The sequence below is a fragment of the Carbonatibacter coralli genome (genome assembly GCF_039592655.1).
GTDB lineage: Bacteria > Pseudomonadota > Alphaproteobacteria > Kiloniellales > Kiloniellaceae > Carbonatibacter > Carbonatibacter coralli.
The window spans coordinates 1-44531 of record NZ_JBBUTJ010000012.1; the positions used below are offsets into that span (position 1 = coordinate 1).

A 44531-nucleotide genomic window follows, 5' to 3' on the forward strand; every position below is an offset into this window, starting at 1 on the left:
TGGTGTGGATCTGTCCGGCGGCATGCCAGCTGGAGCCGGATGTCAGTTCGCTGCGTTCCAGCAGGACAACATCCTTCCAGCCGAACTTGGCGAGGTGGAACAGGATGGAGCAACCGACAACACCGCCGCCGACGATGACAACTTTTGCATGGGACGGGAGCTGTTTGCCGCCAGAACTCTGGCTGTCGTCTGTTTGGATTTCAGGCATGATAGGCAATCCTCAATTCGGGGCCCTGTTCTGACAGGGCAGGGCTTTTCTCGTCGCGGGAACAGGAGGAACCGATATCGGCCAGACAGTCCCGACGGGACACAGGGCGCAGATTCTCTCCTGACAGCGTTTGGGACCATCAAACAGGAAGAGGCCGAAGAGGGGTAATTCCAAAAAATCATGAAGCCTATGCCCTGACAGGGTTCTCCGGTTTTCTCGGTAGCGCTCCCTGAAAAAGTGCGCGAACAGTGAACAGGATTCTGTTGCAGGAAAGCCGGTGCAACGGCATGATTTTTATCACAAATGCAATTTTACCCTTTACAAGGCGCTGGCAAGATTTTACTAATCCGCCTGTCCCCGAAAGGACAATACAATCTGGAGAGTTGGCCGAGTGGCTGAAGGCGCTCCCCTGCTAAGGGAGTAAGTGCAGAAATGTGCTTCGAGGGTTCGAATCCCTCACTCTCCGCCATTTTGAAAACCCCGAGGCAACCGTCTCGGGGTTTTGCTTTTTGGGCAAGCTCCTGTTTCCTGACGGGTTTTATCGTTAGCAGGTCAGGTTCAAGGCACAGGGGAAGGTAGAGATCGCAACAGAATGATCTCTACCCGGTCAGCTTACCTGTTGAAGAATTCAGCGACAGCATCTGTTGATGCTTTTACGGCGTCTGGCTTGTAATAGAAATCAACGTGGCCAAACTCTTCAAAAGCCAGGGTTTCATGTTCATTTGTGAGCTTTTCCACAAATTTGGTTGAGCAAACAGCCGTCCAGGCTGACTTGCTGTAAATAACCAGGGAAGGCTGCACAATCTTGTCTGCATATGCCTCTGCGATAGAGATCAGGGACTGCATGGCCTGATCACCGATATGCATGTTGCTATAGGTTTTCACCGCCTTGGGGCCTCTGAAACCATCCCTTCCGTAATAGCCATAGGTCTCTTCAGCCATTGGATTGACGTTCAACCCGACATACTCTTCTTTTGAATGGTCGTCGGTCAGTCCAAAAGGAGCAACAAAATCGGGTTCCCCTGTTTCATACATTTTCTGCATTGAAGCATTTGAGGCCGCAATTTGCTGATTGACCATTTCCCTGTTGGCCCATTGGAAATCATCAGCTGCCATCATGCCTGAAACCATGGCAATTTTCTTGATTCTGTGATCTGTAACTGCTGCTGATGCGATAATCGAACCCCCCTGGCACACGCCCAAACCGTGGATTTCTTCGACGAATGGGAGGGTTCCCAGATATGAAACAGCATCCCAGGTGTTCTCAATCAGTCTGAACATGTAGCGTGATTGTTTGAACTCCCCGGGAAGAGCCGGGGACTCTCCCATGCCCAGATAATCGAAGCCCAGGTAGATGAAGCCTCTTTTGGCCATTTCCGGCCCATAGGTTGCCGGGATCTGGTCCTTGACCTGAGAGAACGGGCTGGCGCCCACGATTGCCCTGTACGTTTTGTTCGCATCAAAGTCTTCCGGAAGGTAAAGATCACCAACCAGATCCACGCCAAAGGATTTGAAGGTTACTTTGTTTTTGCCAGCGGTGAAGGTTTGGTTTGTCATTTGCTCGGTCCTCTCGGGGTGTTTGGCATTTTGTCTTGCTAAAGTAAATTCTATTGTTTACTTATGGTGTTGAAGGCTATTTGTAAACAGATAATTTTACTTTTTTGGGAAAAATCGTGAAACGTACTGAAATAAAAAGAAAAAATATTATTGATGCCGCGATTGAAGAATTCCGTGAGCAGGGCTTTCTGGGCGCGAAGACGACCAGTATTGCCAAAAGGGCGAACGTTTCGAGCCGTACGCTCTACAATCACTTTGAAAGCAAGGAGGCGCTGTTCGAGGCCATTTCCGAGATCATGATTGAGCAAAACTGGAGCATGGAACCTGTGTCCTATGATCCAAGCCGCGACTTCGTCGAGCAACTGAAGGACGCTCTGTGGCGTTACGTTGAGGTGATCACAGAAGAGAAAGCGATCGGATTGAACCGGATGGTGATATCGGAACTGATCCGTGATCTTGACCGGTCCCGGCAATTCTTCGCCGAAGCCGAAGCACATGATTACCCAATAACGCGGCTGATCGGTGAAGCCATGGAGGCTGGTGTGATCCGTAAGGTCGATCCGGCCTTTGCGACCACCCAGCTTCTGGCGCTTGTTAAAAACTTCTTCTTTTGGCCGAAGTTTTTCCTTGGCGAGAACCTGGCCCCAAAAGAGGTCCTGGACGATTGTGTTGCAATGTTTCTGGCGCACTACAAACGGGACGAGAGCAGCCTGTAGCCGGCCAGGTCTTTATGAGGTTCTGGTTTGTCCCGGAACTGTCAGCAGCATCAGCTGGGTGCCTTTGGGGAGTTGCGCCGGATGGCAACAGCGCCCTCTTTTTCGGGAAAGCTTTCCGAACAATTGAACAGCCTGACAGTCCGGGCTTTTACCACTCCCGGGCCGATACGTCCCAGGGCTGGATCTCATTGCGAGCTCCGGCCTTTTGTTGTTTGCGCTTCATGAGAACTTTGAGTTTAATAAAATTATGAGCGCAAAACTTGTTATTTTCCCGTTTGTTTTCTTCTTTCAGTTTGCTGCTTTTCTTGTCGTCCCGGCTCAGAGTGCGTCTTTCAAGCGATTGACCATCAGCGGGGACTTTCTGGCAGAGCAGGCCTGTTTTGCCTTGCGGCGGACGGATGTTGAGCCGGACGGGGTGGTGCTGGAGGTCGGTGAGCGTTACGGGCTGATCGGGCGGGATGTGACCGGTCGCTTTTTTCTGCTTCGTGTTCCGAAGGCTGGCAAACAGAGGCGACGCTGGGTTGAAGCGGACTGTGGTCAGGCTGAAATCATTTATGACCCGGCGGCCGGGATCTCAATTGCAGCGGGGTCCATTGAGCACACTCTGGCGGTGAGCTGGCAGCCTGCCTTTTGTGCAACCCGTCGTGGTCAGGGCAGGGACGGCTGTCATGATCTGGTACCCGGTGAGCCTGCGACAGAACAGTTTTCCCTGCACGGGCTCTGGCCGGATGATCTGGACCGTGTCGGCGCCTTTCCCTGTTACTGTCACCTTGAAAGCGGGCCCCAGTCCTGCTTCGGCAAGCCCCGGGATGCTGCGGGCAGGCTGCTTGATCCGCAGCTGCCAGCCAGTCTTGTGGCGGAGCTTTCTGGCAAGATGCCTGGTTCGCGCGGCACACTGGATGATCATGAATGGACCAAGCACGGCACCTGTCACCAGCGTTTTGCTCAGCCTGATCAGGGAGAGGGAGCAACAGCGCAGGAGTATTTCGAAGACAGTCTGCTGTTGCTGGATCAGCTCAATGGCTCTGCTGTTGTGGCCCTGTTCCGGGACCATATTGGCAGGGAGCTGACGGCGCAACAGCTTCGCAGTGCTTTTGACCGGGCCTTTGGCAAGGGAGCCGGGCAGCGTGTGGAGATCATCTGTGACAGAACGGCAGATGACAACCGAACTGTAATCCGTGAACTTTTCATCAGCCTCAAAGGCGCAGTGGAACAGGGCAGCATGCTTTCAGAGCTGATCCTTGCCGCCCCGGAGCGGGAAGCGGATGAGCAGTGTGATCGGGGGATCGTCTGGAACTGGTCATGATCTGATCGCTGTGAGTGTGTCTCGAGAGATCTGGCGCTCAATACGTGCCGTTCAGGAGGAAATCTGACGCAACGGTGTGTGTGGACAAATATCACCGGGTCTCGGTCTGCCGGATCAAATGGCGCAACTGTGCGAAAAAGCGGGAACAGTCAATCTGACACGAACCCGGCCATTTCGTTTCAGGAAAGATCGTCACTCAGGAAATGCCAGATTTTCTCTGCCGCGCGGGAGGCAAAGCTGCCGTGCTGCCGTGCGATGCAGACGGGACGGGGCTGTTCGGGGGAAAGAGGCATGATGCGCACGCCCGGATGATTTTCGGGGACGGCCATTTCAGCAATGACAGAGACACCCAGCCCGGCCTTGACCATGGCGAGGATGGAGGTGAGCTGAACAGCTGTGTGACGCACGTCCGGCTCATCGTCTGATCGGTCAAACCATTTGCGGATCAGGGGCTCGCTGCCGCCCTTGGTCATGATGAAGGCCTGTTTTGCCAGCTCTGATGTGGTGACAAAGAAGTTCTCGGACAGGGCATGGCCCTCGGGGATCAGAGCAACCAGCCGGTCCTGTGCCAGTGGCAGGGTTTCAAGCTCTTCCAGCCCCGGATCAATGAAAACGGCGAAATCTACGCGCCCGTCCTGAAGGGATTCCAGGGCTTCCGGATCAGGCATTTCCAGCATTTCGATCTGCACGCCGGGATAGTGCCGGGCGATGCGGGCCAGCATGCGGGGCAGGATCTTTGTGGAGGAGGAAGCGCCGAAAGAGGCAATTCTGATCAGGCCTCCATCCAGTTTGCGGGCCCGTTCCAGCCGTTTGGCGAGCAGGCTGTTCAGGTTGCTCAGGCGCTCGGCATAATCGGCAAGGATTTCGCCCTCGGCTGTCAGGCGCAGGGGGCGGTGGTCCCGCCGGATCAGCTCCAGCCCCAGAAGCTTTTCTGCACGTTGCAGGGCTTTGCTGGCCGCGGGCTGGCTGACGCCAAGTTTTTGTGCGGCAAGGCTCATGTTGCCATGGAGCTTCAGGGCGTGGAGAAGCTGTGGAACCAGAGCGGGAAGGCCGGAGATGCTGCTTTCGGAAAGACTGTTCATGAGCAAACTATAACCTCAGGTTATTTTATTGTGCAATTCCATTCCATTAGGTTCTTTTGCGAGCTGGTGTGGTTACGACCGGAAAATTCGAGTGTGAGGAACAGGCAATGGACAGCGTTTTTATGTCACTTTTGCCCGATGGTTTGCTGATCGTGATGGGCGCCTGTCTGCGCAATGTTGTACCCCGGGAAGGCTGGGCCGGTATTGACCGGCTGAACTTTCAGCTTTTGTTTCCGGCACTTCTTTTCTTTGCGGCCTCGCGGCATTCACCTGCACCGGGTGATCTGGTGATGATGGGGACCGGTGTCTGGGCCATTATCCTGCTCGGGGTGGTGCTGGCCTATTGCCTGCGTCCGGTTGGCCCGGAGAGTTTTCTTGATTTTGCCGGTTTGTGGCAGACGGCCTGGCGCTTCAATACGGCGCTTGCGCTTGTGGTGGTGCAGGTTCTCCCGCCAGAGGCTGCCGCCCTGATGTCTGTGGCTGTGGGACTGGCTGTGCCGATGGCAAATTTTCTGGCCGTGCTGGTGCTTTCACGCGGGCAGTCGCTTTCCCTGTTCAAAACGATCCGGATGATTGCCCTGAACCCTTTTCTGATCGGGAGTTTGCTGGGCTTGCTGGTGGCTGTCTTCAGGATGGAGTTGCCGGAACCGGTGATGACAACGGCGTCCCGCTTTGCCCAGGCGGCCCTGCCGGTTGCCCTGCTGTCCATCGGTGCCTCGCTGGATTTCAAGGCCCTCCTGAGGTTTGATCCCTTTATGAGCGGTCTGAACATGATCAAGCTGCTGCTCTTGCCGCTGGCGGCATTCCTGATCACCCAGGCTCTGGGGGTTCCAAGGGATCCGGCTTGCATTCTGGTGATCTTTGCGGCCTTGCCGACCGCTTCGGCTGCGCATGTTCTGGCATCCGTCTTTGGTGCAGACAAAAGCAGGGTGGCAACCATGATTGCCCAGTCGACACTGCTGAGCTGTCTGTCCCTGCCGTTCTGGATTTCGATGGCCCAAGGGTAAAGGACTCAGGGGTAGAAGGTCTGGGAATTAAGAAAACCCGCAGTGGGAAAACCTCGCTGCAGAAGACAAGGGATGGAAAGATGTGGGAGCTGCCGGGGCACAAGCTTGTGACCGCTCCGGTTTGTTGATCTTCCCGGTTTTACAGATCTGTCCCGTTCGGTTTCAGGGGTGGTTCCGGCCGATCTCGCGTCCCGGCAATCCGTGTCCGGGTCATCCGCATTCCGGCCGGTCTCGCCGGGAGACTGTTTCCGAAGCGGAGCTGATTCTGTGGTGAGGGTCAGGCGGCTCGCTGTGGAGCCGGGGATCAGGTCAGCAGCTTTTCCATTTCCTGTGTGGCTTCCTGCAGGCGGGGCAGGTGGCTGATGGCCTTGTCCATGGACATGCGCGTTTCCGGAGCATGAATGGCAATACAACCACAGAACTTGCCGTTGGCGGCATGAACCGGTGCCGCGATGGCGACAATGCCGTCGAGGAACTCGCCGCGGTCCAGACTGTAGCCCTGTTTCCTGATGGCCCTGAGCTCCTGATCCAGTTCTTCTGCTGTTGTGATGCTCTTTTCCGTGTGTCCCTTGAGCTCGACCTTGCTGATGATGGACTTGCGTTTTCTGCTTTCCAGCGTGCTGAGGTAGAGCTTGCCCGCAGCGGTGCAGTGAAGCGGAACCACTGTGCCGGGGCGGAGCTGGATCTGGATGGGCCAGCTGGCTTCAACGCGATCGGCGTAGGTCATGCAGGTCTTTTCGGGAATAACAAAGTTGCAGGTTTCACCCACAGCATTGACCAGGGAGGTCAGGATGGCGCGACGCTCCATGCCAATGGAGGTGCCGGTGATGACGTTGCCGGCAAGGGAGAACATGCGCGGTCCCAGATAATAGCGGTTGCCGTCCATATGCCGGACGATCAGGTCCTCTTCGACCAGCATCTGGCAGAGTCTGTAAACAGACGGTTGCGGGATGTCTGTTTCCTCGCTGATGGTGACTGCGTTTTGCGGAGTGTCTGTCTGGGACAGATATTCCAGAATGTTGAAGATACGCAGAAAGCTGTTGCCTTTGTCCCTGGACATGAAGTGGTCCTGTTCGCCTGTCTTTTCCTGTTTGGGATTGTTTCCCAATGGGATGAAAACCATTCACCCTATGAATGGCTGCCATTCCTGATGTGCATGTGGAGTATCCAGAATGTTGCAATGGATGTCAATAATGATAATTATAATATCACTATTGCAAAAAAATCCGCTTTTTGCCATGATGCTCCCGAATCAAAAGAAGACCTCTAAGAAACCTTTTGGAATTCCGTGCAGCAGCACGACAAGATCGAAACTGAACGTTTTGGAGTTGAAAGGATCGCAACGATGAAGATGACCACCGAGGAAGCCTTTGTAAAAGTGCTTCAGATGCACGGCATCGAACACAGCTTTGGCATTATTGGTTCTGCTATGATGCCGATCTCCGACCTGTTCCCGAAAGCGGGTATCAAGTTCTGGGACTGTGCGCATGAATGTAACGCGGGTATGATTGCGGACGGTTACAGCCGTGCGTCCGGTAAAATGTCCATGGTTGTTGCACAGAACGGCCCCGGTATCACCAGCCTGGTGACCCCGATCAAGACGGCTTACTGGAACCACACTCCACTGCTGCTGGTGACGCCACAGGCGGCCAACAAGACAATGGGTCAGGGCGGTTTCCAGGAAGTTGAACAGATGGCTCTGTTCGCTGACATGGTGGCTTACCAGGAAGAGGTTCGCGATCCGTCCCGTATGGCTGAAGTCCTGAACCGTGTTATCATTCAGGCAAAACGTGCCTGTGCTCCTGCGCAGATCAACGTTCCGCGTGACTTCTGGACACAGGTTATCGACATCGACCTGCCTCAGGTTGTTGAATTCGAACTGCCTTCCGGTGGTGAAACTGCTATCCAGCGCGCTGCCGAACTGCTGTCCAACGCGAAATTCCCGGTCATCCTGAACGGTGCCGGCGTTGTCATTGGCGGCGCGATCGAAGCGTCCAAAGAACTTGCCGAGCGTCTGTCCGCTCCGGTGTGCTGTGGTTACCAGCACAACGATGCGTTCCCGGGTTCTCACCCGCTGCATGCTGGTCCTCTGGGCTACAACGGTTCCAAGGCCGGTATGGAACTGATCTCCAAAGCGGATGTGGTTCTGGCTCTGGGGACACGTTTGAACCCGTTCTCTACCCTGCCTGGTTACGGCATTGACTACTGGCCAAAAAATGCGTCCATCATTCAGGTTGATATCAACCCGGATCGCATCGGTCTGACCAAACCTGTTACTGTTGGTATCGTTGGTGATGCGAAAAAGGTTGCTGAAAGCATTCTGTCCCAGCTGAGCGATACAGCAGGGGACCAGGGGCGTTCCGAACGTGAAGCGCTGATCCACCAGACCAAGTCTGCATGGGCCCAGGAGCTGACGTCCATGGACCACGAAGACGACGATCCGGGTACAACCTGGAACGAGCGTGCGCGTGATCGTGAGCCACAGAAAATGTCCCCGCGTATGGCGTGGCGTGCGATTTCTGCTGCGATGCCGAAAGAAGCCATTATCTCTTCCGACATCGGTAACAACTGTGCGATCGGTAATGCTTATCCGTCTTTCGAAGAAGGTCGCAAGTATCTTGCTCCCGGCCTGTTCGGTCCCTGTGGTTACGGTCTGCCGTCCATCTGTGGTGCGAAAATGGCGTGTGGAGACACTCCTGTTATCGGTTTTGCCGGTGATGGAGCCTTCGGTATCTCCATGAACGAAATGGTTTCCGTTGGTCGTGAAGACTGGCCAGCGATCACTATGATCATCTTCCGCAACTATCAGTGGGGTGCCGAGAAGCGGAACACCACATTGTGGTTTGACGACAACTTCGTTGGTACAGAGCTGGATACAAATGTTTCCTACGCCGGTATCGCGAAGGCCTGTGGTCTGGAAGGCGTTCAGGTCTATTCAATGGAAGAGCTGACCTCTACACTGTCCTCTGCAATTGATGCACAGATGAAAGAAGGCAAAACAACTTTCATCGAGGTGATGCTGAACCAGGAACTGGGTGAGCCATTCCGCCGTGATGCAATGAAAAAACCGGTTGCTGTCGCCGGGATTGATGCTGCGGACATGCGCCCACAAAAAGGTGCATGAGACTGATTGATGGAACGGGGCCGCTGCATTCAGTGGCCCCGCGCCTCAATGAGTGTGTGACTCATCGGGAAAGCCTTCGGGTTTTCAGAAAAACCTGCACAGAATTTTGCAAACGATGCAGGGCTGAAATTGCAAACCGGACAACCCTTTTGTCCGGATATGATCGAAAAGATCGCTTGAAACACGAATTTTACCCTGATGATAGCGACTGGAGCAGGCGCTAGAACAGTCATCAGACTTTTGACAAGGCATGGAGAGATGCCGCAGGAACACGTGCGATTGAGCAAGCGGTAGCCTGTCGGTTCGTTCATGCAGGGATAGCTGGTTAATGGACGCCTTTGACGCACTTCTTGAACGCGCACGCAACAATCCGAAACACATTGTTTTGGCCGAGGGTGAGGACCCGCGTGTTGTCGAGGGCGCCTTGCGCGCTGTCCGTGACAGGCTTGCCTCTGTCACGCTGCTGGGGCGCAGGGATGCTGTTCTGGCGCTGGTGGATGAAGACCTGCGCGATGATCCGCGCGTTTCGGTGGTGGACCCGGCGACAGCAGAAGGCCGTGGGCGTTTTGTTGAGTTGCTCGTCAAACTGCGTCAGCACAAGGGAATGACAGAGGAAAAGGCGCAGGAACAGGTTTTGCTGCCCCAGAACTATGCAAACCTGATGGTCAGATCGGGACTGGCTGACGGTACGGTTGCCGGTGCACAGCTTTCCACGGCCGACGTTGTGCGTTCGGCCATTCAGATCATCGGCGTGGACAAGCGCTATTCCATGATTTCCAGCTTTTTCATCATGCTCTTTAACGAAGAGTTCCATGATCCGAAGGGGGCGATGATCTTCGCTGATTGCGGACTGGTCGTGGCTCCGGAAGAAGACGAGCTTGTGCAGATCGGAACAGCGGCGGCAGACAATGCGGCTGCACTGATGGGGATGGAGCCAAGGATTGCCATGCTGTCCTTCTCGACGAGAGGAAGCGCCAGTCATCCGAACGTCGACAGGGTGCGCAATGCGGCTGAAAAGATCAGGGCGCAGCGCCCCGATCTGTCCGTTGACGGAGAGCTGCAGCTTGATGCGGCGATCGTGCCCTCTGTGGGGGGGCGCAAAGCGCCGGGATCAGAGGTGGCCGGGCAGGCGAATGTCCTGGTTTTCCCCGATCTGCAGTCCGGAAATATTGGTTACAAGCTGGCCGAGCGGGTGGGGCAGGCAAAGGCTATTGGTCCTGTTCTGCAAGGGCTGGCCAAACCGGCAAATGATCTGTCGCGCGGCTGTGATGCGGATGCGGTTTACCGCATGATCGCAGTGACAGCCGTTCAGGCTCAGAACACAGATACAAAAGAATAAGAAACTGAAACAACCACTCCCGTCAGGAGGCATTCGATGAGGCGATCTTCCGTTGATACCTCGCACAGGATTTCAAAGGGAAATCCGACGATGCCAGCCCGTATTTTCATCTGTTCTGTCGTTGCAGGGCGAATGGAAAAAAGGGGCGGGGAGACTTGCGTGCGCTCTTTGAAAAGAGGTTTACAGGGATCAGCAAAAGGAACGATCAGCCTCGGTTTTGATCATCATGCAGCTGCTGTTGAGGATCAAGCCTGCGCAGTACCCCTTTTGTGTTCGGGATTTGCGGGGGTGCAGCATGCTGTCCCTTAGAGAAAAGAAAAGTCCCATGCCTGAACAAGCCCAAGACATGAGTGAAGCAAACTCTGTTCTGGAAAAAGTGATACAAAACGCGAGAAGCATTTTTCCGGGGTTTCTGATTTCTGTTCTGGTCGCGCTGGCGGCCCAGTTCCTGTCCGAGCACTATGGCGCACCGGCCATGCTGATGGCCCTGCTTCTGGGGATCGCCCTTCACTTTCTGGGGGAGGATGGCCCAACGGTCAGGGGGATCGAGTTTTCTGCAAAACCGGTCTTGAGGATCGGTATCGCACTGCTGGGCGCGCGGATCAGTGTCGAGCTTGTCTCGCTGCTTGGCCTTGAGGTCATTTTGCTGGTTGTGTCCGGTGTTGTCCTGACCATTCTTTTCGGTTTGCTTGGGGCCAGACTTCTCAATCGCGGATGGCGTTTTGCTGTCCTGACCGGAGGAGCGGTCGCAATTTGCGGGGCTTCGGCCGCCATTGCCATCGCAGCGGTTCTGCCGAAAAACAGCGAATCAGAAAGAAACCTGATCTTCACTGTTTTGAGTGTGACTGTTCTGAGCACTCTGGCGATGATTGCCTATCCGCCGCTGACCCAGTTTGTTGTGATGGGGGATATCGCAACAGGGGTATTCCTTGGCGGGACCATTCATGATGTTGCCCAGGTTGTTGGCGCAGGATTTTCCATTTCTGACAGCACCGGCGAGATTGCAACTGTCGTCAAACTGATCCGTGTGGCTTTGCTGGCACCGATTGTTCTGATGCTCTCGCTCTTTGTGCGGGCCAGATTTGCTGACAGTACAGAAGGCAAGCGTCCGCCTCTGGTACCACTCTTTATCATCGCCTTTCTTGTCCTTGCGACACTCAATTCCTGCGGACTTATTCCGCAGATTGTTGCTGATTTCCTCGGTGCTGTATCCCGCTGGGCGCTTTTGACAGCCATTGCAGCCGTTGGAATGAAGACGTCACTGAAAAGCATTCTGAGCGTGGGTGGTCAGGCGATTGTCCTGATCGTTGCCGAGACGCTCTTTATCGCAACCTTTATTGCAGGAGGTATTCTCTATCTTCTGTGACATCCGGCCTGCCGGCTCGTGAAGCACCGAAAAACAGGTGAGTGTGTTCGGCAGGTCCATACATAAAACGAAGAATAAAAATGGTCCCCCCGTCAGGAGGCAAAATATGAGTCAACCCTCAGTTGATACCTCTCCCAAGGTGTCAGATGAAGTCCGCAAGACGACATGCTACATGTGTGCATGCCGTTGCGGCATCAACGTGCACATGCGCGATGGAAAGGTGCGGTATATCGAAGGTAACCGCGACCATCCGGTCAACAAGGGCGTGCTTTGCGCCAAGGGTTCTGCCGGCATCATGCAGCATTACTCTCCCTCCCGTCTCAGGACACCTTTGCTGCGTGTCGGTGAACGGGGTGAGGGGCGCTTCAAGCCCATTTCCTGGGAAGAGGCAATGGACAAGGCCGTTTCCTGGCTGGCAACTGTCCGTTCCTGTGATCCGAAAAAACTGGCTTTCTTTACCGGCCGTGACCAGTCCCAGTCCCTGACAGGCTGGTGGGCGCAGCAGTTCGGTACACCGAACTTTGCAGCGCACGGTGGCTTCTGTTCGGTGAACATGGCGGCTGCCGGTATCTACACCATGGGCGGTGCCTTCTGGGAGTTTGGTCAGCCCGACTGGGAACGCACAAAGATGTTCATGATCTTTGGTGTTGCCGAGGATCACGATTCCAACCCGATCAAGATGGGGCTGGGACGTCTCAAGGAGCGTGGAGCCAAGGTCGTTGCCGTGAACCCTGTCCGCACAGGATATAACGCGATTGCTGACGAGTGGGTTTCTGTGACCCCCGGCACAGACGGGCTTTTCATTCTCTCGCTGGTGCACGAACTGATCCGCGAGGGCAATGTCGATCTGGATTACCTGTTGCGCTACACCAACGTGGGCTGGCTGGTTATCGACGACGAGGGTGCTGCCGATCATGGCCTCTTTGCCCGTGATGCGGAAGGCAAGCCTCTGGCTGTCAACCGCAAGACCGGTGCAATTGCCGCTGCGGAGACGATCCGCCGCGATGCTGCGCTGAACGGCGTGTTCACACTGCCGGATGGCCGCAAGGCGCGTCCGGTCTTTGCGCATCTGGCTGAAAAATATTCGGATGAGCAATACGCTCCGGAAAACACGGCTGCCGAGACAGGGGTCAGTGCAGCACAGACCCGCCGTCTGGCTCAGGAACTGGCGCGTACGGCCTTTGAGGAAGAGATTGTCATTGATCAGCCCTGGACAGACATGACCGGGGAGCGGCACGAGAAAATGATCGGGCGCCCGGTCAGTTTCCATGCGATGCGCGGGATTTCCGCACATTCCAACGGGTTCCAGACCTGCCGTGCTCTGCACATGCTGCAAATTCTTCTGGGTTCTATCGAATGTCCGGGGGGCTTCCGTTTCAAGCCGCCCTATCCGAAGCCGGCGGAAGGCCACCCGATCCCGAATGCCGAGTTCTCTCCGAACCAGCCGCTTGCGGGGCCGCACCTTGGCTATCCGCACGGTCCGGAGCATCTTCTGATCAACGAGGACGGATCGCCGAAACGGATCGACAAGGCCTTTTCCTGGGAAAATCCGCTGTCCGTTCACGGTCTGATGCACACTGTGATCGCCAACTGCTATCATCAGGATCCCTATCCTGTGGATGTGCTGTTCATGTACATGGCGAACATGGCGTGGAACTCTTCCATGAACTCCAAGGGCATGATGGAGATGCTGTCCGCCAAGAACGAGGACGGCAGCTATGTTATTCCGAAGATCATCTATTCCGATGCCTATTCTTCCGAGATGGTGGCTTTTGCCGATCTGATCCTGCCGGATACGACCTATCTCGAGCGGCACGACTGTATTTCCCTGCTGGATCGTCCGATTTCCGAACCTGATGGTGCGGCTGATGCCATCCGCTGGCCCGTTGTCGAGCCGGACCGGGAAGTCCGGGGCTTCCAGTCTGTCCTGCTGCAACTGGGGGGCCGTCTGGGACTGAACGGGATGGTCAACGAGGACGGTAGTCCCAAATACAGGGACTATGCTGATTATATCGTAAACCACCAGCGCAAGCCCGGTGTCGGGCCGCTGGCCGGTTTCCGTGGTGAGGGCAAGGACAAGGAAGGCCGGGGTGAAGTCAATCCGGAACAGCTGGACGACTACATCAAAAACGGGGGCTTCTATGTCTCTCACATTCCGGAAGAGGCACAGTTTTACAAGCATGCGAACAAGGCCTATCAGGACTGGGGTGTCGGCATGGGGCTGTTTGACCATCCCTCGCCGGTGACATTCCAGCTTTATCTGGAGCCGCTGGCGAAGTTCCAGCGTGCGGCTGAAGGCCATGGCGAGCGGGTTCCTCCGGAAATTTACCGTGACCGCATCCACAAGTGCTTTGATCCCCTGCCAATCTGGTACCAGCCGGGTGAGAGCCTGCATCTGGAGGAGCGCGGCGATCTGCAGGAATATCCCCTGCATGCCATCACGCAGCGTCCGGCTGCCATGTATCACTCCTGGGGGACGCAAAACGCCTGGCTGCGTCAGATCCACGGACGCAATCCGCTCTATGTTCCCGGTCACATCTGTGATGATCTGGGGCTGGAAGACGGCGACTGGGCGTGGGTGATCTCTCACCATTCCCGTATCAAGGTCCCGGTTGCCAGAATGGATGCGCTCAACGACAAGACACTCTGGACCTGGAATGCAATCGGAAAGCGCAAAGGGGCCTGGGCCCTGAAGGAAAACGCACCGGAAGCAACCAAGGGGTTCCTGTTGAACCACCTGATCAGTGATCTTCTGCCGCCAAAGGATGATGGCATGCGCTGGAGCAACTCTGACCCGATCACGGGACAGGGGGCCTGGTATGACCTGCGTGTCCGCATCGAGAAGGCTGAGGGAGAAGAACACCAGCTGGAGCCGAACATTCCTGCACAGCGTTCGCCTGTGGGAACCGGACCGGACAAGGTGGAGTACGGAAAGGAGTGGACAAAATGACCAGTCTTCCCCAACAGACAGATCGCAAGCTTGGCCTGGTGATTGACCTCGATACCTGTGTCGGTTGTCATGCCTGTGTGGTCAATTGCAAGGAATGGAATACAGGCGGTTATGGTGCGCCTCTTTCCGATCAGGATGCCTATGGTGCCGAACCGATCGGCAGCTGGCTGAACCGTGTGCATTCCTATGAAGTCACACCGGAAGATGCCCCGGCGCAGATCGTTCACTTTCCACGGTCCTGTCTTCACTGCGAGGATGCACCCTGTGTGACGGTCTGTCCGACAGGTGCCAGTTACAAGCGTGCAGAAGACGGTATTGTTCTGGTCAACGAGGATCACTGTATCGGGTGTGGTCTCTGTGCCTGGAGCTGTCCTTACGGTGCCCGGGAAATGGATGCATCCGAAGGCGTCATGAAGAAATGTACGCTCTGTGTGGATCGTATCTACAACGACAATCTGCCCGAAGAAGACCGTGTCCCGGCCTGCGTTCGGACCTGCCCGGCCTCGGCGCGTCACTTTGGTGATTTTGCCGATCCGGAATCAAATGTCAGCAAACTGGTTGCCGAGCGGGGTGGCATGGATTTGATGCCGGAACAGGGCACCAAACCTGTGAACAAGTATCTGCCTCCGCGTCCCAAGCAAAAGCCGGATGCGGACCTGTCCGGTGCGAAGGCGTCTGAACCCAAAGCAAAAGGCCTGCTGGGCTGGCTTGATTCTGCACTTGAGAAACTGGGGTAAGTGTTATGCATCCAGCTCTTTCTGTAATTTTCTTCACAACCGCTTCCGGCGCAGGCTATGGCATGCTGACCCTGCTGGGTCTTCTGGCTCCGCTTGGTGTGCTGCCCCAGGATCGCTGGTTCGGTGGTATTGCACTTGGTGTTGCACTGGCCTTTATCGTGGCCGGACTGTTGTCTTCCACCTTTCACCTCGGGCATCCGGAGCGGGCCTGGCGGGCCCTGACGCAGTGGCGCAGCTCCTGGCTGTCGCGTGAAGGCGTGCTGGCCCTGCTGACCTTTATCCCTGCGGGACTTTTCGGTCTGGGCTGGGTCGTGCTGGGCAAGCTGGACGACTGGAGCGTCTGGGGCTATCTGGCGGCTGCTCTGGCAATGGTGACGGTCTATTCAACATCGATGATCTACGCTTCCCTGAAGACCATTCGTCACTGGAACAATCGTCTGGTTCCTGTCGGCTATCTTGTTCTGGGCGTGATGACAGGGGCCGTGTTCCTGGTTGCTGTGACAACCTTCTACGGTGCGCAGTCCAACCTGCTGGTTCTGCTGGCCCTCGTTTCGCTGCTGATTGCGACGCTGGTGAAGCTGAAGTACTGGACTGCGGTTGACAATGAACCTGAAAAAAGCGATGCGGGAACGGCAACGGGCCTTGGTTCTATCGGTCGTGTTCGTGCCTTTGAAGCGCCTCATACCTCTGACAACTGGGTCATGAAGGAAATGGGATACCGGATCGGTCGCAAGCACGCAGGCAAACTGAGGAATATTGCCCTGTTGCTGGGGTTTGTTGTTCCTGCCCTGTGTCTCATTGCCATTCTGGCAACCGGTTCGTCTGTCCTTCTGGCTCTCGTTGCTGTTCTGAGTGCGGCAGTGGGTGTTGTGGCCGAGCGCTGGCTTTTCTTTGCCGAAGCCAAACATGTTGTTGGACTTTACTACGGTCGATAGATCCGGCTGCCAGACTGTGAAACAGAAAGGGACGCTTCTTGCGTCCCTTTTTTGCTGTCTGGCCTGTTGTGCAGAAGCGAAAAAAGGCAGGGGGCTTAAGAGGCAGGCTGACGGGCTCTGCTCTGATGACGGGTCAGGAATTCAGGGCAATTGCCTGATTGATTTCCCTGCCGGTGTTGATGGCATGATAGGTCGGGAAGGGGGAGCGCCCGGAAAGATTGATTTCGCGTTTGAGCCATTGCTGTTCTTCCAGCAGACCCAGTGACTGGGACAGGGCGCGATCTGTGATGGTCCCCAGACCTGCCCTGATGCTGGAAAACCGTTCCGGGGCCTCTGTCAGAGCCAGAACAGGCACAGCCCAGCTTCGCCTGACAATGGCAAAAGCCTCATCATTTGGCAGGGTTCCGAGAATTCTGTCGGCCATTGCAGCAACGATCGTCCCCATTATGGTCAGGCGGAATTCCGGGCGCAGAGGGTGTCCGTGGCCCGGGTTTCTCTCCAGCAGTCCAAGCTCGATGAGATGGTTCAAACTGGCCGTAAAGGAGCTGCGGCTTGCCTCTGTTGCAGCCAGCAGAGGAGCCTGACGACCCGGAGTGCCGGAATGGAGAAGGGCCAGGATCTTCAGCGACCAGGTTTTCGATGTAAGCTTGACAAGCAGCGTGATATCCATGAAATATAGTTACTATACTTTTGCTGCAAAAGGAAGCGTCATGTCAGTTGTTTCTCTGGATAACACGATCACTCTGGCCCTTTCAGTGCGTGACAGGCATGCCAGTGCCAAATGGTACGAGGACACTCTTGGTTTCCAGCTGCTCTATCATTTTGATGAAGCCGGGTGGAGCGAGATGCAGACCATGACAGAAGGCGTTACCCTCGGTCTGGGAGAACAGGCTGATCCTGCTCCGGGCAACAGTGTTCCTGTCTTCGGGGTGGCTGATATTGCTGCTGCGCGTACAGCCCTTGAGGCGGTGGGGGTCCGCTTTGACGGTGAAACGGAAACCATCGAGGGAATGGTCAGTACAGCGACATTCTATGATCCGGATGGCAATGCGCTTATGCTGGCACAGGATCTTTCGAAAGAGGGCTAGTCCCTGATCCCTGCTGGCGCGTGATTTCCGGAAAAAAGGAGACAGGCGTAGCAGACAGAAAAAAGCCGCTGTCCGTTTCAGACAGCGGCTTTCGTTCCCCTGAAAGGGAGAAGCTAGATCACTTCGTCTTTCAGATAGTACCAGACATAGGACATGCGTTGCCCCAGACGCCGGAATGGTGTCAGAACCCCGTAGTGGGGCAGGGGCGAGGTGAAGATTGGCAAGGCGCCCAGATCCTTGCCCATTGCCAGATTGGCAAGATGCCGTCCGGCCTGGGCGGAATACATGACACCGTTGCCGCCATACCCGATGGCGTAGAAAACGGACTGACCTTTTTCCGGCTGGAAGATGCGCGGCATCATGTCATGACTGACATCAACCCAGCCCCACCAGCTGTAATCCAGCTCGATCCCTTCCAGAACAGGAAACTTGCGATAGAGGCCCTGCTTCAGAAGATCGAGGTATTTTGCATCCGGTGCGCCCTGGCCTGTAATGGCACTGCGGCTTCCTATCTGGATACGGCCACAGGGTAGCAGACGGTAATAGTGGCGCAGGGTCCGTGTGTCCGTCAGGGGACAGGTGACCTTGATGCCACAGGCTTCGCGTTCTTCCTCTGTCAGGACGCGTGTTGCGATCGAGTTGGACAGCACCGGAATAATCCGGTGCTTGGTCGCTGTGCTCAGCTCGCCGGAGGTATAGCCTCCCGTTGCAACACAGACCGTGTTGGCGCGAACAACTCCCCCCGGAGTGCGGAGATAGTGTTTGCCGTCGCGTTGGGTCCATTCCAGAACAGGGCTGTTCACGTGAACCTTTGCCCCCAGTCTGCGCGCCATTTTCTGGTATCCAAAAGCCAGTTTGGCTGCATGAATACCCGTGCCATGGGGTTCATACATTGCACCGCAGGCTTCCTGGTCCCTGACGTGCTCGGCATGAAGCTCCTCGCGGGAAATCATGCGAACATCATAGCCAAAGGTCTTGTTGAAGAGCTCTGTTTCCGATGTCAGGGCCGACATCATTTTCTGCCGGTGGGCAATGTAGTAGTGACCGCCCGGCTGGGGATCACAGTTGATGTCCTCATCCTCGATCAGATCATTGAAGAGGTCAAAGGCCTCCAGAGTTTCCTGGTGCATGGCCTTGGCGACATCAACACCCCAGCGCTTGATCCACTGGGAGCGCTTGAGGCGACCCGCAGAGATCTGGGCCTGCCCGCCGTTGCGGGTCGAGCAGCCCCAGGCTGTGTTGTTGGCTTCCAGTACAAGGGGTTTTGCACCATGATCCTTGGCCAGATGGATTGCGCAGGACAAACCGGTATAGCCGGAACCAATCACGACGACATCTGTCTCGCAATCAGCTGTGATTGGGCCGTCATCATCCGGAAACTCGCCTACAGTTCCAATCCAGTAGGTCGGGGCATAGTCGGTGTTGTGACCGGGGGTAGCATCGACCAGGGGATCATATGTCGGATCATAGGGTTTCAGATTTGACACGTTTTTCATTGAGGGTGTGCCTTAAATGAGGGGCCTGCTGTTATCAGGCCACTTTGAATGGAGGACGTTGCTTGCGGAATGCGTTTTTCTCGACGATCTTGCCATCTTTGATCTTGAAGATGTCAACACCCTGGGCTTCAACGCGCATGCCTTCGGCATTTGTGCCGATGAAAGTCCACTGGGATACACCGTAGTCGTCGCAGACGAAATGGGAGTGGTTGGCCCACTGGGCATCAGGCATCGCTGTCCATACGCCGACAAAAGCGTTGCGGATTGCCTCGGCACCCTCGATTTTTGTGCCCATGACGGTGTCGCCGGCGACCGGGTAGAAAACACAGTCATCAGAGAAGGGTTTCATCACTGTGTCAACGTCGTGCGCGTTAAACGCGTTGAAGACGTCTTCAAGATCCTTGGCTGTCAGTTTGTCAGACATTTACCTTATTCCTTTTTGCTTTCAGGGCCGGGCCCCGAAGTTTTCATCAAGACAAGAGGGACATGTGTCCTGCCTGTTCGTTGTCTCTAAAACCGGCAGGGTCAAAGTGGCAGACCGTCCTGTTTTCAGGATCAGGTCTGCCCTTTGTATTTTCTTCGATTTCTCAGATCGACTTCTTCATAGAGACTGTTTTCCTTGCGGTCCAGTCCCTTGATTTCCCTTGCTCAGGGGGAGTGTTGTACCTTACGCCTTGCCTTTCCATGGGACGAGGAAGCGTTCTGCAAAACGCATCAGTACATCAATGCCGTAGCCGATCATGCCAATGAGGATAATCCCCATCAGAACGATGTCGGTCAGCTGGAACTTCGATGCGGCGATGATCATCATACCCGCACCCTTCTGGGCTGCAACAAGCTCGGCCGCAACAACGGTACCCCAGCAAACACCCATGGCAACACGTGCACCTGTGAAGATTTCAGGCAGGGAGTTCGGGACGATAACGTGCCACAGAACCTGGCGCTTGTTTGCACCCAGCGAGTAGGCTGCATGAACCTTGGTGATGTTGACGCCCGAAACACCGGCGCGCGCTGCAATGGTCATGACCCAGAGGGACGCGAGGAAGAGCAGAACGATCTTTCCGGTTTCCCAGATGCCGAACCAGATGATCACCAGTGGAATCAGGGCCAGAGGCGGAACCGGGCGCATGAACTCGACAATCGGATCGAACCAGCCGCGCATCCAGCCGGAGAGGCCCATGGCATAACCGAGTGGAATACCGACAAGCGTACCCAGTGTGAAACCGGCGATCACGCGCCACAGCGACCAGCCCAGATGCTCCCAGAGTGTGAAGTTCTGGTAGCCGTCAGAGGCAATGTTGATCAGGCGTGCGACGACCGCTTCCGGAGACGGCAGCCAGATCGGCTCCATCTGCAGGCCGGAGTAAGGGGAGAAATTCAGGGACCCCTTGGCTGTCATGGTGATGCTGCCGTCAGCAACGTCGACCTCTTCCCCGGGAGCAATAGGCTGTCCGTCAACGGCAACGATTTTGACATCGCCGTCATCGTTGCGCTGAACCTTCAGCAGGCCGCTGCGCCATGCCGTCACCTTGGCAACGTCGTTCCTGGCGAAACCTTCGCCCGGCTCCGGATCTTCAAGCTTGACCTTCTCGCCGTCCTTGTGAACCGTGACCATGACGGTGGCATCGTCTGTCTGACCGCTGGCATTTTCCGCTGTGTAGGTAAAGCTGGTCTCGCCAACAAAGGGGCCGGGAACGTGGATGGGCAGCAGTTTGGAACCTGTAAAGGCACCCCAGATCAGGAAGATGACCAGGACAGAGATGATCGAGGCTGTCCGGTCTGCGCGGACTGCACTTTCATCACCGAACGTGACGGTTTTCAGGCTGGTGAAATCCGTTTGCTTGTGCTTGAAGTGGCGGAAGTAGTGCACAGCAAAGTAGCCGCCCAGCAACAGCGAGGCATAAATCAGTAATACACTCAAACCTGTCATGAGTTTGCCTCCGCTGATCCCATAATTTCTTCTTCCATTTCCCAAATCATCGAGAGGATTTCATCACGCGTGCTGGCGAATTCATCAGTCTTTTTCACAGCGCGCAGGTCAAGCCCAACGCCCTGATCGGCAAATGGCAGCCTGTATTCCTTGTGGATGCGACCCGGACGTGGAGCCATGACCAGCAGGCGCTCGCCCAGAAGCAGGGCTTCCTCGACAGAGTGGGTGATCAGGATGACGGTCTTGCCTGTCTCCTTCCAGAGTTTCAGAACCAGACCCTGCATCTTCTCGCGTGTCAGGGCATCAAGCGCACCGAGCGGCTCGTCCATCAGAATCACATCCGGATCGTTGGCGAGGCATCGGGCCAGGGCAACACGCTGCTGCATGCCGCCGGACAGTTCATAGACGGCCTTGTCCTTGAAGTCCTGCAGGCCAACGGTATCCAGCAGGTGTTCCACCAGATCATTCCGTTCCCTGGCCGGCATGTTTTTCATGCTCGGGCCGAACTCGACGTTCTTGCGCACTGTCATCCATTCAAAGAGAGCACCTTTCTGGAAAACCATTCCGCGCTCTGCATCCGGGCCTGTTACATCATGCCCGTTCATTCGGATCTTTCCACTGGTCGGAGCCAGAAATCCTGCAACAATGTTCAGCAGTGTCGTCTTACCGCAACCTGACGGGCCAAGCACAGACATCAGTTCGCCTTTTTTGATTTCCAGCGAGACGTCTTTCAGGGCTTGTACATGTGATCCATTCGGCAGGTCGAAACGCATGGACACATTTTCAATATGGAGACTCCCCATCCGTTCTAAGATCCTTGTTTTTTTGATTGATAAAGGAGGGCGGTGTCGCAATGACACCGCCACAGTCAAGTTAAAGGCTTATTGGGAAGACTATTGTTTGGCGACAGCGTCAATGAAGCTGGCGTTTACATTGGCCTCATAGGAATCCTGAGCTGATTCGATGGAACCGGCATTGGCGAAGACGTCTGCAACGCCTTTCATGAATTCCTGAACTCCGCCGCCAAGCCATTTGTCGCCGGAGACAGACTGGGGATCAGGGAAGGTAAAGGTCCCGATGCTGGCTTCGGCATCGGCAAGCTCCATACCGGCATCTTCAGCGATCACCTGCATCATTTCCGCGCGGCCATCGTTGGAGTTCCATTTCGCGTTGGCATCAGCTGTGACTTTCAGGAACTTGGTCAGAAGTTCAGCTTCTTCAGCCGCGAAATCGCTTGTTGTCGAGATCACGTCGAAGACCAGAATACCGAGCTCTTCCTTCTCGGCACCTGTCAGAAGAACATTGCCGTGTTCCTGCATGCGGCGCAGACCGCCACCGAAACCACAGACGAAGTCGAGGTTGCCCTGTGCGAAGGCAGCAGCACCTTCGGCAGGCGCCATGTCAACGATCTCCATGGTGCTGATGTCGACCTTGAAGTGTTCCATCTGCTTCAGGAAACCGTAGTGGGCAGCAGTACCGATCGGAATACCGACACGCTTGCCTTCGAGTTCCTTGGCATTGGTCTTGTCGATTTCGAGGCTGTCAGCAACCACACAGTTGTCGTTGTCGGAGTAGCTGACGGCCACATCGACGATTTGCAGATCCTGACCGGCAGACGCTGCAATAACAAATGGCGGGAGACCCTGACTCAGAGAAATCTGGACATCACCGGATGCCATGGAAGCAGACATCGCAGTACCTGTGTCGAAGGAAACCCAGTTGATTGGAATACCAAGGGCTTCTTCATAAAGTCCCTGAACCTTTGCGTATTGGAACGGCATCGGCCACTCCAGGAAGTAGGCAACAGTGAGCTCGTCCGCAGCCATCGCTGCGTTTCCACCCATTACAAGTGCCATAGTTGCTACAGCACCGCGCAGCTTCCGTTTATTCAGCATTGATTTCTCCTTGTTCATTTTGTCTCTGCCAGAGCCGTCTGGCGTCTCATCAAGAGATTTTTTATTGCCCACTGTTGACGGGGCGGACGCTTATTGTGCCAAAGTTGGTACACTTTGTCGCGTCTCTTAAAAAAACCTTAAAGAAGAAAGTAAAGCTCGCAACAGAAAGACTGATCTGGATCACTCTATTTGATCATCTGGACCACTTGGTGTGGCGAACTTTTTTCCCTCGAATGAATTAAAGCGCTGAAATCATTAAGAAGGCAAGCCCCTAAACGACTGTATTTGTTGTCAAGGCGGTTGGGTTCGCATTGAAAAAAGAGAGTGAATCGTGAAAAAAAAATTGATTTTTTCATGTCTGCCCATAAGCTGTTGTGAAAATTTCGAAGAAAATTTCATGTTTGGATTGGCTTGATCTCACGGATGACAAAGCAAAACAGTATTGGCGAAGATATACGGGCGCTCCGGAACACACGCAAAATGCGGCTGACCGAGCTTGCGGAAAGGCTCCAGTGTTCGGTGGGCTGGCTTTCGCAGGTTGAAAGGGACATCTCGACACCCAGCCAGGCTGTTCTGGAGCAGATTTCGGATGTTTTCGAGGTACCGTCGTCCATCTTTTTTGAAAAGGGCACGGTGCCTGACCGGGAAAAGGGACGGATTGTCCGTGCTGAAAACAGACGGGCCTTTGGCGAGAGGGTCGATGGTCTGGTTGAATCGCTGATTTCTCCTGATCTGACAGACAGCTTCGAAATGATTCATTCTGTTTTCCAGCCGGAAACCAGCCGTGACGAGATTGTTCAGCGCCCAACGCAGGAGCTGGCCTATATCGTCTCCGGGCGTCTGGATGTCTGGATTGACGGGGAGGCCTTTACGTTGGGAGCCGGTGACAGCCTGCGTATCCGTGGCGAACCCTTCCGCTGGGCAAACCCCTACAAGAAACCTGTTGTTGCAATCTGGGTGATTTCCCCACCTGTTTACTAAGGATTACCTTCATGTCCGTACCTTCTACTGCGCGCGTTGTCATTATTGGCGGTGGTGTTGTCGGGGTTTCCACCCTCTATCATCTGGCCAAGGCAGGCTGGAAAGATTGTGTGCTGCTTGAAAAGAACGAACTGACGGCCGGCTCAACATGGCACGCGGCCGGTAACTGTCCGAACTTTTCAACAAGCTATGCTGTGATGAACATGCAGCGTTATGGCCTCAAGCTTTACCGTGGCCTTGCTGACGAGGTGGATTATCCCATCAACTATCACGTCACTGGTGCGGTGCGTCTGGCACACAGCCAGGAGCGTATGATGGAGTTCGAGCATGTTGCCTCCATGGCGCGCCACCAGGGGCTGCAAATGGATATCTGTACCCCGGAGGAGCTCCAGCAGCATTTCCCCTTCATGGAACTGCACGATCTGGAAGGGGGGCTGTGGGACCCCCTCGACGGTGATATCGACCCGGCACAGGTGACACAGGCCATGGCCAAGGGCGCACGGGCGCACGGCGGCAACATCCTGCGCTTCACACCGGCAACGGGTGTCAGCCGGGACAACGGCGAGTGGGTCGTCCACACGGAAAAGGGTGATATCCGCTGTGAATATGTCGTCAATGCTGCCGGATACTATGCGGCCCGTGTCGGGGAGTGGTTCCTGCCCTATGGAGGGCGCTCCGTTCCACAGGCTGTCATGAGCCACCAGTATTTTCTGACGGAATCCATTCCGGAAGTTGAAGCCTGGACGAAGGCCAACGGCCGCAAGCTGCCAATGGTCCGCGATGTTGACACCTCCTATTACCTGCGTCAGGACACAACCGGGTTCAACCTCGGCCCATACGAGCGCAACTGTCAGGCGGCCTGGGTTAATCCGAACGATCCGATGCCCGAGGACTTCAGCTTCCAGCTTTATCCGGATGATCTGGACCGTCTGGAATGGTACATCATGGATGCGATCGAGCGTGTTCCGCTGCTGGGCACACAGGGTGTCAGCCGGAACATCAACGGTCCGATCCCCTATGCACCGGATGGTCTGCCGATGATCGGGCCAATGCCGGGTGTTCCCAATGCCTTTGAAGCCCATTCCTTTACCTTTGGTATTGCGCAGGGTGGTGGCGCCGGAAAGGTTGCTTCCGAATGGATCATGCATGGCCAGACAGAATGGGACATGTGGGCTGTCGATCCGCGTCGCTACACGGATTACACGGACCGCGACTACAACGTTTCCAAGGCTCTGGAAGTCTATGGGCACGAGTATGCGATGCACTTCCCGCATCATGAATGGCCTGCCGGCCGCAACCGCAAGCTGTCCCCCAATGATGACAAAATTCGCTCTCTTGGCGGGCAGATGGGGTCCTACAACGGCTGGGAGCGCGCAAACTGGTTCGCAAAGGCGGGGGATGATACCTCTGAAGAGTCCACGCAGACCTGGGCGCGTTCAGGCCCGTGGGAGCAGCGCATCAGGGAAGAGTGTGAAGCTGTCCGTGATGGCGTTGGTGTTCTCGACCTTCCCGGTTTTTCCCGCTTTGCCCTGAGCGGAGAGGGTGCTGCCGAGTGGCTTCGTGGCAAGGTTGCCGGTTCCCTTCCGAAAGCCGGTCGCATGACGCTGGGTTATTTCCCGGACAGCGACGGGCGGGTGCTGACGGAAATGTCCATCATTCGTCATGACGAGGATGACTTTACGCTGATCACAGCTGCTGTTGCGCAGTGGCATGATTTTGAGGTCCTGCAATCCGATTTGCCTGAAGGGCTGTCCCTGAGTGATCGTACGGCCGAGGTTTCCACTCTTGTTGTCACCGGTCCAAAATCGCGTGACTTGCTGGCGCAGCTTTCAGAGGCTGACCTTGGGGCGGGCTGGCTGACCCACCAGAAAGCTGTTGTTGCGAGCAAGGATGTCATGCTGGTGCGTGTGTCCTTTGCGGGCGAGCTGGGCTGGGAAATCCATGCTGCCATGGATGATGTTGCGGAAATCTATGCTGCTGTTCTGGAAGCAGGCGCGACACCGTTCGGAATGTATGCCCTGAATTCCATGCGTATTGAAAAGGGATACCGCAGCTGGAAAGGAGATCTTTCGCTGGATTACTCCTTGCTTGAATCTGGACTGGAACGCTTTGTGAAGCTTGACAAACCTCAGGAATTTCCGGGCAAGCAGGCTTTGAAAGCAGAACAGGAACGCGGTGCGGCCAAGGGTTTTGTTACGCTGATTGTTGACGCTGGTGACTATGACGCGCCTTATATGTCGGTGCTGTGGTCCGGTGACCGGATGGTCGGGGAGGTCACTTCCGGCGCCTGGGGTCACCGTGTGAATGCCTCGATTGCACTGGGTGTGGTCAAAAGTGAATTCACAAAGCCGGGCACCGAGTTTGACGTTGAAATCTATGGTCGCCGTTACAAGGCCAGAGTGCAGGAAAACACTGTGCTCTGGGATCCGGAAAACAAACGTATCTCTGCATAAAAATCTATAAAATCAGGAGGCTATCTTGTCTGTTCCCTCTAAAGCCCGTGTGGTCATTATCGGTGGCGGTGTCATCGGTTGTTCCGTGGCCTATCACCTCACCAAGAAAGGCTGGAGTGATGTTGTCCTGCTGGAGCGCAAGCAGCTGACATCCGGTACAACCTGGCACGCTGCGGGACTGATTGCCCAGCTGCGTGCGACACAGAACATGACGCGTCTGGCGAAATACAGTCAGGAGCTTTACGGCTCTCTCGAGGAGGAAACCGGTGTTGCCACCGGTTTCAAGCGCAACGGTTCCATCACTGTTGCCCTCAGCGAGGAACGCAAGGAGGAAATCTTCCGCCAGGCGTCCATGGCGCGGGCCTTTGGTGTCGAGATCCACGAAATTTCGCCCGAGGAGGTCAAGGCCAAATACGAGCATCTCAATACGGAGGATGTGCTGGCCGGGGTCTATCTGCCGCTGGATGGTCAGGGTGATCCTGCAAACATCGCTCTGGCGCTGGCCAAGGGTGCGCGTCAACGCGGTGCGAAGGTTCTCGAGCACACCAAGGTCACCGGCCTGCAGAAGCAGGGGCGCCGTGTCACGGCTGTCGAATGGGAAAATGAAGAGGGCAGCGGTGTCATCGAATGTGACATGATTGTCAACTGTGCGGGCATGTGGGGACATCAGGTCGGACGCATGGCGGGCACAAATGTCCCGCTGCATGCCTGCGAGCACTTCTACATTGTGACTGATGCGATCGAGGGACTTCAGCAGCTTCCTGTTCTGCGTGTTCCGGATGAGTGCGCATACTACAAGGAAGACGCCGGCAAGATCCTGCTGGGGGCTTTTGAGCCGAATGCAAAGCCATGGGGTATGGACGGTATTCCGGACAACTTCATGTTTGATCAGCTGCCGGAGGATTTTGACCACTTCGAACCCATTCTGGAGGCGGCTGTGAACCGCATGCCTCTTCTGGCGGAAGCGGGCATCCATACTTTCTTCAATGGTCCGGAGAGTTTCACGCCGGATGATGCCTATCACCTTGGACTTGCGCCGGAAATGGACAATGTCTGGGTGGCTGCCGGTTTCAACTCTATCGGCATTCAGTCTGCCGGTGGTGCCGGTATGGCCCTTTCCGAGTGGATGGACAGTGGTGAAAAGCCGTTTGATCTGGGGGATGTCGATATCTCCCGCATGCATCCGTTCCAGGGCAACAAGACCTACCTGTACGAACGCTCCAAGGAGACGCTGGGGCTGCTCTATGCCGATCACTTCCCCTATCGCCAGAAGGCAACAGCGCGCGGTGTACGCAGAACGGCATTGCACGAACATCTGGAAGCCCGGGGCGCTGTCTTTGGCGAGCTGGCCGGCTGGGAACGTGCGAACTGGTATGCCGATGAAGGACAGGAGCGTGAGTATCAGTACAGCTGGAAACGCCAGAACTGGTTCGAGAACTCTGCACGTGAACACAGGGCCGTTCGTGAGAATGTCGGTCTCTATGACATGAGTTCCTTTGGCAAGATCCGGGTCGAAGGCCCGGATGCGGAGGCCTTCCTGAACTATGTTGCTGCGGGTGACTATTCTGTTCCCGTTGGCAAGATCGTTTACACCCAGTTCCTGAACAGCCGCGCGGGTATCGAGGCCGATGTCACTGTGACGCGTCTGTCCGAAACCGCCTATCTGGTGGTGACACCGGCTGCGACGCGTCTGGCGGATGAAACCTGGTTGCGTCGTCATGTCGGCGATTTCCGTGTCGTGATCACGGATATGACCAACGCAGAAACGGTGATTGCCGTCATGGGGCCAAATTCCCGCAAGCTTCTGCAGGCGGTGTCTCCGAATGATTTCAGCAATGCCGTCAATCCTTTCGGAACGGCGCAGGAAATCGAACTCGGGATGGGACTGGCCCGCATTCACCGTGTCACCTACGTGGGTGAACTGGGCTGGGAGGTTTATGTTTCCAATGACATGGCTGCCCATGCCTTTGAAACACTCTGTGAGGCGGGGCAGGACATGGGGGCCAAACTCTGTGGCATGCACATGATGGATTCCTGCCGGATCGAGAAGGCTTTCCGCCACTTTGGTCATGACATCACCTGTGAGGATCATATCCTCGAAGCCGGACTTGGTTTCGCCGTGAAGAAGGACAAACCGGACTTTATTGGTCGTGATGCGGTTCTGCGCAAGCAGGATGAGGGACTGAAAAACCGGATGGTCCAGTTCCGTCTGACAGATCCGGACCCTCTGCTGTATCACGCCGAGCCGATCATTCGTGACGGGGAGGTTGTAAGCTTCCTGACAAGTGGGAACTACGGGCACACACTGGGTGGAGCCATTGGACTTGGCTACGTTCCCTGCGAAGGGGAAAGCGCCGAACAGCTGCTCTCTTCCACCTACGAGATCGAGGTGGCAGGCCGGCGTGTGAAAGCCGAGGCATCACTGAAGCCGATGTATGATCCGAAGTCCGAGCGCGTTAAGGCCTGATTTTCAATCGGGGAAAAACCTGTAAAGAGGCCCGTAACCGGGCCTCTTTTTTTGTGTCGTTTTCAGGAAATTCTTCAGTGTGCAGTGCGGGGGATCAGGCTGCCGAGGGTTTTCAGACCGGTCTCGATGTGTGTTCCGGTAATGGAGGTGAACCCCAGTCTGATGAAGCGTTTTCCGGCTTCCGGTGACGTGAAGAAAATGTCTCCGGCTTCAATCAGGACGCCTTTGTTCCGGGCGGCTTTCTGAAGTTCCTGGCCGTCACAGTTTTCCGGCAGCCTGATCCAGAAACTCATGGAACCCTTTTCATATTCAAACGCGCAGTCCGGCATCACCTGGGGGAGCAGGTTCCTGATCAGCTCTGCACGCTGTGCCAGGATTTTTCCGTTGCGTTCGAGGTGCTGTGTGTAGTGCCCCAGAGCGATGAAGGTTGCCAGAATGCGCTGATTGTTTGAGGGAGGATGACGCATGATCAGGCGTCGAAGCACCCGCAGCTCCCGGATCACATCCGGAGCGGCAACGATGTAGCCGATGCGCAGACCCGGGGCGAGGGACTTTGAAAAGCTGCCTGTGTAGATGATACGTCCATCCTGATCCAGACTCTTGAGCGAATTGGGTTTGACGCTTTCATCAAGCATCATGTCCGCTTCATAGTCATCCTCAATGAGCACAATGTCATGGGCGATGGCCTTGCGCAGAACTTCCCGGCGCCTTTCCGCAGGCATGGTCACTGTGGTCGGGCAGTGCTTGTTTATGGTCAGAAAGGCAACACTGCAGGCGCTGAAGTCTGCGTTCGGTATGACGCCTTTTTTGTCCACGGCAAGGGCCTGTTCCGTGGCGGGGCTCATCTGAACCATGTTGCGGATGTCCGGATAGCCGGGGTCTTCAAAGCCTATTTTGCTGCCTGCCTTGCCGAAAAGCTGAACCAGCATGGACAGGGCCTGCTGGGAGCCCAGTGTGATCAGGATTTCATCGCGCTGGGCGAAGATACCACGCCTGGGCAGAACCTGAACGCAGAGCTGTTCGATCAGTTCGGGATCATCATCGTCAATCCGGTCGCCGGCCCAGTGGGAAATCTCGCTGACACTGGAGGTTGCCCGGATGGCTTCGCGCCAGTCGTTGGTCGGGAAGATGGCCGGATCAAACTGTCCGTACAAAAAGGGGTAGGAATGCTGCTGCCAGTCCCTGCTTTTTTGCAGGTGGCGAAGCTGTGATGGCGCGACGGCAAAACTCTCCGGCCAGTTTGTTTTCTGGCGGCTGGAGATAATGCGCGACGGAGCAGGCAGGATATCAGCGGCAACGAAGATACCGCTGCGATCCTTGGAGATCAGAAAACCGTCATCAATCAACAGCTTGTAGGCTGCTGTCACGGTGTTTCTGGCGACGCCGACCAGACCGGCGAGGTGCCGGCTGGACGGCAGTTTGTCGCCCTTTTTGATGATGCCCGTTTCAATGGCCAGAACCAGGGAACGCCTGATCTGGATATTGAGGGCCTGCCCCTTGCGGTCCAGGTTTTTGAACACCTGCTGCCAGGTCACATCCGGATGCGAATGGCCTGTTGAGTTGTAACTCATTGTCTTTCCCTGTTTTCCGGAAAGCCTCAGAGTTTATTTTTCACTCTTCGGGCTTGCCCAGAACATGCTTTTTGATTTTTCGAATGCTGTACCAGACAATCCCGGCAACCAGAGGTACGGACAGAGCCACACCGGTTTCATAGGAGATCGGCAACAAGCCTTCGGCCTTGAGGCCTTTCAGTGCATAGCCAAACAACCCTACCAGATAATAACTGATTGCGACAACGGACAAACCCTCGACTGTTTCCTGCATGCGCAGTTGCAGTTGAACACGCTTGTTCATGGAGGCCAGCAGATCGCGGTTCTGTTCTTCCAGTCCGACTTCCACGCGCGCGCGCAAAAGGCTTGCAACGCGGCTGACCCGTTTCGACAGGGCCGTTTGCCGCGAGGCTGTGTAGGTGCAGGTTTTCATGGCAGGTTCCATGCGACGCAGCATGAATTCCGAGAAGGTCTGCAATCCGCCCAAACGAATTTCCCGCAGCTCGTCCAGCCTGTTCTTGAAGATGTTGTAATAGGCCTGTGTTGCACCGTAGCGATAGCTGGTTGAGGCCGAGATCTCCTCGATTTCAGCCGCCAGCTGGGACAGGTGGTTGAGCAGTGCTGCATCGCTGGAGCCACTGTGTTCGGCCATACCGGTTGCAATCTCGGCCACGCCGGAGCCGATGGCGCGAATGCGGGGGCTGGTTGCACGTGCCACAGGAAGCGCAAGCAGCGCCATCATTCTGTAGGTTTCGATATCCAGAAGACGCTGACACAGGCGTCCGGCCTGTTTGGGTTCCAGATCAATGTCCTGCACCAGCATGCGGGTAAAGCCGTCATCGTGGAGCCTCAGGTCTGACCAGGCTTTTGCCGCGCCGTCCTGAACCTTGCTTCCCACATAGGGATTGCCCTTGAACAGGCGTTCGATGCGGTCGTGGGTTGCACAGCCCTTTTCGCGGTTTTCAAACACCATATGGACTGCAGAGAGCAGTCTGCCGGGGGTGGCTTCCAGCCACGGCCTGGGGACATAGTCCAGAATGGTTTCCCGGAAGGGGTCGTCTTCATCCAGCTTGGAGTTGTCCTTGCCGTAGAAGGTATAGGAACTGAATTCCGTATGCCGCTCCCAGCGAAGGGAAAAGGCCCCGAAATCGGCAATCAGGTGATTGGTTCCCAGAGCGGGAGGAGGGACGTTGTACTTCCTGCACAGCTTGCAGATGTGTTCGTGATCTTCGCTGTAGCTGTCTTCGCTGCCAAGCATCGAAAGGTGTGATATGCGGGCCGGAACTTCAAGAGGCCGGTATGGTCTGGCGCGAAGCTCGTTTACGAGATCCTCGCGCAGACGGTGTTCAGTCAGTTTCAATGACATCTTTAACTCTGCTACTTTTATTGGGCCAACTTGCGGAATTTGTTTTTGGTCCGTCAAGCCGCCGTTTGGGGACAGGCTAATCATTGAACAGACTGATTGATAAACACAACAACTACATTGTTTGTTTAAGGATTTTTTTGCAGATCACGACAAAAATATGGCTTTGAGGGGTTTCTTTGTCTCTTGACCTTGCAAGCGCGGTTGTGCTTCTTGGAAAAAAAGAACGATGACTTCGTGGAAGAATACAATGTCCGAACTGAAAAAAGTGTTTATTGATGGTGAAGCCGGAACAACAGGTCTGCAGGTGCGCAATCGCCTGGAGAACCGAAGCGATATCCGCCTGCTGTCCATCGATCCTGCGCTGCGAAAGGATGCAGAGGCACGCAAGGCACTTTTGAACGAGGCCGATCTTGTCATTCTTTGTCTGCCGGATGATGCAGCGCGCGAAGCGGTTGCCCTGATTGATAACCCGGAAACACGGGTCATTGATGCCAGCACGGCCTATCGGGTCGATCCGGACTGGGACTATGGCTTCCCGGAAATGACAGCAGAGCAAAGCCGGAAGATTGCAAACTCGAAGCGTGTCAGCAATCCCGGCTGCTATCCAACAGGTGCCATTGCCCTGATCCGCCCTCTGGTTGATGCGGGGCTGCTGGGCGAGGGCAGCGCCCTGATGGTCAATGGTGTGTCCGGTTATTCGGGTGGTGGCAAGGCTCTGATTGCCCTGCATGAGGGTGATGATATCGAGCCCTACGGTGCTTATGGTCTCGGTCTTGGTCACAAGCATGTGCCGGAGATGACAAAGCACAACGGACTGCAAACCTCGCCGATCTTTACGCCGGCTGTCGGTCACTATGCCCAGGGTATGCTTGTTTCTGTTCCGCTGCATGCGCAACAGCTCAATGGAGACTTTTCTCTGGAGCGGATCCATTCTGTTCTGGCAAGACACTATGAAGGATCGCTTTTTGTGAAGGTGATGCCTCTGGGGGATGATGCATCGCTGGAGCGAGGTGCTTTCCTGCGTCCGGATGCGATCAACGAGACAAACCGGCTTGAGCTTTTTGTCTATGGCAATGAGGCTGCGGGGCAGGCTCTTCTGGTGGCTCGCCTGGACAATCTGGGCAAGGGGGCTTCCGGTGCGGCAGTGCAGAATCTCAACCTGATGCTTGGCCTTCCCGAAGACGCAGGCCTGACAGCCTGATCAGACGGTCGGATTTGATCAAACAGCGGAGCCGGAACTTCTGGCGACGCTGTTGTTGTGGTAGGTCGGAACCGTGATCGTGACCGTTGTGCCCTTGTAAAGCTCGCTTTGAATGGTGAGCTTGCCACCCTGTGCTTCCACAAGGCGTTTTGACAGGGCCAGACCAAGCCCGACACCATCGTGATTGCGGGTCAGGGTGTTCTGGCTCTGTTCGAAAGGCAGAAGGATCTTCTCGATATCCTTTCCTGCAATTCCGACACCGTTGTCCTGAATGTGGAAGGCGATCATGTCTTCACGTGAATGGTCGCAGAAAACCCTGATTTCCCCGCCACTCTTTGTGAATTTGATGGCGTTGTTCAGCAGGTTGATGATGACCTGTTTGAGGTGCTGCGGATCGGCGTAGAGGGTCTGGTCGCGCTCATAGCAGGGCCAGACCAGCTTCAGCCCCTTTTCCTTGGCCTTGTGTGTTGTCAGCCTCAGGCAGCTTTCGATGATTTCATTGCTGGAAACCCGGGCAGCTTCCGGCGTCAGCTTGCCCGCTTCAATGACGGAGATATCCAGAATGTCATTGATCAGCGAGAGCAGGAAGGTTGCGGAATACTCGATGTCCTTGATGTAGTTTCTGTATTTTTCCTGTCGGATTTCGCCGAAGAGCTGGTTGGACATGATGCTCGAAAAGCCGATGATTGCGTTCAGCGGTGTGCGCAGTTCGTGGCTCATGTTGGCCAGAAATTCTGACTTGGCCTTGTTTGCGCTGTCGGACAGCTGTTTTTCCCGCTCCAGATCCCTGCGGTTCTGATCGGCTTCAATGGCCTGTTTGCAGGCTTCCGAGCAAAGCTTGATAAAATGCTCCTGCTCTTTGGAGGGCAGGCGGTTTTGCCGACAATAGATCGCAAAGGTTCCAAGGGTTTTCTGGTTGCTGCTGATCAGGGGATAGGACCAGCAGGACCTGTAGCCGGTCGGTTTGACAATTTCTGCGAAAGGAGCCCAGTTCGGATGGTTTTGCAGATCGTCTATGATCACCGGTTGCTGAAGGGCTGCTGCCGCGCCGCAGGAACCGACGTTCTCGCCGATTGTGACGCCGTCTATGATGGCCTTGTAGTCTTCCGGCAGGCTGGGACCGGAGGTGCTGCGCAGATGGATTTCATTTTCCAGAAGCATGATGGAGCAGTGGAGTTCCGGGAAGCAGGCCTCGAGATTGAAAGCAAACTCGTCAAAGATCTTCGGGAGGTTTTCTGCATCCGAGCTTCGTTTCAGCAGCAGGTTGCAGGCTTCCAGAATCTTTTCGCTCAGAACGGTAAAGGTAATGTCGTAGCTGATTGAGACAATGTTCTTCTGACCGCTGTCGGGGCAGGTGATGGGTGTGATCTGGATGTCTTCCCAGAAGAGGTCGCCGTGCCTGTCCTGTTTGCAGAGCCTGCCGCGCCACTGATCGTTGTTGTCCAGCCTGTTCCAGATCTGTTCGTAAAAGGCAGGATCGTGGCAGGGAGGACGGAATTTCTTTGCGCTTGCTCCGATCAGTTCCTGTTCGGAATAGCCGGTTCTGTCACAGAAGTTCCTGTTGACCGACAGGTAAATTCCCCCGGCATCCATCACGGTCAGATTTGCATGCTGATCAACGAGCGAGAGGATGTGCCCGCCAGGGACGACATCAAGCATTTTCTTCAAAAAAGCAGAGCTATCATAATTCGTGACAGGCGTTTGGGACACAGGACTTTATTCCGCATAGGTTTTGATGTTCCGAATTTAGACAGGAAGAATAAAGGAGAGCTTAAAGGATCGTGGCAAAAAATGTTTTTTGCGTCAGGCCTCAAGATCAATCTGCTGTCCAAGATTGTCATCCCTGTACTCATCATCCTTCGGGTTGTAGTGGCGTGAGCCACGCCCTTTGTTGCTGTCCTCCACGGCTCTTTTGCTGTCTGTTTTGGCGTGGTTTGTTTTTTTTGTCGCGTTTTCCGTGGGCGCAATCGGGCTCACCACGGGCTGTACGCTTGGGGGAATGGGGACTATCGGCATCTCCTTACCTCGCAACTCCAAATCGGATCAGTTTATGTTCTGCCTTCAGACCTGTTGCTTATAGAGTCTACCATATTTTCGTGAAAAAGACATTTGAATCGCAAAAGGCAACTTGTGATGTGCTGCCTATTGTCAATGCAGGTTTGGGCTTTACATATTGCTTGGGGCCTGTGAAAAGAGGTCCCACAGGAATTCAAGCGAAAGGTATCAGTCGTGAAACCAGATGAAATCACACGTGTTGAAAAGTATTTGCAGGATGCCTTTTCCAATCAGGGCATTGCTTTGGATCGCTCTACACGCAAGGCGGATTCAATTGAAGTGACGCTGGCTGGCGAATTTATCGGTGTTGTTTACCGCGATGAGGAAGAAGGGGATCTGTCCTTTTCATTCAATATGGCAATCCTCTCCGAAGATCTGCCTCCAGCCTGATCATGCTGCAAAAGCTGACGACGAAAAAAGCAGGGCCCGGGTGGCTCTGCTTTTTTATGTGCAGCAAAAAAAACAAGGTGACCGGATGGTCACCTTGAAAGTTTGTTGGTTGCATTGGGGTGTTGAATGCATTCCAGATGTTTAGTCCGCAGCTCAACCTCTTTAATGGAGAAAGCAAGCATCTGAACCGGGAAGAATTCAACAAAAACACAGTACTGCAGTTATTTCCGGTATTGGTGTGTTGTTTTTGTGTCCGGTGTTTGCCTCAAATTTTCCTGTCTGCCCTATGCAGGTAACAGGTGTTCGGGATGTCGCTTCCTGCCCTGCTGACCGATTCCTGATTCGCTTTGATGTTTTTCGATTCAGAAAGGCTTTCCAGAGGGGAAATCGGGGGGAAAAAGGTGCAAATTCACAGATTTAGGTGCCTTTGAGAGAGGTGAAGGAAGAAATTTTCACATTCCTTTCATTTTTCATTTGCCCTTTGGAAAAAGGTCGTTATATATCCACCCCAGCAAGGCGGTGAGCCAAGCTTTAAATCATGTTGCGGCCGTGGCGGAATTGGTAGACGCGCAACGTTGAGGTCGTTGTCCGGGTTTCCGGGTGGAGGTTCAAGTCCTCTCGGCCGCACCAATGGTTTGAATGCTTTCCTGCTTTGAGATACGCGGTTGTGGCGGAATTGGTAGACGCGCTAGCTTCAGGTGCTAGTTCTCGTATGGGAGTGGAGGTTCAAGTCCTCTCAACCGCACCATACTTTACATATGGATCCCTTTTGGGGATATCTGATTGATGCGCTGCGGTTGTGGCGGAATTGGTAGACGCGCTAGCTTCAGGTGCTAGTTCTCGTATGGGAGTGGAGGTTCAAGTCCTCTCAACCGCACCAATCAGAACATGATGCACAGTCCTGCCGGGATTGTGCTTTTTTGATTCCGGATCCCTTTTCCTGCTTTCATCTTGTCGGACAAAAGCGTATCACGGTCATAATTTGTGCAAAATCTCCATGTTATTTCAAAGATGAAGCCCCATATCAGAGGGTGTGTTCTTTGGGATGAGACAGGTTTTCAGGGAAGGTTTGAACAGGGTGGCCGGAAAGCAGAGTGACAAGAGTGGTAAGCAGGTCCGCGTCAAGGGACTGCGTTCAACCTTTCTGGAGAGGGTTCGCTACTATTTCTTTGCAGGAATACTGGTCACGGCCCCGCTGGCGATCACCTTCTGGCTTGTCTGGAAATTTGTGACCTTTGTGGATTCCCAGGTGCGTCCCTACATTCCTGCCCAGTGGAACCCGGAAACCTATTTGCCTTTTGGTCTTCCCGGTCTGGGGCTGATTGTTATTGCGCTTGTCCTGATTTTGATCGGGTTCATGACCGCCGGCTTTCTGGGGCGTTTCCTGACACGGGTCAGTGAAAGCGTGGTCAAGCGCCTGCCTCTGGTCCGGTCTCTCTACAGCTGGGTCAAGCAGGTGATTGAAACGGTGCTGTCCCAGAAGTCCTCGGCGTTTCGGGAGGTTGTTCTGGTTGAGTATCCCTGTCGCGGTTCCTGGGCTGTCGGTTTTATCACCGGAGAAACCAAGGGAGAAGTGCAGGAACTGACAGACGACACCGTGGTCAATGTCTTTGTGCCGGCAACGCCAAACCCGACGACAGGCTTTTTGCTCTTTATCCCGGCACAGGATGTGCACCATCTCGACATGTCTGTTGAGGAGGGGATCAAGCTGGTGATTTCCGGCGGCATTGTCACGCCTGCTGTCTTGAAGGAGCTGGAGGAGCAAAAGGCCGAGCGGGAAAGTCGTGAGGCGCGAAACAACCGGATCAAGGCCAAGAGAGAGCGCAAGCAGAAGGAAGAGGAAAGCAAGCGTCAGCACCGTTCCGGACTTCTGGTGCGTCTGCGGAACTACTTCTTTGCAGGCATGCTGATTACAGCGCCGATCGGGATTTCAATCTGGCTGACCTGGGAGGTTATCCTTCTGATTGATGCCCAGGTTATTGCCTATGTTCCATTGGCCTGGCGTCCCGAAAACTATCTGCCTTTTGCCGTGCCGGGGGTCGGGGTCGTCGGGATTTTCCTGTTCCTCGTGATTGTCGGCTTTTTCACGGCGGGTATTCTGGGGCGCACCCTGATCAATCTCAGTGAACGCCTGCTGGATCAGATGCCGGTTGTCAGGACGCTTTACGGTGCCCTGAAGCAGATCATGGAGACAGTGTTCAAGCAGCAGTCCAGAGCCTTCAGCGAGGTTGTGCTGATCGAATATCCCAGAAAGGGCTCCTGGGCTCTCGGTTTCTATACAGGAGACTCCCATGAGGATATCCGGGAGATCTCTGCCGAGGAGTCCGTCAATGTCTTCCTGCCGACAACACCGAACCCCACCTCGGGCTTTTTGCTGTTTGTGCCGCGAAAGGAAGCCCAGATCCTCTCCATGACCGTGGAAGAGGGGATCAAGATGGTGGTTTCCGGGGGGATTGTCACGCCTGAAAACAGGGCTGCAGGAAAACCTGCCAAAAAGTAATGAATAACTCTATCGCTATATGTGTTTTCAAGGGGAGCCTCCGGTGAGGCTCCCTTTGTATTTTGGGCTTTTATAAATGGGAATATAGTTCTCATTTGTGCTTGGTAACACGTAAATATAACACATATTGCTGTTGTTTTTTCGAAAAAGCCCGTTGCTTTGAAAAGCGGTGCATAGGAATATACTCATAGATAATTTTAGGTATTTTTGCGTCTTTTTTTAGGGGCAGAAACTGATCTCCGCGGGAGATCCTGAGAAAGCTTTGGGGAGCCAATCCAATGGTTGATGGTATCAAGAACAATGGTGTGTCTGTTGCTTCTGATGTAAATGACGACACTGTTCGGGGCAGTGAGGCTGATAACAGTCTTGTCGGTCAGGCGGTTTTGCAGCTGGGTCTGCCAGCTTCCGGTTCTTCGGAAATCATCGCAGCCGAGCCCGGACAAAGTTACGAACTGAACTTTGACGCAGGTGCTGCAACACCTTCCGTATCCGGTTCTGACTTTATCCTGTCCTTTGATACCACGGGTGATGGTGCAAATGATGCAAGCATCGTTTTCCAGAACCTGGTCGATGTGGCTCAGGATGCCAGTGGGGCGGCCATTCCTGATCTTGTTGTGGACGGAACAGTTATTCCTGCCGATCAGCTGATCGAGCAGGTGATCGCGCTCGCGGCCGAGGACGGCACGCTTGAGACTGCAGCCGGTGCCGGTCCTGCCCTTGGTGGTGGTGGTTCCAGCTATAATGACGATCTGGGCTCCATTATTGATCTCCTCAACCCGCAAGGGCCTCTGGGCGGTACCGAGCTGGCTTTCACCGTACCGGGCATCGCTGCCGAGACACCTGACCCGGCAGAAGGCACTTTCACACTGACCTTCACCACAACAATCACCGAAGCTCCTGAAGGCGGTATTACCGGTACCTTCGCTGGCGGCTTTGAGGACGGTCTTCCCAACCAGCACGTCAACTTCGACACACCTGCTGATGATCTGAGTGATGGCGATGAGGGAACCAACGATGATCCTTTCGAGGGCGGTAGCGCAGAGGCCTTTTCCGCGCCAATGCAGCTGGTCTTCAACTTTGTTCCTTCTGACAACGAGACCCTTGATTCCGTAACAATCACAACAATTGAAGGCTATGATCCAACTGCGGCGTCCGGCGAGACAGTCCGCATTTTTGTTGGCGGATTTGATCCGGCCAACGAGATTACAGGCGCGGCCTTGCCAATTGTGATCACGCCTGAGAACTTCGGATCTGTCTTTATTCTTCCTGTCCGTGACAGCGACACCGACATTGATTTTTCCGGTACTGCGGAAATTTCCGATCCTGATTCCGGCCTGACCAATGTTCTGCCTTTCTCTGCAACCGCGGTTATTGATGCGGTTGCCGATGTTCCGGATTTCTTCCCTGAAGATGCAAGCGACCCTTCTGATGATGGTGGCAGCTTCTCTGACAATCTTCGCGTTCAGGATCCGACATCTGTCAGCATCAGTGAAGAAGAGACACTCAATCTCTTTGTTGATGTAACCCTGCGTGATACCGACGGCTCTGAAACCCTGAGCCTTGAAGTGGACAGTGTTCCTGTCAGCTACAACCTTGTCGGTCTGCCCGAGGGCTGGACGGCTGTTCGGGGTGATGTTGTTGACAATGGTGATGGTATCGAAGATCTGCAGACCTGGGTGATCACCTACACGGGGTCCGAGGTTCCTGCGCCGACCTTCTTTACCGGCAACATTTCCTTCGACACTTCAGACTACACAACAAGCGGTGAAGGTGATGCTGCAGATGGGCGCGAGCGCACAGGTGCTCCGCGGACAGCCGACAGCGGCAGTTCTTCCACTGACAACGGGGGAGATGCTGTCGAGCAGGCGGGTCCTCTGACAATCACCGTGTCTGCGATTGCGACGGAAAGCGCAACAGTCGGTGGTGACAACGGCACCTCTGAAGGTGAGCTTACCGAAGACAACAATGTGGCTGTTGCAAAACAGAACTACACTGTCAATGTCGCGGAAGACATCCCGACAGTCACATCTGTTTCCATCGTCCACGATGAGACTTCCGGTGTTCAGAATGACAATGGCAAACTTGATATTGCCCTGTCCACAGAGATCACCGGGCTGATTGACAGCCCTGTTATCGCGTCTGAAACCGACAATGCTCCTGATGTTTCCCTGACAGCTGGTACTCCGATCGGGGCTGCCCAGAACAGCTTTACCTATGATCTGAAGACAGACGGTTCGAATGACGAGGGTGCGGTTGGTACTGCTCAGGGTGTTGATGGTGCAAATTCTGACTCTGCAGACCAGTCTGTTGGCAGCAGTGGTGCGAATGACGGCCTTGAAAACCTGTCCTTTGATCTGGTTGACGGCACATCAAGCGGCCTGAGAACCTCTGACGGCAATCTTGCGATCAATCTTTACAGGGATGCAACCAACGACAACATCGTTTACGGTGTTGTTGAAGGCACAGGCGAAATCGCCTTTGCGGTTGTTCTCGGTGAAGATGGCAATGCACTGAGCAATGGCAGCCATACCGGTGCAGCAACCTTTATCCAGTACAAGCCGATTGTTCACGGTGACACAGGCTCCAGCGATGAGCAGGTGGAAGCTGAAGCGGCCGACCTGACCCTGACCATCCGGATCACCGATGATGAGGGCGACAGCGCCACTGCTGATCTGACCATTGACATTCACGACGATGGTCCGGTTATCGGACAGCCGGAAAGCGGTTCCGTTGACGAGGAAGGCCTGAGCGGAGGCAATGCCGGTGCAGCGGCCGGTGTGACCGGCGATCTGGCCGGTGAGGAAACTGTTGCAACAGGCAACCTGAATATCAACTTTGGCAGTGATGATGCGAACAGTGCAGTCGATGGCGGCATTGACGGTTCGGCCGTTGTTGGGGATCGTGCTGTTACTTTTGCGGATGACGCGATTTCAACCCTGGAAGGTCTGAATCTGGAATCTGCCGGTGATGAGCTGTCCTATGCCCTTTCTGCAAATGGCACAGTGCTGACAGCGACAGCCGGAGATCCTGCGCGCGAGATCTTCACTGTATCCCTGTCTGATCAGAATACGGGTTCCTATGTCTTTACGCTGAAGGACCAGTTGGATCATGCAGACGGCCTTGATGAAAATGATCTCAACCTGACATTCAACTTCACAGCAACAGACGCTGATGGTGACCAGGTTGACGGCAGCTTCGGAATTCTGGTTGATGATGATACGCCAGTGGCAACAGATGCTGTTGTAAATGGTGCCGTTCAGGAAGATGCCCTGAACAATGACCAGGGCGTTGGAAACAGTGAAGGCGGTCAAAGCGCTGTTGCCACCGGTTCCGTGAGCAGCCTGTTCTCCGTTGGTGCGGATGCACCGGGAACATACAGCCTGACAGATGTAAATATTTCCGACCTGCCGTCCCTGTCTTCTCAGGGTGACGCCGTCAGCTATTCTGTCAGTGGCAACACCCTGACAGCAACGGCTGGCGACAATCCTGTTCGCACCGTGTTCACACTTGAACTGGATGGCGCAACAGGAGGCTACACTTTCACTCTGGTTGATCAGCTCGACCACCTGCCGAATACACCGGCGAACGATGACAGCCAGACCCTGACCATTGATTTTGCTTCTCTGGTTCAACTGACAGATGAAGACGGTGATTCCGTAATCGCCAATGGTGATCTGATTATCTCCATTGAAGACGACATTCCTGTTGCAAACGAAGGGGATGTCACCGACGCGGTTCAGGAAGACGCCCTGAGCGGTGCCAACCGTGAAAATGCGGGTCAGACAACGACGGCAACCGGTTCCATTATAAGTCTTTTCTCTGTCGGTGCGGACGAAGCGCCAACCTACAGCCTGACGACGGACACCACCGAGTTGCCATCCCTGTCCTCACAGGGTGAAGAGGTCAGCTACTCTGTCAGCGGCAACACCCTGACAGCCACAGCCGGAGACAATCCTGTTCGCACGGTGTTCACACTTGAGCTGAACAGCGCGACCGGCGAGTACACCTTTACCCTGCTGGATCAGCTGGATCATGCAGATGACGCTGCGAACAACGATGCCCAGACACTCAGCATCGATTTCGGTTCGCTTCTGCGTGTCACTGATGCCGATGGTGATTTCGTTGATGCTGTTGGCTCCCTGACCATTTCTGTTGAAGACGACATTCCTGTTGCAAACGAGGGGGATGTCACCAACGCGGTTCAGGAAGACGCCCTGAGCGGTGGCAATCGTGAGAATGCAGGTCAGACAACGACGGCAACCGGTTCCATTACAGGCCTCTTCTCTGTTGGTGCGGACGAAGTGCCAACCTACAGCCTGACCACTGACACCGCCGAGCTGCCATCCCTGTCCTCACAGGGCGAAGCGGTCAGCTACTCTGTCAGCGGCAACACCCTGACAGCCACAGCCGGAGACAATCCTGTTCGCACGGTGTTTACACTTGAACTGAACAGCGCGACCGGTGAGTACACCTTTACCCTGCTGGATCAGCTGGATCATGCAGATGACGCTGCAAACAACGATGCCCAGACACTCAGCATCGATTTCGGTTCGCTTCTGCGCGTTACCGATGCCGACGGTGATTTTGTTGATGCTGTTGGCTCCCTGACCATTTCTGTTGAAGACGACATTCCTGTTGCAAACGAGGGGGATGTCACCAACGCGGTTCAGGAAGATGCCCTGAGCGATGGCAATCGTGAAAGCGCCGGCCAGACAGCGACGGCGACCGGTTCTGTTGCAGCCCTTTTCTCTGTTGGTGCGGATGAGCCTGCGGCCTACAGCCTGACAACAGACACGTCTGATCTGCCATCCCTGACATCAAATGGCCTTGCGGTCAGCTACTCTGTTGTTGGCGATACACTGACAGCTTCAACGACAGCCGGTGATGTCTTTACACTGCAGCTTGGCAGTGATGGCACCTACACCTTCACCCTGCTGGATCAGGTCGATCACCTGCCGAACACTCCGGCGAACGATGACAGCCAGACACTCAGCATTGATTTCGGTTCGCTCCTGCGTGCGACCGATGCCGATGGTGACTTCGTCGATGCAACCGGTTCACTGACCATTTCAATCGAAGATGACATTCCGGTTGTCGTGCCTGATCAGAGCAGCAATCTGATCAGCAACGGCAGCTTCGAGAGCAATCCTCTCAGCGGCAATGCCTGGGGTGTCTTTGAAACAATTGACGGCTGGACAAACGGTTCCGGCAATCCTTTCGAAATCCAGCGCAGCACCGGCTCAATCGGTGGTTTGCAGGCGCAGGATGGTCTGAGCAAGGTCGAACTCGACAGCCATGGCAATGGCGGAAACACCAATGCCACGATCCAGCAGATTGTATCCGGTGCCGAAGATGGTGAAAGCTACGTTCTGACCTTCTGGTATGCGCCCCGTCCGAATGACGGTCAGGCAGACAGTAGCAGCCTGGATGTGAAATGGAACGGACAGACTGTCCTGAGCATTGATTCTTCCACGGCGAATGCCGGCTGGACCCAGTACTCTGTCGTTGTTCAGGGAACAGCTGGCAATGATGTCCTGTCCTTCAATGGCGCAGGTCAGGAAAACACGCTTGGTGCCTATCTGGACAATGTCAGCCTGATGAAGGCTCTGGATGAAGACGATCTTCCGGATGGTACAGACACAGACAAGGAAAGCCTGTCCCTGACTGCGGCTCTGGGAATCTCCTTTGGTGCCGATCAGCCGGGCGATGTGAGTGTGGATGCCGACAACCTTCCGCAGGATCTGACCTCCCTGACATCCGGCGGCGTTGCCCTGGTGTACAGCTTCGATGGCGATACCAACACACTGACAGCCAATGCAGGTGCGAACGGTGATCCTGTCTTTACAGTTGTGTTTGACGCTGTTGCAGGAACCTACACCTTCACACTGCAAGGTCAGCTTGACCATCCGGCAGGGCAGGGTGAAAACGTTCTGAACATTACAATTCCGTTCACAGCAAGTGATGCCGATACGGATACTGTGGACAGTGCCATTACCGTCAAGATTGTCGATGACGTTCCGACCGTTGATGCCACCGGTGCAGCCGATGCACTGACCGTCGACGAGAGCGATCTGAGCACGGATGCGACCGCGAACTTTGCGGACAACTTCACCGTTGATGCCGGTGCAGATGGTCTGGGTTCTGTTGCTTATGAACTGGCGATTGACCAGAATGGTGCCCCATCCGGTGTTGTTGACACCGCGACCGGTCAGGCTGTGACCCTGCACGACAATGCGGGTGTGATTGAAGGCCGCAATGCCGATGGCGATGTTGTCTTTACACTGTCCGTTGATGCCAACGGCACTGTTGAGCTTGACCAGCTGCGCGCTGTTCGTCACCCGAACACCAGCAGCAATGACGAGCCGATCAGTCTGAATGCCAATGTTGTGACCCTGACAGCCACCGTGACTGATGGTGACGGTGATACTGCAAGCGACAGCATCCAGCTGGGCAGCAACATCACCTTTGAGGATGATGGCCCGACGATTTCGGCCACCGGTGCAGCCGATGCACTGACCGTTGACGAGACTGTTCTGAGCACGGATGCGACCGCGAACTTTGCGGACAACTTCACTGTTGATGCCGGTGCAGATGGTCTGGGTTCTGTTGCTTATGAACTGGCAATCGCCCAGAATGGTGCCGCATCCGGTGTTGTTGACACCGCGACCGGTCAGGCTGTGACCCTGCACGACAATGCGGGTGTGATTGAAGGCCGCAATGCCGATGGCGATGTTGTCTTTACACTGTCCGTTGATGCCAACGGCACTGTTGAGCTTGACCAGCTGCGCGCTGTTCGTCACCCGAACACCAGCAGCAATGACGAGCCGATCAG

At 54.9% G+C, this 44531-nt stretch carries 31 protein-coding genes and 4 tRNA genes; 21 read left to right on the plus strand and 14 right to left on the minus strand.

The window, feature by feature from the left end:
- Window positions 1–208, minus strand: a 208-nt coding sequence (locus AAAH10_RS15790; RefSeq protein ID WP_343562500.1) for an FAD-dependent oxidoreductase, incomplete at its 3' end; no start/stop codon positions are given.
- Window positions 209–585: 377 nt separating this feature from the next.
- Between AAAH10_RS15790 and AAAH10_RS15795 the strand changes: the two genes are divergently transcribed.
- Window positions 586–677, plus strand: a tRNA-Ser gene (locus tag AAAH10_RS15795).
- Window positions 678–820: 143 nt separating this feature from the next.
- On the opposite strand, the gene AAAH10_RS15800 is transcribed toward AAAH10_RS15795, so the two are convergent.
- Window positions 821–1765, minus strand: a complete 945-nt coding sequence (locus AAAH10_RS15800) for an alpha/beta hydrolase (protein ID WP_343565326.1) — start codon at window positions 1763–1765, stop codon at window positions 821–823.
- Between the two features lie 116 nt (window positions 1766–1881).
- Here AAAH10_RS15800 and AAAH10_RS15805 point away from each other — a divergent pair, with 116 nt between their 5' ends.
- Together AAAH10_RS15805 and AAAH10_RS15810 are read left to right on the plus strand one after the other, a co-directional pair.
- Entirely contained in the window at window positions 1882–2481 is a 600-nt protein-coding gene (locus AAAH10_RS15805) for a TetR/AcrR family transcriptional regulator (RefSeq protein ID WP_343565328.1), read from the plus strand.
- Between the two features lie 247 nt (window positions 2482–2728).
- On the plus strand, window positions 2729–3787 hold the full coding sequence (locus tag AAAH10_RS15810) for a ribonuclease T2 family protein (RefSeq protein WP_343565330.1): 1059 nt from the start codon (window positions 2729–2731) through the stop codon (window positions 3785–3787).
- Window positions 3788–3966: 179 nt separating this feature from the next.
- Here AAAH10_RS15810 and AAAH10_RS15815 read toward each other — a convergent pair whose 3' ends face one another.
- Window positions 3967–4869: a LysR family transcriptional regulator gene (locus AAAH10_RS15815; RefSeq protein WP_343565333.1), complete on the minus strand. Its 903-nt coding sequence runs from the start codon at window positions 4867–4869 to the stop codon at window positions 3967–3969.
- A 107-nt stretch (window positions 4870–4976) separates the two neighbouring features.
- On the opposite strand from AAAH10_RS15815, the gene AAAH10_RS15820 reads away from it, so the two are divergent.
- A complete protein-coding gene (locus AAAH10_RS15820) occupies window positions 4977–5876 on the plus strand; it encodes an AEC family transporter (protein ID WP_343565335.1) in 900 nt (299 codons plus the stop codon).
- Window positions 5877–6180: 304 nt separating this feature from the next.
- Here the strand turns inward: AAAH10_RS15820 and AAAH10_RS15825 are convergent, their stop codons facing one another.
- Complete coding sequence (locus tag AAAH10_RS15825) at window positions 6181–6936, minus strand: IclR family transcriptional regulator (protein WP_343565337.1); 756 nt, start codon at window positions 6934–6936, stop codon at window positions 6181–6183.
- 285 nt (window positions 6937–7221) lie between these two features.
- On the opposite strand from AAAH10_RS15825, the gene xsc reads away from it, so the two are divergent.
- From xsc to AAAH10_RS15855, 6 genes are all read left to right on the plus strand, one after another.
- On the plus strand, window positions 7222–9000 hold the full coding sequence (gene xsc, locus AAAH10_RS15830) for a sulfoacetaldehyde acetyltransferase (RefSeq protein ID WP_343565339.1): 1779 nt from the start codon (window positions 7222–7224) through the stop codon (window positions 8998–9000).
- 328 nt (window positions 9001–9328) lie between these two features.
- The gene (pta, locus tag AAAH10_RS15835) at window positions 9329–10339 is read left to right on the plus strand and encodes a phosphate acetyltransferase (protein ID WP_343565341.1); all 1011 of its coding nucleotides are present in this window, start codon (window positions 9329–9331) and stop codon (window positions 10337–10339) included.
- Window positions 10340–10664: 325 nt separating this feature from the next.
- Window positions 10665–11705, plus strand: coding sequence for a YeiH family protein (locus tag AAAH10_RS15840; protein WP_343565343.1), 1041 nt, complete (start codon window positions 10665–10667; stop codon window positions 11703–11705).
- Window positions 11706–11811: 106 nt separating this feature from the next.
- A complete protein-coding gene (locus AAAH10_RS15845) occupies window positions 11812–14655 on the plus strand; it encodes a molybdopterin oxidoreductase family protein (protein ID WP_343565345.1) in 2844 nt (947 codons plus the stop codon).
- Window positions 14652–15392, plus strand: coding sequence for a 4Fe-4S dicluster domain-containing protein (locus AAAH10_RS15850; RefSeq protein ID WP_343565347.1), 741 nt, complete (start codon window positions 14652–14654; stop codon window positions 15390–15392). Before AAAH10_RS15845 ends, AAAH10_RS15850 begins: the two co-directional genes overlap by 4 nt.
- Before the next feature lie 5 nt (window positions 15393–15397).
- The gene (locus AAAH10_RS15855; RefSeq protein ID WP_343565349.1) at window positions 15398–16327 is read left to right on the plus strand and encodes a dimethyl sulfoxide reductase anchor subunit family protein; all 930 of its coding nucleotides are present in this window, start codon (window positions 15398–15400) and stop codon (window positions 16325–16327) included.
- A 133-nt stretch (window positions 16328–16460) separates the two neighbouring features.
- On the opposite strand, the gene AAAH10_RS15860 is transcribed toward AAAH10_RS15855, so the two are convergent.
- The gene (locus AAAH10_RS15860) at window positions 16461–16997 is read right to left on the minus strand and encodes a winged helix-turn-helix transcriptional regulator (protein WP_343565351.1); all 537 of its coding nucleotides are present in this window, start codon (window positions 16995–16997) and stop codon (window positions 16461–16463) included.
- Window positions 16998–17037: 40 nt separating this feature from the next.
- Between AAAH10_RS15860 and AAAH10_RS15865 the strand changes: the two genes are divergently transcribed.
- Window positions 17038–17415, plus strand: a complete 378-nt coding sequence (locus AAAH10_RS15865; RefSeq protein ID WP_343565353.1) for a VOC family protein — start codon at window positions 17038–17040, stop codon at window positions 17413–17415.
- A 113-nt stretch (window positions 17416–17528) separates the two neighbouring features.
- Here AAAH10_RS15865 and AAAH10_RS15870 read toward each other — a convergent pair whose 3' ends face one another.
- The 5 genes from AAAH10_RS15870 to AAAH10_RS15890 form a co-directional block, all read right to left on the minus strand.
- The gene (locus AAAH10_RS15870; RefSeq protein ID WP_343565355.1) at window positions 17529–18911 is read right to left on the minus strand and encodes an NAD(P)/FAD-dependent oxidoreductase; all 1383 of its coding nucleotides are present in this window, start codon (window positions 18909–18911) and stop codon (window positions 17529–17531) included.
- 34 nt (window positions 18912–18945) lie between these two features.
- The gene (locus AAAH10_RS15875) at window positions 18946–19335 is read right to left on the minus strand and encodes a nuclear transport factor 2 family protein (protein ID WP_343565357.1); all 390 of its coding nucleotides are present in this window, start codon (window positions 19333–19335) and stop codon (window positions 18946–18948) included.
- Window positions 19336–19578: 243 nt separating this feature from the next.
- Window positions 19579–20841: an ABC transporter permease gene (locus AAAH10_RS15880; protein ID WP_343565360.1), complete on the minus strand. Its 1263-nt coding sequence runs from the start codon at window positions 20839–20841 to the stop codon at window positions 19579–19581.
- The gene (locus AAAH10_RS15885) at window positions 20838–21644 is read right to left on the minus strand and encodes an ABC transporter ATP-binding protein (RefSeq protein WP_343565362.1); all 807 of its coding nucleotides are present in this window, start codon (window positions 21642–21644) and stop codon (window positions 20838–20840) included. Before AAAH10_RS15885 ends, AAAH10_RS15880 begins: the two co-directional genes overlap by 4 nt.
- Window positions 21645–21734: 90 nt before the next feature.
- Window positions 21735–22736, minus strand: coding sequence for a taurine ABC transporter substrate-binding protein (locus AAAH10_RS15890; RefSeq protein WP_343565364.1), 1002 nt, complete (start codon window positions 22734–22736; stop codon window positions 21735–21737).
- 423 nt (window positions 22737–23159) lie between these two features.
- On the opposite strand from AAAH10_RS15890, the gene AAAH10_RS15895 reads away from it, so the two are divergent.
- Genes AAAH10_RS15895 through AAAH10_RS15905 form a run of 3 tightly spaced genes read left to right on the plus strand, consistent with a single transcriptional unit; the run spans window position 23160 to window position 28637 of the window.
- On the plus strand, window positions 23160–23717 hold the full coding sequence (locus AAAH10_RS15895; protein ID WP_343565366.1) for a helix-turn-helix domain-containing protein: 558 nt from the start codon (window positions 23160–23162) through the stop codon (window positions 23715–23717).
- A gap of 11 nt (window positions 23718–23728) precedes the next feature.
- Window positions 23729–26170, plus strand: a complete 2442-nt coding sequence (locus AAAH10_RS15900) for a GcvT family protein (protein WP_343565368.1) — start codon at window positions 23729–23731, stop codon at window positions 26168–26170.
- Between the two features lie 25 nt (window positions 26171–26195).
- Window positions 26196–28637 carry a GcvT family protein gene (locus AAAH10_RS15905; RefSeq protein WP_343565371.1) on the plus strand — a complete coding sequence of 814 codons (2442 nt, stop codon included), beginning with the start codon at window positions 26196–26198 and terminating at the stop codon, window positions 28635–28637.
- 74 nt (window positions 28638–28711) lie between these two features.
- Here AAAH10_RS15905 and AAAH10_RS15910 read toward each other — a convergent pair whose 3' ends face one another.
- Window positions 28712–30208 (minus strand): aminotransferase-like domain-containing protein, encoded by a 1497-nt coding sequence (locus AAAH10_RS15910; protein ID WP_343565373.1) that lies wholly within the window; start codon window positions 30206–30208, stop codon window positions 28712–28714.
- A 40-nt stretch (window positions 30209–30248) separates the two neighbouring features.
- Entirely contained in the window at window positions 30249–31553 is a 1305-nt protein-coding gene (locus AAAH10_RS15915; RefSeq protein WP_343565375.1) for a DUF3422 family protein, read from the minus strand.
- Between the two features lie 247 nt (window positions 31554–31800).
- Between AAAH10_RS15915 and argC the strand changes: the two genes are divergently transcribed.
- A complete protein-coding gene (argC, locus tag AAAH10_RS15920; protein ID WP_343565377.1) occupies window positions 31801–32754 on the plus strand; it encodes an N-acetyl-gamma-glutamyl-phosphate reductase in 954 nt (317 codons plus the stop codon).
- An 18-nt stretch (window positions 32755–32772) separates the two neighbouring features.
- Here argC and AAAH10_RS15925 read toward each other — a convergent pair whose 3' ends face one another.
- On the minus strand, window positions 32773–34413 hold the full coding sequence (locus AAAH10_RS15925; protein ID WP_343565379.1) for a sensor histidine kinase: 1641 nt from the start codon (window positions 34411–34413) through the stop codon (window positions 32773–32775).
- A 144-nt stretch (window positions 34414–34557) separates the two neighbouring features.
- The gene (locus AAAH10_RS15930; RefSeq protein ID WP_343565381.1) at window positions 34558–34770 is read right to left on the minus strand and encodes a hypothetical protein; all 213 of its coding nucleotides are present in this window, start codon (window positions 34768–34770) and stop codon (window positions 34558–34560) included.
- Window positions 34771–34983: 213 nt separating this feature from the next.
- On the opposite strand from AAAH10_RS15930, the gene AAAH10_RS15935 reads away from it, so the two are divergent.
- From AAAH10_RS15935 to AAAH10_RS15960, 6 genes are all read left to right on the plus strand, one after another.
- Window positions 34984–35199: a DUF3126 family protein gene (locus tag AAAH10_RS15935; RefSeq protein WP_343565383.1), complete on the plus strand. Its 216-nt coding sequence runs from the start codon at window positions 34984–34986 to the stop codon at window positions 35197–35199.
- Window positions 35200–35742: 543 nt separating this feature from the next.
- Window positions 35743–35829 (plus strand) — tRNA-Leu (locus tag AAAH10_RS15940).
- A 31-nt stretch (window positions 35830–35860) separates the two neighbouring features.
- A tRNA-Leu gene (locus AAAH10_RS15945) sits at window positions 35861–35947 on the plus strand.
- Between the two features lie 45 nt (window positions 35948–35992).
- Window positions 35993–36079: transfer RNA gene (locus AAAH10_RS15950), tRNA-Leu, on the plus strand.
- 165 nt (window positions 36080–36244) lie between these two features.
- On the plus strand, window positions 36245–37699 hold the full coding sequence (locus AAAH10_RS15955) for a DUF502 domain-containing protein (protein WP_343565384.1): 1455 nt from the start codon (window positions 36245–36247) through the stop codon (window positions 37697–37699).
- 278 nt (window positions 37700–37977) lie between these two features.
- A partial coding sequence (locus AAAH10_RS15960; protein WP_343565386.1) for a T1SS-143 repeat domain-containing protein occupies window positions 37978–44531 on the plus strand: 6554 nt, incomplete at its 3' end.

What these genes read in the sequence shown, in the direction of transcription:
- xsc (WP_343565339.1), top strand. Translation starts at nt 7,222, where the DNA reads ATGAAGATGACCACCGAGGAAGCCTTTGTAAAAGTGCTTCAGATGCAC.
- AAAH10_RS15955 (WP_343565384.1), top strand. Translation starts at nt 36,245, where the DNA reads ATGAGACAGGTTTTCAGGGAAGGTTTGAACAGGGTGGCCGGAAAGCAG.
- AAAH10_RS15860 (WP_343565351.1), bottom strand. Translation starts at nt 16,997, where the DNA reads ATGGATATCACGCTGCTTGTCAAGCTTACATCGAAAACCTGGTCGCTG.
- AAAH10_RS15885 (WP_343565362.1), bottom strand. Translation starts at nt 21,644, where the DNA reads ATGGGGAGTCTCCATATTGAAAATGTGTCCATGCGTTTCGACCTGCCG.
- AAAH10_RS15840 (WP_343565343.1), top strand. Translation starts at nt 10,665, where the DNA reads ATGCCTGAACAAGCCCAAGACATGAGTGAAGCAAACTCTGTTCTGGAA.
- AAAH10_RS15845 (WP_343565345.1), top strand. Translation starts at nt 11,812, where the DNA reads ATGAGTCAACCCTCAGTTGATACCTCTCCCAAGGTGTCAGATGAAGTC.
- AAAH10_RS15900 (WP_343565368.1), top strand. Translation starts at nt 23,729, where the DNA reads ATGTCCGTACCTTCTACTGCGCGCGTTGTCATTATTGGCGGTGGTGTT.
- AAAH10_RS15820 (WP_343565335.1), top strand. Translation starts at nt 4,977, where the DNA reads ATGGACAGCGTTTTTATGTCACTTTTGCCCGATGGTTTGCTGATCGTG.
- AAAH10_RS15880 (WP_343565360.1), bottom strand. Translation starts at nt 20,841, where the DNA reads ATGACAGGTTTGAGTGTATTACTGATTTATGCCTCGCTGTTGCTGGGC.
- AAAH10_RS15800 (WP_343565326.1), bottom strand. Translation starts at nt 1,765, where the DNA reads ATGACAAACCAAACCTTCACCGCTGGCAAAAACAAAGTAACCTTCAAA.
- AAAH10_RS15895 (WP_343565366.1), top strand. Translation starts at nt 23,160, where the DNA reads ATGACAAAGCAAAACAGTATTGGCGAAGATATACGGGCGCTCCGGAAC.
- AAAH10_RS15810 (WP_343565330.1), top strand. Translation starts at nt 2,729, where the DNA reads ATGAGCGCAAAACTTGTTATTTTCCCGTTTGTTTTCTTCTTTCAGTTT.
- AAAH10_RS15875 (WP_343565357.1), bottom strand. Translation starts at nt 19,335, where the DNA reads ATGTCTGACAAACTGACAGCCAAGGATCTTGAAGACGTCTTCAACGCG.
- argC (WP_343565377.1), top strand. Translation starts at nt 31,801, where the DNA reads ATGTCCGAACTGAAAAAAGTGTTTATTGATGGTGAAGCCGGAACAACA.
- AAAH10_RS15890 (WP_343565364.1), bottom strand. Translation starts at nt 22,736, where the DNA reads ATGCTGAATAAACGGAAGCTGCGCGGTGCTGTAGCAACTATGGCACTT.
- AAAH10_RS15815 (WP_343565333.1), bottom strand. Translation starts at nt 4,869, where the DNA reads ATGAACAGTCTTTCCGAAAGCAGCATCTCCGGCCTTCCCGCTCTGGTT.
- AAAH10_RS15910 (WP_343565373.1), bottom strand. Translation starts at nt 30,208, where the DNA reads ATGAGTTACAACTCAACAGGCCATTCGCATCCGGATGTGACCTGGCAG.
- AAAH10_RS15825 (WP_343565337.1), bottom strand. Translation starts at nt 6,936, where the DNA reads ATGTCCAGGGACAAAGGCAACAGCTTTCTGCGTATCTTCAACATTCTG.
- AAAH10_RS15850 (WP_343565347.1), top strand. Translation starts at nt 14,652, where the DNA reads ATGACCAGTCTTCCCCAACAGACAGATCGCAAGCTTGGCCTGGTGATT.
- AAAH10_RS15915 (WP_343565375.1), bottom strand. Translation starts at nt 31,553, where the DNA reads ATGTCATTGAAACTGACTGAACACCGTCTGCGCGAGGATCTCGTAAAC.
- AAAH10_RS15870 (WP_343565355.1), bottom strand. Translation starts at nt 18,911, where the DNA reads ATGAAAAACGTGTCAAATCTGAAACCCTATGATCCGACATATGATCCC.
- AAAH10_RS15865 (WP_343565353.1), top strand. Translation starts at nt 17,038, where the DNA reads ATGTCAGTTGTTTCTCTGGATAACACGATCACTCTGGCCCTTTCAGTG.
- AAAH10_RS15925 (WP_343565379.1), bottom strand. Translation starts at nt 34,413, where the DNA reads ATGCTTGATGTCGTCCCTGGCGGGCACATCCTCTCGCTCGTTGATCAG.
- AAAH10_RS15855 (WP_343565349.1), top strand. Translation starts at nt 15,398, where the DNA reads ATGCATCCAGCTCTTTCTGTAATTTTCTTCACAACCGCTTCCGGCGCA.
- AAAH10_RS15930 (WP_343565381.1), bottom strand. Translation starts at nt 34,770, where the DNA reads ATGCCGATAGTCCCCATTCCCCCAAGCGTACAGCCCGTGGTGAGCCCG.
- pta (WP_343565341.1), top strand. Translation starts at nt 9,329, where the DNA reads ATGGACGCCTTTGACGCACTTCTTGAACGCGCACGCAACAATCCGAAA.